Source organism: Acinetobacter sp. YH12040 (assembly GCF_013420005.1).
Lineage (GTDB): Bacteria > Pseudomonadota > Gammaproteobacteria > Pseudomonadales > Moraxellaceae > Acinetobacter > Acinetobacter amyesii.
In genome coordinates this window covers 1-57,265 of record NZ_VOZB01000001.1, presented here as the reverse complement: position 1 = coordinate 57,265, position 57,265 = coordinate 1, and the positions used below count along the sequence as shown (strand labels likewise).

The following is a 57,265-nucleotide window of genomic DNA, read 5'->3' as shown; positions in this document are numbered from 1 at the left end:
AAGATATCGAACAATTGGCCGACTATTATTACTATACGAAGCAAAATATGCAGCTTGCTGAAAAGCCAACGATGTTGTTGGCTGAACAAGGCTTGGCTCAATATCAGTCCCGTTTGGGTATGATTTATTATCAAGGTATTGATGCAAAGCCTGATTATAAAAAGGCTTATCCGTGGTTTTTAAAGGCTGCGGAAGCAAATGATTTGAACGGAAAAATTAGCGTAGCAAGTTTTTATTTGGGTGGGCTAGGCGTGCAGCAAGATTTTGAAAAAGCTGCTGCATGGTTTAATTCGGCTTATCAGCAAGACCCTGTGAAAACATGTGAAATTCACAGTCTTGTTTTGTCAAAATTGAACAATGAAATACAACAATGTGAGCTAAGTAGAAAACAATAAAAAGCCCCATGGTTAGGGGCTAGTCGTATCACTCGCGTGATACTCATATAAGGCTCATCTCATACTGCGTGTATTAAAGCATAAAATTGAAAAAAATGCTGAGCAAATTGACAGTTAAAACTTGGTTGTTTTAGGAAAAACCGATCGTTATACTTTGCTCTGAACATTTGTTCATTTCACTATAACCATAAAGAACTATATTGATGAAAGAATATAAAGTTGTTATCTATCAAGAAGGTATGCTGGGATCTTTGCTGCTTGGCTCTTCAAAAGTTGATCCTGTTAAATTCACCAATTTTTTAAATCAAAATGCACAGCAAGGCTGGGCTGTGATTACGATGGAAAAGGATATCCGTCGTATGCTGCTTTTTTGGAAGCGCGAAGCTTATGTAGTTGTTTTGGAGAGAGAAAAATGAAATACGGTGTCTTTAGTGCACTTATTATTTCAGTTTTATGGGGTTTATTAGCCATCGCTCAATTATGGTTTGAGTTGCTCAGTGTCGAAGTATTTACCAAACTAACCGTCACAGTAGCGATCTTAGAAGCCATCATTATTATTGCAACATTGGTCATACGTGAGTATTTGACAGATAAAAAATTGAAAAAAGATGGCTATATAGATTAGAACACATAAATAGGGCAATTGAGTGCTGAACTCAATTGCCCTTAAATTTTAAAGTCATCTTATAGATTAGATCTATATTGGCTCATTACTCAATCATCATGAGGTCAGCACTGCTGGCAGATTTTAATTGTCGTAGCGCAAAAATAGAGCGGGTGTGGCGTATACCTTTCATAGAATATAAGTTTTTACGCAAAAAACGTTCATAGTGTTCAGCATTTTTAACTGCAACTTTCACCAAATAATCGTAATCGCCAGTGACTAAATGGGCCTCTACCACTTCTGGCATATTGGCTAAAGTTTCACTAAATTGATCTAAAATTTCATCATCGTGACGTTCTAATGTGATTTCAATAAAGAATAATTCATTGATCCCAATCGATTTTGGGTTGATGTTGGCAGTATAGCCATCGATAATTTTTAAATTTTCTAGACGCTTTAAGCGTGTCCAACACGGCGAAGAGGAGAGACCAACACGTTCAGAAAGCTGGGCTATGGTGAGTCGTCCATCTTCTCTTAATGCGGATAATATTAAACGATCAATTCTGTCGAGGTTGTGTCGTGCTTCACTCATGCCAAAATAGAATATAATTGAGAAAAAATAGTTATATCATTTTTTGCAATGGTCGGCTGAAGAAAATAAGTACACTTGGACGTTCAGTGCAGATTTTAAAGATAGAAAATAGAATATGTAAGCTGTCAGGCAGTTTGAATGAATCTAAAAGTAGAAATTATTGTGCAGTCCATAAAAAGACCACTCAGCCGGATTACTGACTGAGTGGCAAAAACTTAAGCGTGTAACTGTTGTTCAATGATCGGCCATAGGTTTTGATGTGATGATTTAAACATCAACATATGTCCGATGGCTTTATGACCTGTTTCTTTCGGTTTTAACTCAATCATTTGAGTCGAAGCATTCGGGTATAAGCGCAGCAAGTCTTTGACATTGGCTTCCGTGGCAATTTCGTCATCGGAGCTCCATACGGCAGTGATCGGGCAGCTCACTTGTTGATGAAAATCATGCTGAACAGTTTTGCCTAAGGCATTGATGATATAACCAGGTTTGCTACAAAATTCAGCCCATTCACGAGCTACATCTTTTGGCAAATTTTCACCCATGCCAATTGCATTGGTCGGGCCATAGCCAATGGTATAGCGTGCAATCGGGAAGATCACATTAAACATCACTGGAGCTAAAAGTTTGGTACGACCTTTAAGTTTTTTTACATGACCTGTAGAGCCAGAAACAGCAACCACTTTGGCAACTTTGTCAAAATTTGGCACGATACCTAATAATTGTCCGCCTGCGCTATGACCGAGTAATATGACTTTAGGCGCTTGCGTTTTACTGATCAAGGCGTCGATTGCCGCAGGGATATCAAGCTGCCCCCATTGCACAATACTTGCTGTCGATTCTTTTAGAGGGCTGTGTAGCGACTCACCAATACCACGAAAATCAAAAACTAAAACGTCATAGCCTTGTTGGCTCAACCATGTTGCATAACTATTATAAAATTGCTTGGTAATGCCTGTGGCTGGACAAATCAACACAGGTAAAACCTGTTTGAGCTCTGTCTGGTGCGGATAAAAGCGCGCACTCAGTGAATAACCGTCTTGGCAATGAATCGTGAGTTTTTCAGATGATGACATGATTCAAACTTCATGGGTGTGTTCCGATGACTCTAATTTACACAAGTTCCAAAAAGAAACCTGAAAAGAGTATGACTCTAAAGTCATGTCATAACAGGTTTGAAGCAAGTACTATTACAGTAGAAATACAGATAAAAATAATGCGTGTAATTGAACAATGGATGTAAATTAAAAATGGACATGCTTCAACTTTCGGGTGCAGTAAAAATTGCGATAGTCTTTAGTGGGATTTATTTATGGGTAGGTATGCTCACGGGTGTGTGGAAATATGCACAAATAAGACAGTCTGAACTGGCACGTGCGCATTATTATGTCGATATAGCACATCGGAGCAGTTTGTTATACGCCCCAGCGACGCTTATTTTAGCGGTATTGGCCTATTTTTCAGCACTTCCACATACACTCAATTTACTCTTTGTAATCATCAATTTGTTCTTTTTTAGCTTTTCGATTTTAAGCTATGTGCTGCATGGCTTTTTAGCTGATACCACCAATCAATTTAAAGTACCGCACGTCTTAGGCAAATGGCATTTACCTAAATGGATGATGAGTATGGCAATGCTTGGATTGGTGATTGGTGAGTTAATTGCAACACTCGGATTGCTCTTTGGAGTCATCGTTAAATTTTGGTTTTAAGCAAAGTAGTATCAATCATAAATAGTACCAATTAGATTGGAAGCTAATCAGGAGATAAAAGCTTTTAAAGTGCAGACGATGGCTATGTAGAAGAATTTATAAAACAAAATTTGAAGTTCTGCAGAATTGAAAATTTATGAGAAAAGGCTGATGATTTTCTGGTTATTTTAGGGATTATTTGTATTGTTATTTAAAAAGGATTAAATGATCGAGAAGGTAGGGATTGGCATCTTTTCTTTTTTCAAGATGGATGATGCCTCATCCATCTTCTAACTTAAAATTCTGTTGATTTTTGCTTTCGATATTTGTGGTCAATGACTGCCCATAAATAAAAGGCCACCGAGACAATAAGCGCATAAGCAAAGTATTCAGGTCTTAAATTTCCTTGTATTAAGCCTTGAATAAGTAGTGTCAGCATGAGAGCAATAGTGGTGCTTGTATAGGTCACCATGTTCTTATTTGCCTTCAGAGCGTTAATGAAGAATTGCTTTTTGAAATGTACTGATAACATCTCCACCCCTCCGTGTTGTTGTTTAGCCAAAACCCATGATTTTGGTCAGGTTTGAACTACTGTTGTACTTCGAAACTAGAAGTATTTCAATAGTAAATGTCATTATTTTGTCATAAAACTATGTTAGATCATCATATAAGAATAATCATTTTATTCATATACTAAATATTATGAATCTAAAGGTGTTGACTGGTGAGTAAAATGGTCGTGCATAATATCTATGTATGAATAAGCAATATATATACCAACACGGGTATATCGGCTTTATGACAAGAAACCGCCTAGCTTACAGTCTGAATCGGGCTTAATCATGGAGTTTGTGTACGGTGTATTTTGCAGAAAGTATTTGTATTTTAACTATTATTATATTTTGTAGCCAAATGGCTGGCTTTTTTCTCATCATGAAAATAAAACTTTATTTAAAAGTTCAATGAATTAGGATTATTGCGCTGTAGTAGGACAAATAAATGTCAGTTTGGGTAAAACTCGACAATTATTGGTCACAGGTAAAATCGTCATTCGGGTAAAACTCCGATTTTAGACAAGTCAAAAAAGGTTATTTTTTAACTTTATCAATTACAGCAGCAATAATCAGCACAATTACAGAAGGGATCAGCCATGCTAAATTTTGTTGAGCAAGTGGTAGATTGGCAATAAAGCTTGGAAGTGCATCTTCGAAACCAGCCACTTTTAAACCGTCAAAAATACCGAAAATAAACGCACATGCGGTAACAGGCGCAATAACTCTTGATGGTGAAATAAACCATTTAGAGCAGAAGCTAAGTAGGATAACTGCAATCGCAGGTGGATAAATCGCACTTAAAACAGGTACTGAAACAGCAATGAGTTTGGTTAAACCTAAGTTTGAAATAAGCAGTGAGAAGCCAACTAAAATGAACACAAAAACTTTGTATGGAATTTTAGTCAATTCTGAGAAATATTCAGCACATGCGCAGGTTAAGCCTATCGCAGTCACCATACATGCAACAAAAATCATTGCGGATAGGAAATAAGCGCCCATATCACCAAAAGCATGTTGTACATATGCATGCAGGATCACTGCACCATTTGTTGCGTTTGGAGCAATATCATGGCTGCCCATACCGAGTTTGAATAAACTGATATAAACCAGGGTAAGACCAATACCTGAAATAATACTGGCAATAACAGCATACTTGGTGACGAGCTTACTATCCGTTACGCCGCGTGAAGTAATGGCTTTGACGATCACAATACCAAAAACTAAAGCGCCTAGTGTATCCATGGTTAAATAACCATTTACTACACCTTCAGAAACTGGTGCAGTTACGTAGTTATCAATTGCAGGTGGAATCACACCGGCAGGGATAAAGAACGCAGAGATACCCAGTATAACGAGGCCTAAAATCTTGAGTGGTGAAAGGAAATAACCTACGGTATCTAAAATTTTATTTGGGTAAAGTGAAACAATCGTCACCAATGCAAAATAAATCACGCTATAAAGCAGCAGACTGTTTGCGCCGTTACCAAAATAAGAAGAGAAACCAATTTCATAAGAAACGGTAGCTGTACGAGGTGTTGCAAATAAAGGTCCAACAGCTAAGTAACACGCGACAGTAAGGATAATGCTGGCTGCTTTACCCAAAGGCGAACTTAAAACTTGAATAGAACCTTCAACACGCGACAAAGCAATAATCGTGATGACAGGTAGACCAACTGCGGTGATTAAGAAACCAAATGCAGCTAACCAAACATGTTCACCCGCTTGCTGTGCGACAATTGGTGGGAAAATAATGTTACCTGCACCAATAAACAGTGCGAAGGTCATAAAACCTAAGGCAACAATATCTCGTGTACGAAGACTTGTCATAAAGGGGAGATGAACTGTGAAAAAAGGCAATTTTAGTGCAATTAAGCCCTTTTTTGGAGCAAAATTTATAAATCGTATAGATAGTTTTTATAATACGAATTATGAATATATTGACAGATAAAATAATGTTTTATTTATATTTATGATAAATAAAAGAAATTTATTGTATATAAATTTTTTATAGGAATATGTTTAACTATTAAGATTTATCAGATATAAATCAATTGTTCTAATTTTCAGCACTAAATAGGATGCTATAAGCCGAATAAATGCAGAAATATTGGCTGAATAAAACAAAAAAAATCTAAAAGGTCTATAATTCGGTGTATTCAAATTTGAGGATATTCAGATGAAAGCTTCCAAAATCACGATTAAAACCGAGCAAGATATTGAAAAATTACGCATTTCAGGTCGTTTAGCTGCTCAGGTTTTAGAGATGATCGGGGAGTATGTCAAGCCGGGCGTGACCACTGAATATCTAGACGATATCTGTAATGATTTTATCGTCAACACACTTAAAGTGATTCCTGCCAACGTTGGCTACTATGGCTATACCAAAACCACCTGTATTTCACCGAATGAAGTGGTTTGTCATGGTATTCCTTCGAAAGAAACCGTATTGAAAGATGGTGACATTATCAATATTGATGTTGCCATCATTAAAGATGGTTATTTTGGTGATACCAGTCGTATGTACTATGTGGGTGAGGTTTCGCCTGCGGCTAAAAAGTTAGTGGAAACTACCTACGAAGCCATGGTTGCAGGGATTCATGCAGTTAAACCGGGAGCAACTTTGGGGGATGTAGGCTATGCCATTCAACAAGTTGCTCATCGTGAAGGCTACAGCATTGTACGTGAATACTGTGGTCACGGGATTGGTAAGGTTTATCATGAGCAACCAAGTGTTTTACACTATGGTCAACCGGGTCAAGGTGTCATTCTGAAAAAAGGCATGGTCTTTACCATTGAACCTATGATTAATAGCGGTAAAGCACGTACTAAAGAGTTAAAAGACGGTTGGACAGTAATTACCGCTGACCGTTCTTTATCGGCACAGTGGGAACATATGGTTGTTGTAACCGATACTGGTTTTGAGTTGTTATCTCCATGGCCAGAGGGTACAGGCGAATATCCCGCGATCTAAGCTCTGTAGTGATGTTAATGCCATATCTGCTGTGTCTAAATGATTGAAGTTAAATAAAATTATACAGTTGTATATTTTTTGACTTTAGTCTAGGAGTTCGTGGTGGTTATGGGCGTTATTGTTTTTAAGACTAACTACATTTCTCTAAGTCTTAATTTGTAAGGCTTTGCCTATAGCTCAAAAAATCAGTTAGAGCTATTAACGATTTAATAAAGATGTATTTTATTTATACAATAGCCCTACAGATTCTGCTGTAGTTTCTGATTTTACTTAGTTTTTAAGTTTTCGCTTACCCATCACATGGGTAAGCTTTTTTTTTGCTTAAAATTTAGCGTGTTCATGTTGGCTGAGTTTTTCAACTAAGTAATCAATGAATACACGTACAGCAGGTAGTAAGCCACGACGAGATGGATAAACTGCATGGAAAATACCATGTGCAGCTTTCCATTCAGGTAGTACACGAACCAAAGCACCTGATTTCACGTGATCGGACACAATACTGTCGGGTAATAACACCACGCCACAATCTTGGCAGGCCAGTGCAGCTAACATAGACAGGTCAGAGCCCATCACGGTTGGGTTAACTTTGATTTTTTTCTGATGATGCTGTGCATCGGTCACAATAATATGTTGATCGAGATGCTCATCCGCCATACTTAATATTTGATGCTGAGATAAATCTTCAGGTTGTTTGAGTTCACCAAATTTATTCAGATACGCCTGACTGGCAAATAAGTGCTGCTCAATCGTTTCAAATTTACGAATGACTAAATTAGGGTCGTCGTCTAGATTTGAACGTACACGTAGCGCAAGATCGAAGCCTTCATTAATGATATCTACGCGTCGATTGGTCACCATCATTTGCACTTTGATTTCTGGATATTGCTTTAAAAATTCAGGCAATATTTTGGTCATTTCATTTTGCGCGATGGAAACAGGTAAGCTGACTTTAATTAAGCCGCGCGGCTGTGTGCTGAGATGATCAACCAAATCGTGTGCGGCTTGAGCGGCATTCATCATGACTTGTGCATGGCGATAGATATTCATACCAATATCTGTAACAGCAAAATGTCGTGAGCTACGTTGAATCAGGCGGACACCTAAACGTTCTTCTAAGTTATAGACTCGACGACTCAGTTTTGATTTTGGAATATCTGTTGCACGTTCTGCTGCACTAAAACCACCATGTTCGACCACTTGGGCAAAACAATAAAAATCATCTAGATCACTCAGCACTGTTCTTATTCCATATTTGCAACGATTTAGCTAATTAACTTGAATTGTTTCATGAAGTCAATCACGTTTTGTAGTTTTTCATGTGAGAAGATTGAGCAAAATTTCCAAGACTAAAGTCGGGTTAACCTTGTAATCGTTTCACATTAGCATGACCAAACAATAAATGTGGTGTATACATCTTTTAAATAACCGAATTTGAAGGATGTGATTTGAGTGTCGTCCTGATATATTCAAATAAAAGACCATTATGAAAGAAATTCGACATTAAAGGACAATGTCATGGAATTAAGACATTTACGTTACTTTGTCGCCGTTGTAGAAGAACAGAGTTTTACGAAGGCTGCTGAAAAGCTATTTATTGCTCAACCTCCTTTAAGTCGTCAAATTCAAAATTTAGAAGAAGAGTTGGGTGCACAGCTTTTTGAGCGTGGCAGCCGTCCTTTAAGAACCACCACCATTGGCCGTTTCTTTTATCAGCAAGCCGTGAAATTACTTTCAAATGCAGAAGAAATTAAGCTCATTACGCAGCGGGCCAGTGCTACAGAACGTACCATTAATATTGGGTATGGCGGTTCCTTACTCTGTGGTTTATTGCCTCGAATCGTTTATTTGTTCCGTCAGCAATATCCACACTTAAATGTAAATTTAATTGAACTGAGTGCAGTTGATCAGATTCAGGCATTAAAAGAAGGTCGGGTTGATGCATGTTTTAGCCGAGTTCGTGTGTCGGATCAGGCGGTTAAACGTGTGCTATTACGTGAAGAGCCACTAATTGTTGCGGTGCATTCGAGCCATCCTTTATCTTCACAGCAGCAGATTGCATTAAATAATCTCAAAGATGAGCAGATTTTTATCTATCCAGCAACGGATGGTCAAAGTTATGCAACGCTAATCAAGTCGTTGTTTTTAGAATATGGTATGGAGCCGAAACGCTTTAGCACTCAAGCTGATTTGCAGCAATCACTAGGCATGGTTGCCGCAGGTGAAGGCATTTGTATTGTTCCTGAATCTGTACAAATTATGCAGTTTAGGCATGTGAATTATGTGAAATTATCGGATAGTGCAGCCATTAGCCAAATTTATTTGATCGTGCGGAATGATGATGAAGGGGAATTGGCACGTCCTTTATTTGACTGCGTTTACCAAGTGTATGATTTGGAAGCAATTGAATATGATCGTCGAGTTTTCTAACACTTGTTAGAACATTAAAAATAATTTGATTTTGAAATTAATTTTTAAGTTACTTATTAAGTAACACCAGCCTGCATATAAAAAAACAGGCTCAATCTTGAAAGTATTGAGCCTGTTTTTTTATTCAGTCTTACTAGATCGATTGTTTTAAGAACTTGGTGATTTCACGGCTGAATTTGACCGGTTCACTGAGCAATGGCGTGTGTCCCGATTTTTTAAAAATAATCTGCTCTGCATTGGCTAGGCTGTCAGCAATAATTTTTTGACCTTGAGCAGGATAGAGGATCGATTTTGCCCCTGTGAAAAAAGTTGTTGGCGCGGTGAGTGCTGCAATGGCTTCACGATAATCTTCAGTATGGTTTAAATAATTTTGAATATACCAATATAAATAGGCCACACTTTGTGATGGTAACATCAGCTTCTGTAAAGTTGGTTGTTGGTATGCAAAACGAAAAGCGGATAATGTATAAGGATTGCTATTTTGTAAGTCTATGAACCTTAACCAAGCGTCGACCAGACCTTGACGGTCATGTTTATTCATCTGCTGTGCAAATGGCACGGAGAGGTTGGTTGCAAGTACCTTCGAGATGTCTTCTAAAATACTCAAAAACTCAGTGTGGCGTTTGCCATATAAACCATATTGCCAATCTGCATCTACTCGAATTTTAGGCGTTTGATCGATGTGCAAATAACGTTTAATTTTTTCAGCAAACTGACCGTATTTTAAACCGTGCATGGTGGTCGTTGCCCCCATGGAGTAAGCAATCACCGTGATTTTATCGTAACCAAGTTGGGAAACTAAGCTGTCAATATCTCGCCAATGGCTTGAAATGGTGTCCATATTGGGAATTTGACAAAGTTTAGAGCCGCCAAATCCACGCCAGTCTGGAATGATAAATTTAAAGTGTTTTCGGTGTTGATATAGAAAAGGGTGCCATTGCCAACTTTGCATGCCCAGTCCAGATAAAACCAGAATGGGTTCTCCTTGACCATATTCACGAACATACAGTTGTTGCTGATCGGGCATTGTATAGTGTGGCATGCAGCTTCCTATTTATTTTTTGTTTTAGTGATTAAATTTATGCAACTGTGGAATGATAGTTTCGAGCCATTTGATCCAACCGATTTCCAAATCAATCCCAAGCTGTAAAATCATTTTATGAATGTACAAGGTACGGTCTTCATCATGCGCATGTGCAAAGTCTTTTGCAAAAATAGACTGGTACACTTTTAGTTTTTCTTTGTGAATTTCAAGATGACGTTCTAATTCGGGTAATACGCCGTTTGTGCCCAGTTGAGCTTCAGCACGTAAACGAACCATCAACTCTTCACGTAATTGAGCTGGAGGGCTTTGCTCAACCATCCAATTGGCTAATTCAACACGTCCAAGCTGTTCAACTCGGTAGGTTTTTTTACGGGTTGTGCTGTGCTCATCTTCAATAGTGCTGATCCAGCCTTTTTGCTGCATGCCACTGAGTTCACGGTAGATTTGCTGATGTGTTGCATTCCAAAAAAAGCCCATAGAGCGGTCAAAACGGCGTGCAAGGTCAATTCCTGTACTCGGTTTTTCAAGTAAGCTCGTGAGTAAAACATGGGCTAAAGACATATATGGCTCAGTCAAAATAGTTTTGTACTTTTTATTATGCAACATGTTGCATAAAAATCAAATCTCGCATATAAATTAGTGCAACAAGTTGCAAAAATCTTGTATGCGTAGATGGAAAGAGAAAGCTCGTATACAAGCGAAGATAAAAATAGCCAGCTTTTCAGCACGCTAAGGAGAAAAAATGTCAAATTATCCAAATTTATTGGCACCACTAGATTTAGGTTTTACAACGCTAAAGAACCGTGTATTGATGGGTTCTATGCATATCGGCCTTGAAGAAGCACCGGGTGGCTATGAACGCATGGCTGCTTTTTATGCAGAACGTGCGAAAGGTGGTGTAGGTCTGATTGTAACCGGTGGTATTTCTCCCAATGATGATGGTGTGACATTTGCTGGTGGTTCAAAATTAGACTCTTTAGAAGAAGCAGAAAAACATAAAGTGATTACGCAGGCGGTACATGATGCTGGCGGTAAAATTGCGATGCAGATTTTGCATACAGGTCGTTACTCGTATCAGGCCAATAATGTTGCACCTTCATCTATTCAAGCACCAATTAACCCAGTAAAACCGCAAGCTTTAAGCACAGCAGACGTCGAACGCACAATCAATGATTTTGCCAAATGTGCTCAGTTAGCACAGACAGCGGGTTATGATGGTGTAGAGGTCATGGGGTCAGAAGGTTATTTAATTAATGAGTTTATTGCTGCACGTACCAACCACCGTGATGATGAATGGGGTGGCAGTTATGAAAACCGGATTCGTTTTCCAATCGAGATCGTGCGTCGTACGCGTGAAATAGTTGGTGAAAATTTTATTATTATTTACCGTCTTTCTATGCTGGATCTGGTTGAAGGTGGTTCGACTTTCGAAGAAGTTGTGCAACTTGCAAAAGCCATTGAAAAAGCCGGTGCAACTATTATCAATACCGGTATTGGTTGGCATGAAGCGCGTATTCCGACCATTGCAACCAAAGTGCCGCGTGCTGCATTTACATGGGTGACCAAGAAATTAAAAGGTCTTGTGAATGTTCCTTTAATCACCTCAAACCGTATTAACACTCCTGAAATGGCTGAACATGTTCTTGCATCAGGTGATGCAGATATGGTGTCCATGGCACGTCCAATGCTGGCTGACCCACGTTTTGTAGAAAAAGCAGAACAAGGTCGTAGTGATGAAATTAATACCTGTATTGGTTGTAATCAAGCCTGCTTAGATCATATTTTCTCGATGAAAATTGCAACATGTTTGGTTAACCCTCAAGCCTGCTATGAAACTGAGCTGATATTTAAAGAATCTGCACAGGTGAAAAATATCGCTGTGATTGGTGCGGGACCTGCGGGTTTAAGCTTTGCAACTTATGCAGCAGAACGTGGTCACAATGTAACGGTTTTTGAAGCTTCAAGCCAAATTGGTGGGCAGTTTAATATTGCGAAAACGATTCCTGGTAAAGAAGAGTTTTATGAAACGCTGCGTTATTTCAAACGCAAAATAGAACTATTGCCTCAGATTAAATTGGTACTGAACCATACGGCAACCTATGAAGAATTAGCTCAGTCTGATTTTGATGACATCGTGGTGGCGACGGGTGTAACACCGCGTCAGTTAGATATAGATGGTATTGATCATCCAAAAGTATTGAGCTATTTACAGGTTTTACGTGAACGTCACCCTGTTGGCAAACGTGTAGCAATCATTGGTGCAGGCGGTATTGGTTTCGATACGGCTGAATATTTAACGCATGAAGGTGAGAGCGGTAGCCTCAATCCTGAGAAATTTTATGATGAATGGGGAATTGATACCACTTATGCGCAAGTCGGTGGCTTGAAACATCCAGACGTCGAAGAATCGCCGCGTGAAGTGTATTTATTGCAACGTAAGGCTAAATCGGTTGGTGCTGGCTTAGGTAAAACCACGGGGTGGATTCACCGTACAGGTTTGAAACACCGCGATGTGAAAATGATTGCGGGTGCAAGCTACGATAAAATTGATGATCAAGGTTTGCATATTACCGTTGATGGTCAACCACGTATTTTAGATGTTGATCATGTTGTGATTTGTGCAGGTCAGGAATCCTATACCGCGATGTATGAACAGCTACAAGCAGATGGGAAAAATGTGCATTTGATTGGTGGTGCGAAAGAAGCAGGTGAGTTAGATGCTAAACGTGCCATTCGTCAAGGTGCAGATTTGGCTGCGGTGATTTAATCAGCCTCATACTAAACCACGACAACTTCATTCAATTTAATATGCAGTTGTCGTGCTTCCTCTCCCTTTGGGAGAGGAGTTTGAGGAAAGGGAAATGATTCATCAACAAAAAAAAGGACATAAACATGACTATTGAAACAACAAAAAAATCTGTTGCACGTTGGCACGAAATGCTCGACACACGGGATATGAATATTTTAAATGAACTCTTGGCAGAGGATGTGGTGTTTCGTTCACCTGTCGCGTTTAACCCATATCCGGGTAAGCCTGTAGTAACTTTTATTTTGACCAATGTGATTCAAATTTTTGAAAATTTTACCTATCACCGTGAGTTTTACTCAGAAGATGGTTTAAATGTGGTGCTTGAGTTCTCTGCCAATGTTGGCGAGAAAAAGTTAAAAGGGATCGACATGATTCAGTTTAATGAACAAGGACAGATGATTGATTTTGAAGTCATGCTCCGTCCGAAAAGTGGGTTGGAAGCATTGGCGGCGAAAATGGGTGAGCGCATTATGCAATATCAGCCTTGAATCTGCTGATTTTAAATGCTCATCACAGAATGATAAAAAGCATGATGGATTTTGTCATGCTTTTTGCTTATGAGGCTTAAGCAAACAAATATTGCTAGCGAGATATGGTTTTGTATATACGTTTTTTTAACGGGCATTGTTAGTCAAAGTGAAAAGATGGAAATGATTTGCTGTAGAGCGAAGCGAGGTGAAGGTAAGGTCAATGAATAATGTGATTCATAAAGGGCGTCAGGCTCTTTTAAATTTTGTAGATCATGCTATCGGTGCAGAATTACCACAGCTTTATTTTCATCCTGAAGGGCAAATGAAACATGTGCTGCCGAAGTTAACGCAACTACATGAAAAATATCGTCCTACGCCTTGGCTTTCGAATACCCATGCTCATTTACTGTATTTTGATGTCATTAAAAAGCGTCAAGTGAAGCTTAAATATGATGCTATAGAGCAGCTGACCATGGCTGATGGTGGAATCACAGCCATTGCATGGTTGGGCTTAGATTTGCCTGCAGATGTACCAACCGTGGTGCTCATGCATACGATTACGGGAGCGCCTGAAAGTATGCGAGAAGTGGTTCGGGATCTTCATCTATATACAGGTTGGCGCATTGCACTGTGTTTAAGACGCGGTCATGCCAATTTACCTATGCCAGTTGCCAAAATAAACTTATTTGGTTCAACAGATGACTTACGTGAACAGATTGCCTTTATTCAGCAGAAATTTCCCGCATCGAGTTTGTATGGCGTCGGTTCATCTGCCGGAACGGGGCTATTGGTTCGCTATTTAGGCGAGCAAGGTGAGGAAACACCACTTAAAGCGGCTTTTGCTTTATGTCCGGGCTATGATACTGAGCTTGGCTTTAAAAATGTCCATCCTTTTTACAGTAAAATGATGACGAAAAAGCTCTTTCAGAAATTTGTAGAACCCTATTCTGCAACATGGTCAGCAACACCCTCTTTAATTGATGTATTGAAAAGTAAAAATCTGGCGCAGTTTGAGCGTGCTTATTTCCAAATGGCGGGTTTTGCCGATTATGAAAGTTATGCAAAATCTACCAATCCAATTTATGTATTTGAAAATCTTAAAATTCCATTGATGATTTTAAATGCGGAAGATGATCCAGTTTGCCACATTCAAAACTTTGAACCCTATAAAGATTTAATTCGTTCTTTGCCGAATGTTGTGGTGGTGACCACCAAAAAGGGCAGTCACTGTGGTTATTATGAAGGTCTTGTTGACACCCATTCATGGGCAACCAAATTGATGGCAGATTTTTTAAAGTTATATGCGAACTAAAAAAAATAGCCTACTTTGGGTAGGCTATTTTGAGTGTGTATTACTCAGCTTGTGCGCAACATGCAGTCGTTTGAGGTTTAAGCTTCATCTGTATCAATACTAAAATCAACGCTATAGCGCTCAGTGTAGCGCCTGCATACGATACTGCTGCATAGCTTAGGTTAAGATTTAGCACTGCGGCACCTGCGACTGCACCCAAAGCATTTCCAAGATTAAATGCGCCGATGTTCACTGAAGAAGCGAGGCCTGGGGCATCGTGTGCGACTGTCATAACACGCATTTGTAAAGGTGGTACGACTGCAAAGGCTGCTGCTCCCCAGATGATTAAAGCAATCGCCGCGCCAATGGTGGTTGTTGCTAAAATTGGAAATAACAGCATCATCAGCATCAGTAAGACTAAAAAGCCAATCAAGGTTTTATCTAAGGATTGATCTGCAAACTTACCACCGAAATGGTTACCGATTGAAAATCCGATCCCGATTAAAACCAACATGAAAGTGATAAGTTCAGGACTTGCATGGGTAAAGACTTTTAAACTCGGAGCAATATAGGTATAGAGCGCGAACATAGCTCCAGCACTCATGACAGTGGTCAGCAGTGCTAAAACAACAGGCATGCGTGTTAATACTTTTAACTCTGCTCGTACATCAGGTTTTTCGGTCTGTTGCTGATGGGGCAGTGCTTTCCATAATGCCAACATAGTGATGATGCCCAGTAAGGTAATGGCTGCAAAAGACATACGCCAACCGATATTTTGCCCTACCCACGTTGCAAGTGGCACACCGCCAATATTGGCAATGGTCAAGCCCATAAACATCATAGCAACAGCACTGGCTTGTTTATCTTTCGGCACAACACTCGCTGCAACCACAGAACCTAAGCCAAAAAATGCACCATGATTTAAGCTGGTGACTAAGCGTGCAGCCATTAAACCAAGATAATTGGGTGCAATCGTTGCCAAAATATTACCGATGGTAAAGATTGCCATCAGTAAAATAAGGGCAGTACGTTTAGGAAAACGTGCTAACCATAAGGTCATTAATGGGGCACCAATCATGACGCCAACGGCATAGGCACTAATCAGTAAGCCCGCTTGAGGAATAGACACCGATAAATCTGCTGCGATTTCAGGCAAAAAACCCATCGGTGAAAATTCTGTTGTGCCAATTGCAAAAGCACCTACGGCTAATGCAATTAATGGAAAATTGAATTTCATATTAAATATCCCACACTGGAGCAAGTTCAGGTGGGTTCACTTCACGCGCATTTCTGTCTAGTGTGGTAATGGCCTGCATCTGTTCTGGTGTTAAATGAATCTCTTGAGCTTTTAAATTACTGATTAAATGTTCACGTTTGGTTGATGATGGAATCACGGCATAACCTTTTTGCAGTGCCCATGCGAGTGCAATTTGGGCCGAAGTGACTTGGTGTTCGGCCGCAATATTTAACAGGGTTGGGTCTTGCAAAACTTTGCCATAAGCCAAGGTCATATAGGATGTGACATCTATATTGTTCGTTTGCAGATAATTGACCAATTTTTGATTTTGCAAATATGGACTAAGTTCAATTTGATTGGTTGCAATATTTTCTAGCCCGATGTGATCAATGGCTTGTTGAGTGAGCTCAATATTAAAATTAGATACACCAATATGTTCAGTCAAACCTTGTTTTTTTGCTTCAAGTAAATGTCCCATTAATTCAGGAATATCGACTCCTAGAGCAGGTGCTGGCCAATGAATAAGTGTGAGGTTAACTGCATCAGTCCTCAATTTAATTAAACTGTCTTTTAGACTGGGTATTAGTTTGTCGGCAGCATAATTTTCAGTCCAAATTTTCGTGGTTAAGAAAATATCAGCTCGATTGACCTGACTTTCATGGAGTGCTTGGCCTACTTCTGCTTCATTAGCGTAAATTTGTGCGGTGTCTACAGCACGATATCCTACCTCTAAGGCTGTTTTAACTGAATGAATGACAGTTTCACCTGCCAAACGGAAGGTACCGACACCAAATTGGGGAACAATCATCAGGAATTCTCTTTTTTGAATTGATGCTATTGTGCTGCTAATTTTAATGAAGAAAAATGCATGAGTTTGGAATATATTATTGATTAAAAATCACGAATTCGAATATGCAATGAAATCGACCATTGAGGAGCTGCAGGCTTTTACTGTTATTGTAGATAGTGGCTCTATTATCAAAGCAGCAGAAAGACTGGATCAGACAGCATCGGGTGTCAGCCGCGCATTACAGCGTCTGGAATCTAAATTAAATGTAACCCTGTTAGAACGAACAACCCGCAAAATTAAGCTGACGCAAGAGGGGCAATTGTTTTTAGCTAAAACACGGCGGATATTGAATGATTTGAGCGAAGCGGAAGATTCTCTGCTGAAATTAGATGCAGATACTTCGGGGTTAGTGCGAGTCGATTCTGCGATTTCGTTTATTCTGCATATGATCGTTCCCTTGATTCCAGAATTTAATGCACGTTATCCACATATACAGATTGAATTGGTGAATCATGATCAAGTGATTGACTTATTAGAGCATAAAGCGGATGTCGCAATTCGCTTTGGAAAATTAAACGATTCAAGTTTGCATGCAAAACTCATCTATAAGAGTCGATTGTGTTTGGTGGCGAGTCCTGAATACCTTCAGCAGCATGGACGTCCGCAAAATGCTGAAGAGCTAACCGCACATGCTTTACTTGGATTTAGTCAAATTACCCATATGAATACTTGGCCGATCCAAGTCGCAGGGAAACCTCTAACTATCCGACCAAATATTAAGGCATCAAATGGTGAAACGATACGCGAGCTTGCGATTCATGGGATGGGCATCGCTTGTCTTTCGATTTTTATGTTAGAAAAAGATATTGCAGAAGGGCGATTGGTACGACTTTTAGACAATCAAATTGAGCCACATGAACAGCTTATTCATGCTGTCTATTATCAACAAGAGCATTTACCGAAACGTGTTCGTTTATTTATTGAATATTTAGCTGAAAAATTACAAGAATAGTTGTGAGAAAAAAACAGTGCATTGTTGGGTACAGATTTTTATTTACATAGAAACAATAAAAAACCCGACAATTGCCGGGTTTTTTTGATCATTGGTTTGATAAAACTTCGATCTTAGTTCTCTAAAGCTGGTGTTGCAGCAGCAATGGCAGCAGCTACGGCGTCATCTTCAGACTGTGCAGAACCTGAGTTTTGTTTAGGTTGAGCAGCTTGTGCAGGTTTTTCTGCAGCTTTAGGCGCTTCTGCTTTTGGAGCAGGAGCTTCTGCAGGAGGAGTAGGTTCACGACGAATTTCAGTTGTTGTATTCGGTGTCTCTTCACGAATCACTTCAACTTGCTGTTGAGTCGTTTCTTCAACAACTGGTTGTTCTTCAACTGGTTCTAATTGTGTAGGTACAGATGCTGTTGGTTCAGATGTTGCAACTTCAACCTGTTCCTGTTCTTCTTCTTTTGGTGCTTCTTTTTTTACACATGCTGTAAGAAGTAGACCTGTTGCGATTGCACCGCAGATTAAAAGTTTCTTATTCATAATTACACAAAACAAAAAAGTGTGGATTGGATAAATGCATTATAACAGCAAATAAGAATATAGAAATGATAAGAACTTACTCTAAATTTTTATGATAATTGCTGTTACAATAGCCAATTGTTAATTGTTCTATGAATTGATGCGTAATGACTTTGCTTTCTTGGTACAGAGTAAAGTAAAATCGCACAACATTGTAGGCCAATTTAGGCTCCATTGTACGAGAAACTTAATGACCCATTTTATTTTCGTTACTGGTGGTGTTGTATCATCACTAGGTAAAGGTATTTCAGCTGCATCAGTGGCTGCGCTTTTAGAAGCCCGTGGTTTAAAAGTAACCATGGTAAAAATGGATCCATACATTAATGTCGATCCAGGGACTATGAGTCCATTCCAACACGGTGAAGTTTTTGTCACAGAGGATGGTGCTGAAACTGACTTAGACTTGGGTTATTACGAACGTTTCTTGCGTCGTGCGAAAATGACCAAACTGAACAACTTTACTTCAGGACGAGTGTACCAAGATGTCTTGAATAAAGAACGTCGTGGTGACTACCTCGGTGGTACAGTTCAAGTTATTCCACATATTACTGACAATATTAAAGAACGTGTTCTTCGCGCAGGTGAAGGCTATGACGTTGCGATCGTTGAGATCGGCGGTACAGTAGGTGACATTGAATCTCTCCCATTCATGGAATCTGTACGTCAACTTATGGTCGAACTAGGTCATAAGCGCACAATGTTAATGCACTTAACTTTACTCCCATATATTAAGTCAGCTGCTGAATTAAAAACTAAACCAACTCAACACTCTGTAAAAGAGCTTTTGTCGATTGGTATTCAACCAGACATCCTGATCTGCCGTACAGAGCATGATGTTGATGCTGACACTACACGTAAAATTGCGTTATTTACGAACGTTGAAGCACGTGCAGTTGTGGTATGTAAAGATGCGCGTTCTATTTACCAAATTCCACGTACTTTCTATGAACAAAACGTTGATGATTTAATCTGTGAACGTTTTGGCTATAACGATCTTCCTGAAGCTGATTTAACAGATTGGGATAATGTTGTAGATGCATTACTTAACCCTGAATACACAGTACGTGTCGCAATGGTTGGTAAATACGTTGAACTTCCAGATGCATACAAATCTGTAAACGAAGCACTTTTACATGCGGGTATTCAAAACCGTGTGAAAGTTCAAATCGACTACGTCAATGCAGAAGAACTTGAAAGCCAAGATGTAAACGACGTATTAAAAGACGCGGATGCAATCTTAGTTCCAGGTGGTTTTGGTGAACGTGGTACAGAAGGTAAAATGAAAGCGATTCGTTTTGCACGTGAAAACGGTGTACCGTTCCTCGGCATCTGTTTAGGTATGCAGTTGGCTGTGATCGAATATGCGCGCAACGTTGCGGGTATTAGCGATGCAACTTCAACTGAATTTAACCGTTCTACAAAATCACCATTGATTGGTCTAATCACTGAATGGTTAGATGAGCGCGGCGAAGTTCAACAACGTAATGCAGATTCTGACTTAGGCGGCACAATGCGTCTGGGTGCTCAAAAATCTGAATTGGTTGCGGGAACAAAAACTGCACAAGTGTACGGTTCTGAAGAGATCGTTGAACGTCATCGTCACCGTTATGAAATGAACAACCGTTATATCCCAGTGCTTGAAGAAAAAGGCATGAAGATTTCAGGTTATTCTCCGGTACAACGTCTCGTTGAAACTGTTGAAATTCCTGAACATCCTTGGTTTATTGCTGTACAATTCCATCCGGAATTTACAAGTTCACCACGTGATGGACACCCATTATTCGCAGGCTTTATTGATGCTGCTAAAAAGCAGTACCAAAAAGCGAAATAATGTGTTTTTGACTAAACCAGGAAGAGTTTAAATGTCACAATTAAAACCACAGGAAATTGTACGTTTAGGCGATATACAAATGGCAAATCATTTGCCATTTGTACTATTCGGCGGCATGAACGTACTTGAGTCAAAAGACCTTGCTTTTGAAATTGCTGAAACCTATGTGGATATCTGCAAACGCTTGGATATTCCGTATGTGTTTAAAGCAAGTTTTGATAAAGCCAATCGTTCAAGCTTGAACTCTTTCCGTGGCCCAGGCCTGGAAAAAGGAATCGAGTGGTTAGCTGACATTAAAAAACACTTTAATGTGCCGATTATTACTGATGTACATGAACCATACCAAGCTGCGCCTGTTGCTGAAGTTGCGGATATTATCCAACTTCCTGCATTTTTAAGCCGTCAAACTGACCTTGTTGAAGCGATGGCGAAAACTGATGCCATCATCAACATTAAAAAAGCACAGTTCCTCGCACCACACGAAATGCGTCATATTTTGCATAAGTGTTTGGAAGCAGGAAATGACAAACTAATTCTTTGTGAACGTGGTTCAGCATTTGGTTACAACAATTTAGTTGTAGACATGTTGGGCTTTGACATCATGAAAGAAATGAATGTCCCTGTGTTCTTTGATGTTACACATGCGCTTCAAACGCCGGGTGGTCGTGCGGATTCTGCGGGTGGTCGTCGTGCGCAAATCACGACACTGGCACGTGCAGGTATGGCGACTGGTTTAGCAGGTTTGTTCTTAGAAGCTCATCCAGATCCAGAAAATGCCAAATGTGACGGTCCATGTGCGCTACGCATGTCACAGTTGGAACCTTTCTTGGCACAGTTAAAAGAGCTCGATACCTTAGTTAAAGGTTTCGCAAAGTTAGACACACACTAATTCGATACACATTGATGCGTCACTTTTGACGCATCATTTTTATTAATCAACTGAGGAATTGTTCATGAGCCAAATCGTTGACATTCGTGCACGTGAAATTTTGGACTCTCGTGGTAACCCTACCATCGAAGCAGACGTAATCTTAGCCTCTGGCGTTGTAGGCCGTGCATGTGCACCATCTGGTGCTTCAACTGGTTCTCGTGAAGCTTTAGAACTTCGTGACGGCGACAAAGCTCGTTACTTAGGTAAAGGCGTTAAAACTGCGGTTAACAACGTTAACACAGTAATTCGTGATGCATTGTTGGGTAAATCAGTATTCGAACAAAAAGACATTGATAACACAATGATCGCGCTTGACGGTACTGAAAACAAAGAAAAATTAGGTGCGAACGCAACTTTAGCGGTATCGCTAGCTGCTGCACGCGCTGCTGCTGATGAAAAGAAAATTCCACTTTTCCAATACATCGCAGACCTTCGAAATAACAGCATTTTGACTATGCCTGTTCCAATGATGAACATCCTAAATGGTGGTTCACATGCAGACAACAACGTAGACATTCAAGAATTTATGATTGAGCCAGTTGGCTTCACTTCATTCTCTGAAGCTTTACGCGCTGGTGCTGAAATTTTCCATTCTTTAAAATCAGTTTTAAAGAAACAAGGTCTAAATACTGCAGTTGGTGATGAAGGTGGTTTTGCACCGAACCTTCGTTCTAACGAAGAAGCAATTACAGTAATTCTTGAAGCAATTGAAAAAACTGGCTACAAAGCAGGTTCTGACATTATGCTTGCGCTTGACTGTGCATCTTCAGAATTCTACAAAGATGGTCAATACATCCTTGCAGGTGAAGGCAATAAAGCATTCACTAGCAACCAATTTGCTGACTACCTTGCAGGTTTTGCAAAACAATACCCAATCATCTCAATTGAAGATGGTTTGGACGAGTCTGATTGGGAAGGCTGGTCTTACCTCACTTCAATCCTTGGCGACAAAATCCAATTGGTTGGTGATGACCTATTCGTTACGAATCCTAAGATTCTTCAACGTGGTATCAACGAAAAAGTGGGTAACTCAATTCTGATCAAGTACAACCAAATCGGTACGTTGACTGAAACTCTAGATGCAATCTACCTTGCGAAAGCAAATGGTTACACTACAGTAATTTCACACCGTTCTGGTGAAACTGAAGATTCAACTATTGCGGATCTTGCAGTAGGTACAGCAGCGGGTCAAATCAAAACTGGTTCACTTTGCCGTTCTGACCGTGTAGCGAAATATAACCAATTACTTCGTATTGAAGAATTGACTAATGCTGCATATCGCGGTAAAGCTGAGTTCAAAGGTTTGAACTAAGCAGATCATGCTATCTATGTTAAATGTATTTGACTCCAAAGCGAGTAAAGCATTGTTGGGCCTTGCGATCTTTTTGATCGCAGGGTTTCAATATTTATACTGGTTCGGTGAAGGTGGTTATCATCAACATCAACAACTGAGTCAGAAAATACAACAACAAGTCGAACTCAATGACGAATTAAAAGAACGAAATCGCGTGCTTGCCGCTGAAGTATACGATTTAAAAAATGGCGTTGAAGCTATTGAAGAGCATGCTCGTCTAGATTTAGGTTTAATTAAACCGCATGAGACTTTCGTACAAATGAGTACGATCAGTACTCAGTACAAACCAATTTATATTGATCCAAACGCAAAAGTAGACCTACGTACCAATGAGTCAGAACCAGCCGAACTTCCACCCGAACCTTAAATTGTGGGCCATTATTCCTGCTGCTGGTTCAGGAAGTCGATTTTCTAAAACTGAACTAAAACAATATCAAAACATTGCGGGTCTAACTGTGCTTGATCACACAGTTGCACGTCTCAACCAATTGCCTTTAACAGGCTATGTATTGGCTATAGGCGAGCAAGATAATGTTGCGCAGACCTTGGCACTCACTAATCAAGATAAGGCACATTTTTGTTTAGGTGGTGCAGAGCGTGTGCATTCTGTACTCAATGCATTGCAATATCTATCTTCGATTGCCAATGATGATGATTGGGTGTTTGTTCATGATGCAGCACGACCATGTGTCTCACAGTTGTGTTTAGAAAATTTAGTTCAATCGGCAGTAAATTCTGAGCAAAGTGCGATTCTCGCCATTCCCGTACGCGATACATTAAAACGAGTTGAAACGGCGCCACTTATATCAACAACGGTAGATCGTTCAACTTTATGGCAAGCGCAGACACCACAAATTGCCAAATTGGGTATGCTTAAAAATGCCATTGAACAAGCGCTCGCCGCTGGTGCGACCATCACAGATGAAGCTAGTGCCTTAGAATTTGTCGGTGAGCAAGTTAATGTCGTGCAAGGTCGTTCGGACAATATTAAAATTACCTATCCTGATGATTTAGAGTTGGCACGTTTAATTTTAGCGTCTCAAGTTAATAGATGATTATTTCAAGGAATATTTAAGGGACAGTGATTTTTACTGTCGCTTTAATCTATAATTCCCGCATCCTTTTTAGATCTGTTTCGCAATGATCCCTTCTCAACAGTATCGTTTTTTACGTCAGTCATTACGCGATGGCCGCAGTATAAAACACGATTCTTCTCGATGGGCTAAACTTCATTTAGACCCGTGGTTACTTTGCTTCTTGGTACTCAATGCAATATTGGGGCTGATGGTTGTCTATAGTGCGACCGCGGAAGATTCGGGAATGGTACTACGTCAAGCCACAAGTTTTGGTGTGGGCTTTATTGTGATGCTGATCTGCGCGCAAATTCCACCCAAAGTTTACCAATCTATGAGTCCGTACTTATATGCCATCGGTATATTTTTACTGTTGTTGGTTTTGGTCATTGGTGAAAAAAGGATGGGAGCGAAACGCTGGATTAGCTTGCCGGGTATCGGCAGTATGCAGCCGAGTGAGTTTATGAAATTTGCCATGCCACTGATGATGGCGTGGTATTTTGCGCGAAAACCATTTCCACCGAAATTTTTACAAATTGTCGGGGCATTAATTTTATTATTGATTCCATTTGCATTGGTCGCTTTACAGCCCGACTTGAATATTGGTTTGATTATTCCAGGTATTTTTGTTTTATTTTTAAGTGGTATGTCTTGGCGTTTAATTGCAGGTGCTTTAACAGCCTTTGCAATTGCAGCACCTGTACTCTGGATGTTTTTTTTGCAGGAATATCAGAAAAAACGTGTACTGACCTTATTTGACCCTGAGTCTGACGCACTTGGTGCAGGTTGGAATATTATTCAGTCTAAAATTGCCATTGGTTCAGGCGGTTTAATGGGTAAGGGGTATACCGAAGGGACGCAGTCGCACTTGGGCTATCTGCCAGAGCATCATACTGACTTTATTATGTCGACCTATGCAGAAGAATTTGGCTTTATTGGTGTATTTCTTTTATTTAGTTTGTTTACAGCAATTATTGTTCGCTGTCTGATTATTGGACTAAATTCTTTCCATAATTTTGGACGACTTTATGCAGGGGCGATGGGCTTAACTTTCTTCTTCTTTGTATTTTTGAACTCGGGTATGGTTAGTGGTATCTTGCCTGTAACAGGCGATCCATTGCCCTTGATGAGTTATGGGGGGACAGCAGTCATATCCATGCTTGCAGGTATGGGGATTGTGATGTCGATTCATACGCATCGTTAAATTTTAAAGCTGGAATTAATCCGGCTTTTTTTATATTTAAAATTTTGGCATTTAAAAAATGGAAGCTGATGTTGATAGATATTTTTCGTGATTCTGAATCGATGTTGGATGAGCTATATAACGAGTTAAATCATTCAGCATTTATTGGTGGCGTGCAGCGACTTGATTTAGTCTATGAATGTTGTGAATTATCCATGGAGCATGGTGAAGCCATTTTACAAATTTTAGAATCACGCCAAGATATATCTGCACTCGCATTATTTCGAATTCAATTTGAAGCTGTGGTGAGGGCATATTGGTTACTAATGGTTGCCTCTAATATAGAAATTCAGAAATTTGAAATTCAACGAGAAGAAGAGTTGCTTCAGAATGTGAAAATTCCTACCGTAGCTGAAATGATTACAAAGTTAGAAAATGTTGTAGAAATTAAGCATATTGTTGAAATGTTTAAAGAGTTTAAGTTCTATTCGTTAAAGCATTTGCATTCGATTGTGCATACTGGTCGAAACTCATTAATTCAGCGAAAAGCTGGGTTGGCGGATGCTCAGCGCATAATAATAGTGAAGCAAGTCAATGGATTTATCATAATGGCAGCTCAAATTTTGCTAAGGCATGCCGCTAAAGAAAAATATATTCATCATATCCATGAAAAATTTAGAGGCTGTTTTCAAATGCAAGACGATATTACAGCAGAAAAAAAAGCCGAAATTGATCGTAAATATAATAAAGCCCTCAAGTGAGGGCTTTATTTAGATATTAATTAATGTAGGAACCATGTGTAGTAGCCCCATAACATGAGTGGCCAAGCGAGGAAGGGGCTAAAAAGCCATTTCCAGAACCAATGGTGTGGTGTAAAACCCACACCATGCACAAAACCACCTGAAATACCTATCATGATGAACATCAGCGCTCGATGGCTATATCCACCATTGTCATCCAGCATGGCAGCAGGATGTACAAGTAACACGGCTGCCAAAGGAAAAGCTAACAGGCAGGAAATGACCATTGCAAATTTATTTGGCTTCTTTTCTACAAGTGATTTTTCTACAGCAGCATCAGTCATTTGTTATTCCTCATCTAGATCTTGATGATGTTCGATGTAAAGCGCACTAAGTACACCTGCAAAACATGCCATCAAAATACCGAGAATCCAAGCAAAATACCACATCGTCTTTTCTCCTTAGACACAGCCTTAGTATAGGCTGTGTGAATTCTCTTCAATATGTTTGTTTGTGACCACACCCCACATCTTGTAGTAACACCAAGTTGTGTAGCACAGGATAATTGGGACAAAAATACACGCGGCAACTGTCATCACAGTCAGGGTGTTTTTACTTGATACCGCATCCCACATAGTCAAACTTACAGTTGGGTTGATGCTCGATGGCATAAGGAAAGGGAACAATGCAAAACCAGCAGTTAAGATTGCGCCAATGACTGCCAAGCTTGAACCAAGGAAGCTAAAACCTGCTTTACCTTTACCTGCGGCAAGGATGATGATCAAAGCACCTAAAATAGCCATGATTGGCGCAATCATTGTAATCGGATAAGTACTGTAGTTGTTCATCCAACCTGGGTTGGCATTGGTGATCACTTCTTTAGCTAATGGGTTTGCAACGCCATTAGTGTCAAACGGTTGAGCTAATGTGTAGCCTTGGATATTACCGAAGTATAACCATGCGCCTGCCAGTAAGAAGCAAACTAAGAATACGATACCCATAAGCTGAGTTGCTTTTGCAGAGCGTGCGCGTAGATCGCCGTCTGTACGAAGCATGAGCCATGCACCACCGTGAGCGCAAAGCATAGACAAACTCACGATACCGCAAACTAAAGCGAATGGGTTAAGCAGTGCAAAGAAGCTCCCTGTATAAGTCGAGCGAACAGTTTCGTCCATAGTGAATGGAACACCAAGGAACATATTACCAAACGCAACACCAAATACGAGGGCAGGAACGGCACCACCAATTGCTAAACCCCAGTCCCAAGAATTACGCCACTTGGTATTTTCAAGTTTAGAACGGTAGTCAAAACCGACTGGACGTAAGAAGAGAGCGAAGAGTACCAGTAACAGCGCCCAATACATGCCTGAGAATGCAGTTGCATATACCATTGGCCATGCTGCAAACAGTGCACCACCGGCAGTAATAAACCATACTTGGTTACCGTCCCAGTGTGGGGCAATCGTATTGATTGCCGCACGACGTTCTTCGTCTTTTTTACCTACGAATGGCATGATCGCCATTGAGCCCATATCGAAGCCATCGGTGAGGGCGAAGCCGATCAGTAGGACACCGACTAAAACCCACCAAATGATTTTGAGTAATTCATATTCGATCATGCTTGAGCCTCCTCATTTGCCTTTTTTGCAGCTTCAAGTTTCTCGAAGTGGTATTTACCAGTATGTAGAGAACTTGGGCCAAGGCGTGAGAATTTAATCATTAAGTACATTTCAATGATCAGCAGTACAGTGTAGAACGCTGCCAATGCAAGGATAGAACCCCATACATCACCTGTACTTAAGCTAGAAGCTGAAAGATGTGTAGGTAGAACTTCACCGATAGTCCATGGTTGACGACCAACTTCGGCAACATACCAACCTGTTTGTGCAGCAATCCAAGGTAATGGTAGAGCAAACAAAGCAAATTTTAATAACCAAGGTTTGTTTTCTGCATTACGTTTACCGACAGCAAAGGTAGCAAGTACGAACAGAAGGAGCATTAAGAAACCAGAAGCAACCATTGCACGGAATGCCCAGAACAAGCTTGGAACATGTGGAATAGTGTCTTTTGCAGCAGCTTTGATTTGATCATCAGAAGCATCGACCACTTTGTCTGTGTATTTTTTCAGAAGCAGACCATAACCCAAGTCTTTTTGAGACTCAGCAAATGCTGCTTTAAGTTCAGGAGACGTATCGCCTGCACGAAGTTGTTCTAACTGTGAGTAAGCCACCATACCGTTACGAATACGCGCTTCGTGTTGTACGATCAGGTCTTTAATACCTGTCACTTCTTTATCAGTTGAACGTGTTGCGATAATCCCCATGACATAAGGAATTTTGATCGCGTAGTCAGTAGACATGGTTTCTTTATTTGGAATACCGAACAAAGTAAATGGCGCTGGAGCTGGGTGAGTGTCCCATTCAGCTTCAATCGCAGCTAGTTTAGTTTTTTGTACGTCACCAATTTCATAACCAGATTCATCACCCAGTAAGATCACCGAAAGTGTAGACGCTAAACCAAAGATAGCAGCGATGGCGAATGAGCGACGCGCAAATGGCAAGTCACGCTTTTTCAATAAGTAGTAACTTGAAATTGCCAGTACGAAAATAGCACCAGTCACATAACCTGCAGATACGGTATGCACGAATTTAACCTGAGCCACGGGGTTGAAAATCAGCGCACCGAAGTCCACCATTTCCATACGCATGGTTTCATAGTTAAAAGCAGAACCAACAGGGTTTTGCATCCAACCATTGGCCACTAAAATCCATAGTGCAGACATGTTCGAGCCAAGCGCAACTAACCAAGTGACAGCCAAATGCTGAACTTTAGATAGGCGATCCCAGCCGAAGAAGAATAAACCAATAAATGTTGATTCAAGGAAGAATGCCATTAGACCTTCGATGGCTAATGGTGCACCGAAAATATCACCGACATAGTGTGAGTAATACGCCCAGTTAGTACCGAACTGAAACTCCATGGTCAAACCAGTAGTAACACCTAATGCGAAGTTAATACCGAAGAGTTTTCCCCAGAATTTAGTCATGTCTTTATAAATTTCTTTGCCAGAAATCACATAGGTGGTTTCCATAATGGCAAGAATAAAAGCCAGACCTAAAGTCAGTGGAACAAAAATAAAGTGATACATCGCGGTCATTGCAAATTGGAACCGCGAAAGATCGACCACGCTTTCAGAAATCATCAACGTGTCTCCTTGATTTGGGAAGGACTGCCAGCAATATGCTCGGCAACTTGATTGTCAAAGTTTTTAGGGATAGTAGGGGCGTCGAACCAGATGTTCTTAATGATCATTAAAATAATCACTTTAATTATTAGTATTGCGGTTATTTCTCTGACCACACGACGATTTAAATCTTTGAATTTTAAGCTCATGGAGATAAGCCTATTCTTTAAACTTGTACTATATTATTAACAAATATATACAAAAAGCAAATAGGTTGAACAGTTAAAATAAAAATATATTATTAAGCATAGTAAATACAAGGACTTATTGTGTTTGATAGTTAAAAAATAAACTAATTTTTTATTTTAAATACTTGACTAAAACACTTGTGTTTAAATATTTTAAATCCGACTAAAACGCTTATATTTATATTTTAAATTCTGACTAATTTACTATATTTACTAAAAGTTATATTGTTAATAATGAGAATCTTTATTGAATGAATAAGATTTGTATTTATTATTTTTAAGTTTGGCTAAATAAATCCGTTGTTGATGTGGTGCTAGTAAACGATCGTTATACGGATGATATTGAATAGGCGTGTCTAGTTTTTTTTAATTGTTTTTATAAACCACTGATAAATGATGAAATTAGCTTATTTTAGTTCTGAGACATTTTATTTGAGTGAAAAAAAGACATACCGAAGTATGTCTTTTTGGGGAGATATTGCAGCTTAGAAGTCGTAACGTAGACCAAGAGAAAGTGCAGTTGCATTTTCATCACCGATCCCTGAAATACCGTTACCGAAGCTACGACCTTCTTTCCAAGGGTTGAGTTTAGAGTTTTTGTCGTTAAGCACAGTTGCTAGGTTGCCATATACGCGTAAAGTGCTATCTAACTTATGTTCTACACCCACACCGATCAAGCTTGCATTAGCATCATCAGCATCTACATCACGGTAGAAGTATTCACCGCGTACTGACGTTTTAGGCGTTACTTTATATTCGCCAGCTACACCAAAAACTTGAGCATCTGGGTTGGCTGTATCGTTGTCGTGTTTGGCAATTTGGTATAAAGCACCCAAGTTAAATTCTTCAGTTAACTTATATGCACCAGCAATACGGAAGGCATCACGACTTGCGCCACCTGCTGCGTTTGCTGCATTTTCATCATACTTTTCGTAAGCTGCTGCAAAATCAATAGGACCTTCTTTATAAGTTAGAGCAAGGTCATAGGCTTTGTTATCATCTTTGCCTTCGCCATCTGCGTCACGGTCAATTTGTGTACCTGAATGCATCGACATTGCAGCTAATACATTGAAACCACCGCCAAATTTTGGCGATTTATATTCAATTGTGTTTTCATTACGTTCATCAAATTTTAAGTTGCCGACACGTGTTACATTTCTAACGTCACCAACCATGTCACCGAAGAAGTTCACAGGGCTACGTGCAACTTTAAATGGGCTGTCAAAGCGACCTACACGTGCTTGACCATAAGTTGAACTTTTTAAACCCACGAATGTGTCACGTGTTGAAAAATCTACGCCTTTGCTGTCTTGGCTACCGCTTGCAAAGTTTACTTCTTGCTCAATTTGAGCGAATACGTTGAGGTCATCATTAATTTTTTGATCTACTTTGAAGCCTAAGCGTGAAGCGTTAGAAGAAAGACCAACTTCGTTGTAATCTTTACCATCATCTAGATAGTCAAGAGAGACATGTGCACGGCCATAAATTTTTACATCTGCAGCAGATGCCATCATTGGTGTAAGAATTGTTGCCCCGATTGCTAATGCACATAGAGTTTTTTTCATTTGAAGCTCCAGAAGACTTTTCCAGTCATATCAATATGTTTTATCAGTAGCTTGGCTAGAAGTAATTTCGCTATCTAATGGCGCTAAGTATTCATTACAAATAAGACAGTTCTATTAAGGAAATATTTCAAAACGGTGAAAGGTGACTTTTGGTTTAAATTACTTTTATACTTATAAAAAGCAATATTTATTAAATGCTTAGAGTTGTATTGAACAGTAAATTTTGCAGCTAAAAAGTACTTGGGATAATATTCGAGACATAAAAAATGGAGCCGAAGCTCCATTGATCATCACTTTAAACTCAATTGAACTTAAAGTGCTGCTTTGATTTTTTCTCCAATGGCTTTGATTTTTTCCATATCGCCCATTTGTGCGGCATGTATACCTAATTCATGCACTGAAGTCGGTATTAGGTGGAAATGTACATGCGGAACAGTTTGACCCGCAGCAGCGCCAGATAACTGCATCAATACGATACCTTTCACGTCTAAGGCTTTTTCCATTGCTTTCGCAACTTTTTGAGCAACCTGAATGGTATAAGCAGCCGCTTCTGGATCTAAATCAAGCAGTGTAATAGCAGGGGTTTTAGGAATTACGAGCGTATGACCTTCGGCCTGTGGCATGACATCCATAAAAGCGAGTACTTGATCATCTTCATAGACTTTAAACGCAGGAAGTTCTCCACGTAAAATCCGAGCAAAAATATTTTGATCATCATAAGTCATTGCTAAATTCCTTGAGCGAATTGAATCGTAATTATTTACAGTTCAATTCTTTCTGACGATCTTTGATCGCGTCAAGTCGTTGTTGCTCTTTTTCTGAAAATTTAGGCTTAGTTGTGTAGCAATTGTCATTGCCAAACTTCGCTTTAGCGTCAGGATCTTTAAAGCAGAAACCTTTCGATGCATAAATCACATCATGGTCATTTTTCAACTTTTGGCATTCTTGCTCAGATGCTAAAACAGCAGTAGAAGCCCCGATTAAAGTTACAGCACCTAGCAAAGTTGCGAGGGTAAATTTGTTCATGCGAGTTTCCTCTGTCATTTGTAACAATGTGTGTTATGACACTAGAGTACAATATGATGGTTATTTATCGTTATTCAATGGCGAGTTATTACTCAATTGTAATTTTACTCCATTTTTCATACATAATCATAGCGCTTGAAAAATCACTGTTTTCTTCAGCTTGATCGCTTGCTGCTTGGATTAAATTTTGCGTCAAAGAGAGCACCGGTGCTGAAAGTTTTGCTTGTCGCACCAGATCAACAGCAATTCCCGTATCTTTTGCAAGTAATGGAAGTGCAAAGGTTAATGGGAAGCTACGATTCAGTACGCGCTGCGGTAAAACTGTTTCAGTCACATTACTTTTACCGCTCGACGCATTAATACAATCGAGTGCTTCATGTAAGTCCACGCCATGCGCTTTTAAGGTGGTGAATCCTTCAGCAACTGCACAAAGATTTACAGCCATTAACATGTTGTTTACAGCTTTGACGGCAAAACCCGCACCCGGTTCACCTACATGTTTAATCAGTTTGCCAAATGTTTGGATCGCAGGTAATGCACGTTCAAAGGCTGCTTTGTCACCACCAATCATGACAGTTAGTGTTCCCGTTTCAGCGCCAATGGTTTGTCCACTCACAGGGGCATCTAAGAATGCAACATTTTGTTGCTTTAAGGCAGTAGCGAGTTTTTTTGCAGATTCTGGCACACCGCTGGTACAGTCGACCCAAATCGAGCCTGATTTCAGCGTTACACTCGCAATTAAATTTTCAACATCTTGGCTGATGGGTAGGCAAGAAAAAATAATGTCCGCTTGTACTGCTTGTTCTAAAGCAACCGCTTGCGTACCAAATTCAGCAGCATGTTGCTCTGCCTTGGTAAAGTTTCGATTCCAGACATAAACCGTGTCGAACTGTTTTGGTAGGTGCGCTGCCATACGGGAACCCATTGCGCCCAATCCAATAAATGCAACTGACTGAATCATCTTTACTTTACCCTCTAAATTTTTATTTCAATAAACTGGATCTTTGTGTAAGCCACTGGGTCAAAGTTGGCCAAAATTGATTGGCACTTTTTTGACTCGACATCAGGCCGAGGTGACCACCGGGAATGAGAGTAAACGTGACATCTTGACTACTTGTCAATTCGCCTAAAGGACTTGCTGCATCTGCCGTAACGATTTGATCGGTAGAACCCGCGCCAATTAACAATGAACAGTGGATATTTTTTAATTGAATAACTTTATCTTTCAATTGAATAATGCCGTTTTTAAGCGGATTTTGTAGCCAAACATTGAAAACCATGTCTTGGTTAATGCCACCCGGATAGTCAATCATGTGATTGAGAAAATCGCCCATGGTTGCATGTTCATACAGGTCATGCAGATTATCTAAGTTAGATAAAAATTGCTTTTGGCTTTTGAACCAACCCATTGGATCGACGATTTTAAATCCAATCGCATTAAGCACGCCCGGTGTATGGATAAAATGTTTAGGAATTTTCCCAGTGTAAACAGTATCTTGTAAATTCTTACTACGTGAAAGCAAGCGATTGGTTTTTTGAAATAACTTTCCGATACGACCTGAGGCATAGCTATCAATTGGTGCGCCCATCACCATTAGATTTTTAACATGTTCAGGTTGATGTAATGCGGTATACAGCGTGACAAAGACTCCAGCCATACTCCAACCATGTAGCGAGATGTATCGACTATCTGCATGCTCACAAATTTGATCTATACAATGGGGAATCACATCATCAATAAACGATAGAAAATTTAAGAAACGATCTTGATAGTTTAATTTTCCCCATTCCAACAAATAGACATCAAAGCCACTGTGTTGAAAATGTTTCACCAATGAGCGATATGGATACAAATCATAAATCGCCATATTGATGGCCAGTGGTGCAACAAACACTAAAGGTTCTTTGTATTTACGATCAGGCGAAGCGTAATACCGAATTTTTGCATGTTTATATTCAGTAATCACTTCATAGGGTGTCGATTGAGAAAGGACCAGCGATTTTGCATTAAACACACGTGTAGACAGGTGTTTAATTTTCTTTTGCTGCGCTAGAAATTTCTGTTTGAAAGGATGCATAACTGTCAATTGCCTAAGTCCTTGTAGGATTGGTCGAAGTCTAAGCGATAATTTCGTATTTTACCTTGACCTTAAATAGCTTAGACGCTCAAAATATTGGCAATTCTTCACAAAGGCAGTTCTTCGCGACTGAGTAATACAGATGAGCCAACAAGACGACATCGAATACCAATTAGAGACTTTAGCGATTCGTACAGGTCATACTCGTACTTTTGAGGGTGAACATAGTGAGCCAATTTTCCTGACTTCATCATTTGTTTGTGAAAGTGCAGCAGATGCCGCAGCAAAATTTTCAGGTCAAATTGAAGGCAATACCTATTCACGTTATACCAATCCAACTGTACAAGCTTTCGAAAAACGTTTAGCTGTTTTGGATGGTGCTGAAGCCGCTGTTGCGACAAGTTCAGGTATGGCGGGCGTACACGCGATCACTTTGGCATATTTGAAAGCTGGCGATCATGTGGTGTGTTCACGTGCTGTCTTTGGTTCGATCATTTCTCTGTTTGAAAAATATGTCATAAAATTTGGCGTTGACGTTACTTTTGTTGATTTGGAAGATTTAGATGCTTGGAAACAAGCGATTCGTCCAACTACACGCCTATTGTTTATTGAAACACCGTCAAACCCATTAGCTCAAGTAGGTGATTTACAAGCCATTGCCGATATTGCACATGCGCATGGCGCATTATTTGCAGTCGATAATACTTTCTGTACACCAGTGTTACAGCAACCGATTAAATTTGGTGCGGACCTCGTGATCTATTCATCAACTAAATATATTGATGGTCAAGGTCGTGCGCTAGGTGGTGCAGTTGTTGGTAGTGCAAAATTGATGGAAGAGATTACAGGTGTTATTCGTACACTGGGTAACTCGATGAGTCCATTCAATGCATGGATCTTCCTGAAAGGTCTAGAAACTTTAAGCTTACGTATGAAAGCACATTGTGCAAGTGCTCAGACTTTAGCTGAATGGTTAGATGCGCACCCGAAAGTTGAAAAAGTGTACTATGCGGGACTTCCAAATCATGAAGGTCATGAGTTGGCGAAAAAGCAACAAAAAGGCTTTGGCGGTGTTGTGTCGTTTGTTGCCAAAGGCGAACGTGAAGGCGCTTGGACCGTGATTGATAATACCAAGTTCCTTTCTATTACAAGTAACTTGGGTGATGTAAAATCAACAATTACCCATCCAGCAACGACTTCTCATGGCAGAATGTCAGCAGAAGCGAAAAAAGCAGCAGGGATTAGCGAAGGTTTAATTCGCGTATCTGTTGGTTTAGAAGATATTAATGATATTATTCGCGATCTTTCACGCGGTTTAGATCTTATCTAAAGTGAATTCATCAGTTTTGTTCGGAGATTTTTATGAACATTAATATGCTCATGCAGCAAGCTCAACGCATGCAAAAAGAAGTTGAGAGCAACATTAAAAAAGCCAAGGAAGAGCTTGCACAAGTTGAAGTTCACGCTGAAGCAGGTGGTGGTCTGGTTAAAGTTACTATGACTGCACGTCATGTAGTGAAACGTATCGAAATTAATCCTGAACTACTTCAAGATGATGCAGATATGATTGAAGACTTAATTGCAGCGGCAATGAATGATGCTTCACGTCAAGCTGAAGTGATTTCAGAAGAAAAACTGAAATCTGCAAACTCTGGTATGGGGCTTCCACCAGGTCTTTCAGGTTTATTCTAAGGAATACGTTGAATGTTTAGTGATCGTTTTGATCAACTTGTACAGGCATTGCGTATTTTGCCAAGCGTTGGGCCAAAGTCGGCTCAACGTATGGCACTGCACTTAATCATGAAAAATAGGGAGGGTGCTGTTGGTCTGGCACATGCCTTGACTGAAGCAACCAACTATATTCATGAATGTTCCATTTGCCATTCATTGACTGAAGATGAGGTATGCAACATATGCGTCTCGTCAGAGCGTGATGATCAACTGCTTTGTGTGGTTGAATCTCCTGCAGATGTCATGGCAATCGAGCAAAGTGGCAGTTTTAGAGGGAAATATCATGTATTGGGTGGGCATTTGTCGCCACTCGATGGTATTGGCCCCGACGAAATTGGTATCCCATATTTAATTCAACGACTAAGTGATGGTAAAGTGCAGGAAGTGATCTTGGCGACCAATGCAACGGTTGAAGGTCAAGCGACAGCACATTATTTGGTTGAAGCGACCAAACATTTACCAATACAAATGACCCGTATTGCACAGGGTGTACCACAGGGTGGTGAGCTTGAATATGTGGATAGTCATACCTTAAGTCAGGCCGTGCATAACCGAATGCGAATGAAGTAACTATAGAGCGAAACTCGTTTCGCTTTGTATAATTTTCACCTAATTATTTATACTTAATAACGATTAAAGTTTTTATTTATAATGAATAAAAAAGCCAAATAAAGAAAATAAGTCACTAAAATAACGTTTTTCCTTATAGATAAATAATATATATCAGTTAATATAAGCTCATAGAGCATCTAAAATTAGACTCAGCAACTTATGTATCAATTCATTCAAAATCAGCCAGATTTAAATTCTGTTTTAAATCTTATGGACCAAAGCTCGATTTACGGACTCGACACCGAGTTTATAAAAGTAGATACCCTGTGGCCCAAACTTGGACTTTTCCAAATTAATGTACAAAATCAGGTGTATTTACTTGATGGTACAACCCTCGATTTAAGCCAATTCTGGCAAAAATTATTTGCGGCTCAGCAAAACATTTTTCATGCTTGTAGTGAAGATATCGACCTGATTTATCACTATGCACAGCATAAGTCTTTAGAAAATGTCTTTGATACACAAGTTGGGATGTCATTTTTAGGGCATGGCTTACAAGTCAGCTATCAAAATGCCTTAAAAACTATGCTCGATGTAGATATAGATAAAGATCAGACCCGTTCAGATTGGTTGGCTCGTCCACTCAGTGCCGAGCAATTGAACTATGCAGCGAATGATGTACATTATTTAATGAATTTAAGCCATACGATTCAAAATGAGTTGGCTGCGAAAAGTTTATTAAATTGTGTACTTGAGGACTGCAAAAATTTGACACATGAAATTGGCACTGAAACGCCGATCCATTTGTTGTATCACGATGTTGGTAATTATCGACATTCACGTCGTCAGCTCATGCAAATTCAGCAATTGGCCGTTTGGCGTGAGCAAATGGTGAAAGCCTTAAATCAGCCACGTAGTTTTATTCTTAAAAACTCAACCATCATTGATATGGTGGAAAAAAATCCAAAAAATAATTTTCAATTGAGCGCGGTGAAAGACATTCGTCCGAACATTGTGCGTGAGCATGGTAAAATTATTTTAGATTTGTTGAAGTTTTTACCAGAACAAGCTGAATGGCCGCTGCGTATGGCACGTCCAATTCGTCATTCGTCTCAGGATATTGGTTCGCGCGTCGATACCGTTATTCAGCGTGCAGTACAAGAAACCTCTGTGCCTAAAGAAGTTTTAATGCGCAAAAAATGGTTAAATGCCTTGTATCAGCATGTGGTATTTCATAATGATGAACAGGATTTACCGAGCTATCTATTGGGCTGGCGCTATGATTTGCTGACGAAGCCTTTAATTGAAGTGCTGCATGCCGATGAAAGTTATCTTTCTGGTCAAATGAAAGTGTTGGAATAAGTTCTGATTGATTAAAGAACTATCACTTATACAAATTCACGACTGATGCGTTAATAAACACTAATGTATCAGTCTTTTTTTTGATGTATCCTTTGCCTTGCGTTTAATGAGTATTGATTCAATTATGTACTGTTCTATCTACAAATCGAGCAAAAAAGATGAAATGTATCTTTATATTGCTCGTCCTGAAGTTAATGAAAACGAAACTGAAGCGACAGATCCGCTTGCAGTAATGCCTGATGCTTTACGTACAGCATTTGGTCGTGCCACATTTGTCATGGATCTAGAACTTAGTGAATCACGCAAACTTGCACGTGTGAACGTATTGCATGTATTAGATTCAATTGAAACAAAAGGGTTCTTTATTCAAATGCCTCCAGAAGGTTTAATTGACCCAAATGCAGTTGAGCCAGAAGGCTTGCGCGGCGCTTAAGTTAATTCAGGAGTTGTGAAAATGAATGGTGTAGTATCGGTATTGGACTCAATTCCTGAAAGCAGTATTGCAATTACGGTTTACCTAGGTGGGGCTGTAATTGCTTTGTTGTGTTGGTATGGGCTGATGAAGCGCTTACCCAAAACGATCGGTGCCATTGGTTGGCTTATCGTATTTGCTATTTTATTAACACCAACCGTTTCTGAAGGTTCAAATGCAGCAATCGCACCTGCGATTTTTGGTTTGATTTTTGGTGTATTAACAAAAGATCAGCCATTGGTTTGGTTGAATCTATCGCTGATTCTCTTTGTGGTGGGTATTGGTTTAGTCCTCGGCTATTTTTGGACAAAATACAATGCAGCGAAACCACAGAACGTTGTAAACAAGAAAATTTCACCGCTTTAAATAAAAAAATAAGGTTATGTCATGTCTGTTGAAACTCAACAATTTACTGGTACAGATCAATATATTGCGACCGATAGCTTAAAACTTGCAGTAAAAGCTGCACGTTCATTGCAAAAGCCACTTTTGGTTAAAGGTGAGCCGGGGACAGGTAAAACACTTTTAGCCGAACAAGTCGCTGAAAGTTTAGGCCTTAAGCTCATTACTTGGCATATCAAATCTACAACCAAGGCTCAACAAGGTTTGTACGAGTACGACGCCGTATCTCGTCTGCGTGATAGTCAGTTGGGTGATGACCGTGTTTATGACATCAAAAACTATATTAAGCCGGGTAAACTTTGGGAAGCGTTTACCAGTGAAGAACGTTGTGTGCTTCTAATTGACGAGATTGATAAAGCAGATATCGAATTCCCAAATGATTTGCTACACGAACTCGATAAAATGTCCTTCTTTGTGTATGAGACGGGGGAAACGATTACGGCAACACAACGTCCAATCGTGATCATTACTTCAAATAATGAAAAAGAACTTCCAGATGCCTTTTTGCGTCGTTGTTTCTTCCATTATATTGAGTTCCCTGACGAAGCAACCATGCGTGAAATCATCGATGTACATTTTGAAAATATTTCAAATACCTTGGTCTCTGAAGCACTACAAATCTTCTTTAAATTACGTCAAATTCCGGGTTTAAAGAAACCGCCTTCAACCTCTGAGTTGATTGATTGGTTGAGTTTGCTGATGGCGGATGATATGCCAGAAGATATTTTACGCAACACAGATAAATCAAAATCAATTCCACCGCTTTATGGTGCCTTGATTAAGAACGAACAAGATGTGCAATTGCTTGAGCGTCTAGCATTTATGTCACGTCGTTAATTGATATCAATTCTTTAAAAGATTTAAAAGCCGGTTATCCGGCTTTTATTTTGAGCATTAAAAATATAAAGGTGAATTATGCAGACAAGCGCATACTTATCTCAAGTACACATAGCTGTAACTAAGAGATTAAAGCCGACCGTACTCTTGTTGGCTGCGAGCTTGTATTTATCTGGGTATAGCTATGCGATGGATGATGCTCAGTTTGAACAGCAGCATCAACAGCTACTCCAGGATGCGTATTGGGCGCGAGTTGCAGAACATCAACTTAAAGAAAAACTCATCGATCAATCAGATCATCTTGCAGCTCAAACAGCCATTCAACAAAAGACCTGTGCTGCAACTGTACTTGAGCTGAAATACTATGATTTTGTGATCTTGAATCTAAGAGACTTTAACCGCTATAAAAACAATCAAGGTTTTCATAAAATCGTAACCATTGAAAAGTTACAGCAAGATCGTCTCGATGTTCAGCACAAATATGAAACTCTTAAACAATCGCTTAATAATAGAAATGCGACTTGCGAATAAATCATACCGTATGTGTTTCTTTGGGTAGTAGGGCAACGTATATGAACACGCAGTAAAAGCTTTTGGCTTTACTTGTAGAGATCAATTTTTCATAATGGTGGATGTAAAGGCAAGACTCAGTTGCAGATGAAATAACAAGATCACATGCATTCACACTGGATTTGACCTCCTGATATTTAATTTTTATTGGATTTTATTCGCCTATGTTTGTGCGATTGTTTTATACCCTTCGAAAATACGGTGTTCCTGTTTCAACTCGTGAATTGATTGACTTGAACCAAGCAGTGGCAGCAGGGCTGGTCTTTGCAGATCAAAATGAATTTTATCAGCTTGCAAAAACCGTCATGGTCAAAGATGAACGTTACTTTGATAAGTTCGACCGTGCAATGAAAGACTATTTTGACGGTATATCGACCTTTGATTTAGACGAGCTATTAAATCAGGTGCATAAACTGCCAAAGGATTGGTTTGATCTTGAACTCATCGAAAAGCATTTGACACCTGAACAACGAGAAGAACTAAAAAAAGCTGGATCATTAGAAGAACTGATGAAAATGCTTGAAGAGCGTTTGCGCGAGCAGCATAAAAAGCATCAAGGTGGTAATCGGATGATCGGTACGGGCGGTACCTCGCCCTTTGGTGCCTATGGTGACCATCCTGAAGGTGTGCGTATCGGTGGGCCTGGTCGTAAACGATCTGCGGTGAAAGTTTGGGAACAACGTCAATACCGAAACCTAGATGATGAGCAGATTCTCGGTAGTCGTCAGATGCAGATGGCTTTGCGTCGTTTGCGTAAATTTGCCCGCCAAGGTGCAGCAGAAGAGCTAGATATCGATGGAACTATTCGTGAAACTGCCAAACAGGGTATTTTGGATGTGCAGTTGGTTCCTGAACGACGTAACCGCATTAAAGTATTGATGCTGTTTGATGTGGGTGGTTCGATGGATTCACATATTGCCCAATGTGAGAAGCTTTTTACCGCAGCAAAAACTGAATTTAAAACGTTAGAGTATTTCTATTTTCATAACTGTTTATATGACTATGTATGGAAAGACAATATTCGCCGTTCCAGCACGCGTATGAATACATGGGATCTATTCAATACTTATGGTCGAGATTACCGTGTCATCGTTGTCGGTGATGCAAGTATGGCGCCGTATGAGTTGAACTCGGTAGGTGGATCTGTGGAATATATGAATGATGAAGCGGGTCAGGTGTGGTTACAGCGCTTACGCAATCATTTTGATAAAACAGCGTGGCTAAACCCTGAAGAAGAAAGTTATTGGCATTACACCCAAACCATAGCTGCGATTAAACAAATCTTTGAAGATCATATGTTCCCGATGACCCTAAAAGGTGTGGAAGATATGACGAAATATTTAGCGCGCTAAAGCGTTAAAAACGATACTTTTTCTTATCAATGATGTTTATATTACTTACTCCAATTTTGCATTGTTTCTTATTTTCAAAATTGGATAGTATTTAAAAGTCTTTGTTTTGCATACAACATGAAGGAAATATGATGGATCATCAAATTAATGGTATCGCATTACCTAATGAAGAAGGTTTCTTCGGTGAATACGGTGGGCAGTTCATTCCACCAGATTTAAAACAGGCAATGGATGACATTAATGTTGCTTATGAGCAAATTCGTCATACAGAAGAATTTCAAAATGAATTGAAAGAGTTGTTTGCACACTATGTTGGACGTCCAAGCCCATTGTTTTATGCGAAGCGCTTGTCTGACAAATTAGGTGGCGCACAAATATACCTCAAGCGTGAAGACCTTAACCATACTGGTGCGCATAAAATTAACCACTGCCTTGGCGAAGCTTTGTTAGCAAAATACATGGGTAAAACCAAAGTGATTGCTGAAACTGGCGCAGGTCAGCATGGAGTAGCATTGGCAACGGCTTGTGCCTTGGTGGGCATTCCATGTGAAATTCACATGGGGCAAGTGGATATTGAAAAAGAACATCCAAACGTGGTGAAAATGAAGATTTTAGGTGCCAACCTAATCTCTGTTACTCGTGGTACAGCTACGCTTAAGGATGCAGTCGATAGCGCTTTTGAAGAATATTTAAAAGATCCAACCAATTTTATTTATGCGATTGGTTCAGTGGTTGGCCCACATCCATTCCCGAAAATGGTCCGTGACTTCCAGTCAATTATTGGTGATGAAATTAAAGTTCAAGCCAATGATCGATTTGGTGCAAATCCTGACTATGTGGTTGCATGCGTGGGTGGTGGTTCAAATGCCGTTGGTGCATTTACAGCATTCCTCAATGATACAGATGTAAAACTTGTGGGTGTGGAGCCTGCAGGCCATGGTTTAGATACCAATATGCACTCTGCGACGTTGACATTGGGTAAACCAAGTCAAATTCATGGTATGGCATGTTATGTCCTTGAAGATGAACAGGGTGAGCCATTACCAGTGCATTCAATTGCATCAGGTTTGGATTATCCTGGAGTGGGGCCACAACATAGCTTGTTAAAAGACCTAGGCCGTGTTGAATATACAACAGCGACAGACCAAGAATGTTTAGATGCATTCATGACGCTTTCACGTGTAGAAGGTATTGTGCCTGCACTAGAAAGTTCACATGCGGTTGCATGGGCAATTCGTGAAGCATCAAAACTTGCCAAAGATGTGAAGATTGTTGTTAACGTTTCAGGCCGGGGCGATAAAGACTCAGACTATGTGGCTGAAAAATTAGGTTTAAATTAATTACTGCCATTAAAAAAGACTAAGTTGCTCATCATCTGTTGATGGTGCAAAAATCTTTTGCAGTTGTATAGCCCGATCTATATTCGAAGTATCCCAGTTTTTAACTGGGATATTTTTTTTGACATAATTTTTATATATAGTGTGGTTAACGCTTGATGTAATTGGAATTAACTCAGGATGTAGCGCATAAATAATTGCCTTTGCATCTAAAATTTCAGCGACAGCAGAAGCAATCTCTAAATTGATCGTACATCGGTGGTATTGCAGCAGTTCATCGTCTTTCATCGATAACATTAAGCGTTCTAATTCTAAAATGATGGCATCTAGTTGGTCTAATTTATCTAAAGCGGGTTTAAGCATAAGAAGGAAATTGAGAAAAGTAATTAATTTGTAATTTGTAATGTGTATGTCATTACAAATTTTGAATTATATTAAATTATTGATTTTTAGAATTCCCCCCTTAAAGCTTGTTAAGGGGGAATTATTGAGTTTAGCCTGAAATATATTGTTGAAGTTGTTCGATCAGTTTGCGTTGATCATCCATTGCTGCTTTTACAAGGTCACCGATGGAGATTAAGCCAGTCAATTTCTGTTCCTCAACGACAGGTAAATGACGTAAATGGCGATCTGTCATGAGTTCTAAACATTCTTCGACAGTCGCTGCACTTGTGACAGTGATAACACTTCCCGTCATAATCTCGCTGACAGAGGTATCGAAAGAAGTTCTTTCCATCAGAGCGATTTTACGTGTGTAGTCACGCTCAGACAAAATACCAACGACTGTGCCTTCATGGGTCACAACGAGGGCACCAATGCCTTTTTGTGCCATCAGGGAAATGGCTTCGAGTACAGTCGCATCTGGAGTGATGGTGTAGATTTCTTGATAAGCTTTGTCTTTAAGTACTTGGGCAACTGTAGTCATATTTTCATTCCTTTATAGTAGTTTTTGTTTAATTTAAATTAGCGCGAAATTTGAAAAAAGCAAATACTTTTCAGTGCATGTTGGGGTCAAACATGCACTGAGGGTTTTATGCCATTTGAATCTTATTTTGGTTAAAAAAGAATAAACGCATTTGCGAGGTTGTGAGCTTGAGACGGATGTGGCTAGAGCTATGCAACGCAGGGATGACTTTAAGACGTGTTAATGTCGGTAATAGCGATGCCTCAAAATCTTGTGGTGTAATGCGTCGTGGAGTGTAGTTGGGCCAATGCTTTTTGGCATATTTATGCGCTTGAATGCCATTTAACCAAAACGGGAAGATAATATGATCTTGATCGCTGGTCATTGCCCAGCCTTGTTGGTGGTAGAGACCCCAAAGGACTCCACAGTACATCATGGTTTTTAAAATACTAATTTTGAAAAATAAATCTTTTGGAATAGGTTTATATTGCTTTAATTTAGACATCATATGCAGCGTGTTGTTGATGTTGCTCCTATTGTAGGAAATTCTTATGAAAAAGCTGTGTAAGCTTTGAACTTGATTGTAAGAATTTATGTAGTTAAAAGTTGAAGGGTGTAAAAAACGCCACCTTAGTGACGTTTTGTTATGCTTGCAAGGTGGCCATGTTCTGCCAATATTGCGCTTTGAGTGAGTCACGTTCTACGCGGAAGCCTTGATAATAAAGTTCAGCCAAAAATAACGCTGCTTTACCATGTCCAGCACGAGCTGCATCTTCCAATTCATGAACTGCATCGCTGAAGTTCATTTGAGATTGAATTGTGTTTACCGCATTTGCGTATACATGTTCGAGTTCATGTTGAGAGAATTGTTGAATCATATTTAACTCCTTATTCTAATTATGATCATTAAGGGCCCATTCTTTAGCCCTATTAACTAATTTAACTAAGTATTATTAAACTAATATTACAATTATCTTGAATTGTCAACTATTCACGTAAATATTTCTAATTTGCTATAGTTTACATGATTAAACAATGGACAATTGTTTTCGTGAGTAAAATACTATCATAAGAAGTTGTAGATAATAAGGAGAAGTAAAATGACAAGAGTTTTAGACGGTTTAACTTTAGATTATCCTCCGACATTAGCGCAAATTGTGGAGTTGGCACATCTACATCGTCGCAATCTTGATGAAGCAATTTTTCATCAAGAAATTCATTTAGGGGATTTTGGTTTGGCACAGCGCAAACGTGTATATGATTTCACACGGGATTTAGATAAGGGACAGCGCTTAGAATTTTACAATGCATATAATGGCGAATTACTCAAAATCGCCGATGATGATGATTTACATCCTGCGCATGCAGAAGGTGGAATGAGTATTTTTGCAGTATTTATCGTTTTGGCGATTATTGCATTAATTCTTTATTTTGCGGTGATACGAACCATTATTCATTAAATTGTTTAGCTAACTCACAGACTGAAACAGTGAACTGATGCAGTTTTAAGCGCTGTGACTTGAACTTCTTGAACGTCAGCCATACACTACTTTGAACCTGAGGTAGTGTATGACTATTGATTTAGAAAAAATTATTCAATTCAAATCTAAAATACAGCTTGAGCAAATTTATAATATCTTTGTTTCAGTCATGATCGTGGTGATTTTGGTATTGGCTGTGATTGCCTTATATCGTCCTATTTCTGTACAACAATACCAAAACGTGTCACGACTTGCGTTGCAGCAAAGTTATCCTGAAACACAGGAAATGGCGATGCTGCTCAGACAGCAAGATCGCATTCGTGTGGGTGCTTATCTTAAATTGATGCATGCTTATCAGATGGAATCTGTGCGGGCACATCAACTTCCGGCTTTGGCAGAGGAACAGCTTTAGTTGCAGGGATTATCTTGGTTGGAGTTGCTTGTACATTCTTCTCCAATATCTGCTGTACTTCATTTTTATCTAAGGTTTTGCTCACCACAATCACAGTCATATTTTCAGGGTGCATATAGGTACGAACCGCATTTTGTACATCAGCTACAGTTATTTTTTCCAATAATTTAGGGTACTGGGTCAAATAATCTGGGTCTTGTTGATAAAAGCCCAATAGACCAAGCTGTGCATTGATCGTTGCATTACTGCTGTAATTATTCGGAAAAGCACGCAGCATGCCGGCTTTAGTTTCTTCCATTTGTTTTTGATCAATAGGCATTTTGACAAAATCATTAAAAGCCTTATGTGCCACTCGAATACTATCTATAAGCTGATCTTGACGTGTTCCATAGCTAAAACTAAAGATACCGGGTGCTTGGCTAAAGCTAAATGCACTATAGGCACCATAAGTATAGCCACGTTTGATACGAAGCTCTTGCATGAGGACCGAGTTAAAACCGCCACCACCAAACATTCGATTGGCTACTTCTAGGGCTAATCGATCTTTGTTATCGCGTGTGGTGCCTAAATGTCCGAATATGACGTTGGCTTGGGTGGAATTGTAGGGAAGATGGATAATATCAAAGCCTTGTTTTTCTTCTGGTTGTGCAAGTGCCTTAGCTTTTTCGCCTTGGTTTAAATTTCCAGAGATACGCTCTGCTAGGTTTTGCGCTTCTTTTTTGCTGAGTTTGCCTGTAATGGCAATATTCATGTTTTGAGCAACTAAAAATTGATTACGAAACTTCTTTAAAATGTCTGGGGTGATTTTTTTGATACTGCCATTGGTTCCTGTAATTGGTTCTGCATAAGGATGTGTGCCGTAAACAGCCCGATAGAAACGAATATTCATTAAGCGACTTGGACTTTCTTGGAGTTGCTTCTGACCAGCTTGGTTATTGCTGAGTGCTAAGTTGAGGCTGGAGTTTTTAAAAGTCGCATTTTTAATCACGTCCATCATCATACTTAAAGCAGGTTCTAATTTTTTAGGGTCTGACAATACGCGTAGCCGAACGACAAACATATCTCGATGTGCTTGTACGCTAAATTGAGCACCTGTTTGGTCAAAAACCGAGGCAATTTGCGTTGCATTGTATTTTTCTGTGCCTTCATCGATTAAACGTGCAGCCATGTTGGCAACACCATACAAGCCTTTTCCGACTTCTTCATCACGAGCAGAACCTGCATTAAAGGTCAGTTGAATATCCACCATAGGTAGATCTTGTGATTCAACAAACAGGCTATTTACGCCATTTCGGTTTTTCAGCACTTGAACAAGCGGAGCACGGTAGTCTTTATCAATCTGTAAATTCTTTAAACTTTGCAGCATGGGGATAGATTGTAATTGGCTCGGATTATCGTTGAGGTCGGGAACATTTTCCGTATAAGTTTCTGCATGGAGGAGTGAGCCAAACGCAGTGAGTAAGCTTAGAGATAAAATTTTCGTAATAGTCATCACTAATCCTTACAAGACGCTTTCTGTGTTTTGGGTTGAGTTAGTCTGTTGCTCTGGAGTAACAACTTCCGTTTGAGCTGGTTTTGTAGTTTGATCTGCTTTATTTGAGGTTGTTGGAACCTCCGTCTGTTCTGGAAGCAGATACATGGTGCTTAAATTTTCTTTGACAAAATACGCATTTGCGACACGTTGAATATCTTGTGCGCTGACGTTTTCATATAGTTTTGGTAATTCGTCCATTAGCCTGAAACTGAGCCCATTGACTTCTAAGTTACCGATCGTCTTGGCTTGGCTGCTGATGTCATCTTGGTTATAGACTAAATTGGAGACAAAACGTGTGGTGATACGTTCAACTTCAGGTGTTTTGACTAATTCTGTTTTTAAAGTGTCGATTTCATCTTGTATCGCTTTTTGCGCTTGTTCCATTTTGACGCCATCGGCAGGGAGTGCTGAAATGGTAAACAAACTGTCTCCACGATTGTATGGATCATAAGAAACACTTACAGCCGTGAGTAATTTTCTATCTCGTACCAGTTTGTCTTGTAGGCGAGATGAGATCCCACTGTCTAAAATATTGCGAATAATATTGAGTGCATAAGCATCTTGTGGGTTTTTGGCGGTAGCCAGTGAGCGTACATTCCACGCCATATACAAATTGGGCACTTGTACGGGTAAATTTAGTTCCATATGACGATAGCCCACACGCTCGAATTCCCTCACATCGTTACGATCAGGTGTTTTACGTGATGGAATATCACCAAAGTATTTTTGAACTTGACGAATGGCTGCTTCGGCATCGACATCACCGACAATCACCAAAATGGCGTTGTTTGGGGTATACCAATCTTTATACCATTGTTTTAAATCTGCCAATTTGATGTTTTGCAGATTTTTCATGTGTCCAATGACGGGTTGACGATAGTGACTGGTTGGATAAGAGATCCATTTGAAACGTTCATAAGCCAAAGAACGAGGGTTATCATCTGTGCGCTGTCGGCGTTCTTCCATAACCACTTTAATTTCAGGCTCGAAATCTTGTTGTTGCAATCGTAAATTACTCATACGATCCGCTTCGAGCTCCAGCGCCATAGGGAAGTAGGCTTTAGGATACAACTGATAATAATTGGTGTAATTGGTAAAGGTTGCAGCGTTGATGCTGCCGCCATAGATACGGCTGAGACGTGTAAATTCATCATTAGGAACTTTGGTGGTTCCTTTAAACATCATATGTTCAAGTGCATGAGAGATCCCTAATAGATTGCCCGACTCATCACTACTGCCAACACGATACCAAATATGGGTCATTACCATCGGCGCACGGTGGTCTTCACGGATAATGACCTTTAAGCCATTTTTAAGTGTGGTTTCAAAGGTGCTTCGCGTTAATTGGGTACGTGTGTCTGCATGTAGATTGGGTGCAGACCAAAGGCAACTGCTGATGACACAGATAGGAAGCGCAGAGCGAAATAAAGTTTTAAAAAAATAAGGAGAAAATCTGTTTTTATGGGACACAAAGGAATCCATTAAAATGCATTTTATAGCTATCTAGTTTTCCTAAAGTTAATTTTGATTGCAAGTTCAACATGTTGTTTTTTAGTGTGCTTCGCTCTGACAGGCGTGTAGCGACTCAATTTAAGATAACTTATGATAGAATCGGTTTTTTTAACGCAGTGCTTTTCAAGGATTCGGCATGCAACAGCAATCTCATGGGCAGAATAAATTTTTGATTGATGCTGATATCGGTGATGACGATGTCACGCTACCGAGTTTACCTGCGGTAAATGTGCCGATCATCGAGACACCGAAAGTACAGCAAGAAGTTGCTGCACCATTACAAGAAACAGAGTCAGAAACTGAAGACTCGAAGGTGAAAGGCGGCTTCTTTAGTCGTATGAAAGAAGGTCTAGCAAAGTCACGTAAGAACTTGGCAGACGGCATGGTGAATATCCTGATCGGTGGGAAGGAAATTGACGATGAACTTTTAGAGGAAGTTGAAGAGCAACTTTTGGTTGCTGACATTGGTGTCGATGCAACCAAAACGATTATTGCGAACTTAACTGAACGTACTGAACGTGGCGATTTAATTTACTCGCACTCTTTATATAAAGCGCTTCAAGAAGAACTGGTGGCATTACTTGCACCACGTGTTAAACCGCTACATATCGACAGCAATAAAAATCCGTATGTGATTTTGGTTGTTGGTGTGAATGGTGTGGGTAAAACCACCACGATTGGTAAATTAGCGAAACGCTTACAAGGTGAAGGTAAAAAAGTAATGTTGGCTGCTGGTGATACATTCCGTGCAGCAGCCACAGAACAATTACAAATTTGGGGCGAACGCAATAATATTGCCGTTGTGGCGCAAGGTCATGGTGCAGATTCTGCATCTGTTATTTTTGATGCATTTGAAAGTGCTCGTGCAAAAGGCGTAGATGTGCTGATTGCAGACACTGCAGGTCGTTTACACAACAAAGGACACCTCATGCAAGAGTTGTCTAAAGTAAAACGTGTAATGCAAAAAATTGATGCTACAGCTCCGCATGAAGTGATGTTAGTGGTAGATGCAGGCACAGGTCAAAATGCCATTAACCAAGTTGAAATGTTTGACGAGGCAGTAGGGCTTACAGGTCTAACTATTACTAAGCTTGATGGTACAGCAAAAGGTGGTGTGTTATTCAATATTGCAAGCCGTACCCATGTGCCAATTCGTTTTATTGGTGTAGGTGAGAAAATTGATGACTTGCGCCCATTCTCAGCTAAATCATTTGTCGCAGCATTATTTGAAACTGATAAATAAAATGCGTTAAATGTCACATAAACTCCGCAAAATGCGGAGTTTTTTGTTTTTGAGCTTACTGATTGATTTAAAAAGCAACATGTGAATAAATCATAGTCAAAATTCAGCCTAATAAACCCTTAGAATAAGTAAGGAATTGTTGTTTATATATAAAAATTGCTTTGGGGTGTTTAGGGTGGCGTTACTCGATAAAATTAGTCATGTATTGACTGCGGATATCACTAAAGATTTTAAATTAAAAAAGAAAAATACTGACCAAGAAGTAGAAGCGTCATTTGTCGACCAACTAAAAAAACGTCGCAGTATTTATGAGCTTGGAAAGAAGGTACATTATAGTCAGGCTTATTTGGCGGAACTGATTCAAGAGTCTGTAAGAAGTTGTCCATCTGCATATAATTCGCAAAGCACACGTATTGTGGTTTTATTTGGCGAATCTCATCAAAAATTTTGGGACATTGTAAAAGACGTACAACGCAAGAATGTTGCGAGTTATATATTTGAAGGTGTGGCGCTCAAAATAGATCTGTGTGCAGCTGGCCTGGGAACTGTACTTTTCTATGAAGATCAAGCTGTGATTCAACAATTACAAAAGAAAGTGCCATTAAGTGCAGAAGATTTTCCAGTGTGGTCGGAGCAAACGTCTGGCATGGCTCAATTCGCAGTATGGACTTCGATCGCAGATGCAGGTCTAGGCGCATGTTTACAGCACTATAATCCACATATTGATTATGCTGTTGCCGAACACTTTGATATTTCAAAACAATGGCTGCTTCGAGCGCAGTTGGTCTTTGGTTCAATTGAAGGTCAAGCGCCTGAACGTTTAGAACCAGAAGATCAAGATCAGTTTAGAATTTATGAGTAATTTCTATGTTCTGTAAGTTACTTTGATTTCTGCTGTACTAAAGACTGTGAAACCAAAATCTGAATGTAAGACGGGTTGTAGGTATTTAGATGCTTACAACTGATTGTTCTAGAAATAAGACACAATGTTGTAAATATAGTCATGCAACGGTTAAAAACTTCACCTATTATAAATCTCAACTTAGTAAGCTAATTGAAAATAAAAAGAGGTCTTGTAATGTCATTCTTGAATCAAATCGAACAACGTCGCACAATCTATTCTATTGGTAATAACGTTACTTTATCGCAAGATGAAATTGAGCAAACCATTAAAGATGCTGTACGTTTAAGTCCGTCATCATTTAACTCTCAAACGTCTCGTGTCGTTATTCTGTTTGGTGATGCACATCAAAAATTCTGGAATATCGTACGTGAAACGTTACGTAAAATTGTACCTGCAGATGCATTTGAAGGAACCAATGGCAAGATTAATAGTTTTGCAGCAGGTTTTGGTACAGCATTATTTTATGAAGATCAGGCTGTAGTAAAAGCTCTCCAAGAACAATTTGCACTTTATGCAGATAATTTCCCAGTATGGTCTGAACACTCAACAGCGATTGCTCAATTTGCTACTTGGACGGCTTTGGCTGAAAAAAATATCGGTGCATCATTGCAACATTACAATCCAATTGTTGATGCTGAAACAGCTGCGGCATTTGATGTGCCAGATCAATGGAAACTACGTGCACAACTTGTTTTTGGTTCGATTGAAGCGCCTGCAGGCGAAAAAACCTTTATTGCAGATGAAGAACGATTCAAAACATTCAAGTAATGATGGTGTGATGAATTAAAAAGGATGCATTAAGCATCCTTTTCTTATATGCAAAATTCTTGAATGAATATCAAAATAATGTCTTGAAACAAAATATACAGTGATTGTTAGATGTCATAAGATTGTCATATATGAATTGCATAGTGCATTCGAAACTAATAATTGATAAAGAGTGATAATGATGACTTTAAGATTAACTGTTGCTGCTGCAGCGCTGATGTTAAGTAGTGCCGGATTTGCAGCTGTAACTTTGACTGTTCCGGAAGAAATTAAAATAGTTGCAGTTAATGATCAAGAAGTTACTGGTGGTTTATTTCGATCTACGGAGAAGTATAAGCTAGATGCAGGTGAAAACCTATTAACGGTACGTTATAGCGAATTTTTTCAACATGCTGATAATTCTCACGATATTTTAAAGTCAGGTGTGGCCGCTATTCGTACTCCAGCACTGATTGATGGTCAAGAGTATCGTTTGGGTCTAGTCAATGCACCAAAAGATTTTGATGCTGCGCAAAAATATAAAGACCAACCGATATTTGGTTTGTATGACAGATCTAATCAATTACTTGTGCAGCAAGCTGGGGCGAAGAAAGAACAAAAATCGATTTTCTCCAATGGTGTTTTAGGTAATGCTGTAGATTTTACGAAGAAAGAAGCTGTACCAGAAAATCAACCGGCACCTGTTTATGCACAATCCTTAAATGTAAAACCAACAAACGTGGCAGCTCCTGTGGTCGCTCCAAAAAATATAGCTGTTCATCAAAATGGGGCAGATCAACAATTAATTCAGCTTTGGCAGAAGGCTAGTAAAGCTGAACGACAAAAATTTATGAGTTGGTTGGCTGAGCAAGCAAACTAAAGTCACTTTTGTAACTTCATTAGTTTTCTTAAAATCCGTGATATTCGAAAAGTCCGTTGAATTACGGGCTTTTTAGATTGAAGAATATAAAAATCACCAAGAATTATAAAATTCGTCTTTCATAAAGCAAAATATAAGGATATATTGATCTTTAAGTAAGCAATAGATTGCTTTTAGTTTAAAAAATATACACTCAAGCAAAATATTATAGAAATTTCTATGATAGGGGCTTGTGTTTGTTTTGAAACTCTATAGAATACGCTGCATACCAACGCAGACAGCGATAAACGTAAGGTTTTTAGTTGTTTGATGTTGTTTCTTATTTGCTGACGAAGTATTAAGAAAATCATTAAGAGATTATGAAGAACAACTTGTGTGGATTTTTACTGATTGATCGATCGAAATTATTTTCATTGATTAATGGTAGAAATTACTCGAAGTTTATTTGAGCAAATTTTTGTCAGTAATTGATGAGCCAAGATTGGTACACTATATGTACTATTGATTTTAAACTGAAGAGTTTGATCATGGCTCAGATTGAACGCTGGCGGCAGGCTTAACACATGCAAGTCGAGCGGGAATAGGTAGCTTGCTACCGATTTCTAGCGGCGGACGGGTGAGTAATGCTTAGGAATCTGCCTATTAGTGGGGGACAACATTTCGAAAGGGATGCTAATACCGCATACGTCCTACGGGAGAAAGCAGGGGATCTTCGGACCTTGCGCTAATAGATGAGCCTAAGTCGGATTAGCTAGTTGGTGGGGTAAAGGCCTACCAAGGCGACGATCTGTAGCGGGTCTGAGAGGATGATCCGCCACACTGGGACTGAGACACGGCCCAGACTCCTACGGGAGGCAGCAGTGGGGAATATTGGACAATGGGGGGAACCCTGATCCAGCCATGCCGCGTGTGTGAAGAAGGCCTTTTGGTTGTAAAGCACTTTAAGCGAGGAGGAGGCTACTTTGGTTAATACCTAAAGATAGTGGACGTTACTCGCAGAATAAGCACCGGCTAACTCTGTGCCAGCAGCCGCGGTAATACAGAGGGTGCGAGCGTTAATCGGATTTACTGGGCGTAAAGCGTGCGTAGGCGGCTTTTTAAGTCGGATGTGAAATCCCCGAGCTTAACTTGGGAATTGCATTCGATACTGGGAAGCTAGAGTATGGGAGAGGATGGTAGAATTCCAGGTGTAGCGGTGAAATGCGTAGAGATCTGGAGGAATACCGATGGCGAAGGCAGCCATCTGGCCTAATACTGACGCTGAGGCACGAAAGCATGGGGAGCAAACAGGATTAGATACCCTGGTAGTCCATGCCGTAAACGATGTCTACTAGCCGTTGGGGCCTTTGAGGCTTTAGTGGCGCAGCTAACGCGATAAGTAGACCGCCTGGGGAGTACGGTCGCAAGACTAAAACTCAAATGAATTGACGGGGGCCCGCACAAGCGGTGGAGCATGTGGTTTAATTCGATGCAACGCGAAGAACCTTACCTGGTCTTGACATAGTAAGAACTTTCCAGAGATGGATTGGTGCCTTCGGGAACTTACATACAGGTGCTGCATGGCTGTCGTCAGCTCGTGTCGTGAGATGTTGGGTTAAGTCCCGCAACGAGCGCAACCCTTTTCCTTATTTGCCATCGGGTTAAGCCGGGAACTTTAAGGATACTGCCAGTGACAAACTGGAGGAAGGCGGGGACGACGTCAAGTCATCATGGCCCTTACGACCAGGGCTACACACGTGCTACAATGGTCGGTACAAAGGGTTGCTACTCCGCGAGGAGATGCTAATCTCAAAAAGCCGATCGTAGTCCGGATTGGAGTCTGCAACTCGACTCCATGAAGTCGGAATCGCTAGTAATCGCGGATCAGAATGCCGCGGTGAATACGTTCCCGGGCCTTGTACACACCGCCCGTCACACCATGGGAGTTTGTTGCACCAGAAGTAGGTAGTCTAACCGTAAGGAGGACGCTTACCACGGTGTGGCCGATGACTGGGGTGAAGTCGTAACAAGGTAGCCGTAGGGGAACCTGCGGCTGGATCACCTCCTTAACGAAAGATTGACGATTGGTAAGAATCCACAACAAGTTGTTCTTCATGACGATGTATCTGAGGGTCTGTAGCTCAGTTGGTTAGAGCACACGCTTGATAAGCGTGGGGTCACAAGTTCAAGTCTTGTCAGACCCACCATTCTGACTAACGAAGTATTTGAATAAAATACGGAAGCAAACAGAAAAACAGAAACATTGACTTATTGATAAGCTGGGGACTTAGCTTAGTTGGTAGAGCGCCTGCTTTGCACGCAGGAGGTCAGGAGTTCGACTCTCCTAGTCTCCACCATACATTGCTACGCAATGTATAAAGAACGAAGCTAAAATAAACAATCAAACGATTGTTAGCTTAGTCCTTAAGCGATCAAGTGTTTAGGTTATAGAGCTTAGCAACAAAGTGGCGTATGATTCGCTTCATTGTTATTAAGCTCTGTGATTTATCACAGTTTCCTGACCTGACGAAGGCTGGAAAAATCATTAACAGAATATATTTGAGTTGAAATAATTTGTTCATACTCGTTTGATTTAACCTAACAAGCAATTGTGAAAGTTGAATGAAATGAGTTACTAGCGAAATTAACTGAATCAAGCGTTTTGGTATATGAATCTAATTGAAGCTATACAGTGATTAAGTTCACGAAGCTCTAAACTGTAATGTTGGTTGATCTACTTGTAGGATCAAACGACTGTTTGGGGTTGTATAGTCAAGTAATTAAGTGCATGTGGTGGATGCCTTGGCAGTCAGAGGCGATGAAAGACGTAATAGCCTGCGATAAGCTCCGGGGAGGCGGCAAATATCCTGTGATCCGGAGATTTCTGAATGGGGAAACCCACCCGCTATAAGGCGGGTATCATAAACTGAATACATAGGTTTATGAGGCGAACGAGGGGAAGTGAAACATCTCAGTACCCTTAGGAAAAGAAATCAATTGAGATTCCCTCAGTAGCGGCGAGCGAACGGGGAAAAGCCCATTAAGTTATCTAAGCTTTAGTGGAACGCTCTGGGAAGTGCGACCATAGTAGGTGATAGTCCTGTACACGAAAGGGCTTAGATGATGATGTCGAGTAGGGCGAGGCACGTGAAACCTTGTCTGAATATGGGGGGACCATCCTCCAAGGCTAAATACTCCTGACTGACCGATAGTGAACCAGTACCGTGAGGGAAAGGCGAAAAGAACCCCTGTGAGGGGAGTGAAATAGATCCTGAAACCGCATGCATACAAGCAGTGGGAGCCAACTTGTTTGGTGACTGCGTACCTTTTGTATAATGGGTCAGCGACTTACATTCAGTAGCAAGGTTAACCGATTAGGGGAGCCGTAGAGAAATCGAGTCTTAATAGGGCGTTTAGTTGCTGGGTGTAGACCCGAAACCGGGTGATCTATCCATGAGCAGGTTGAAGGTTGGGTAACACTAACTGGAGGACCGAACCCACTGTCGTTGAAAAGCCAGGGGATGACTTGTGGATAGGGGTGAAAGGCTAATCAAACTCGGTGATAGCTGGTTCTCCCCGAAAGCTATTTAGGTAGCGCCTCGGACGAATACCATTGGGGGTAGAGCACTGTTTCGGCTAGGGGGTCATCCCGACTTACCAAACCGATGCAAACTCCGAATACCAATGAGTACTATCCGGGAGACAGACTGCGGGTGCTAACGTCCGTAGTCAAGAGGAAAACAATCCAGACCGCCAGCTAAGGCCCCAAAATTATAGTTAAGTGGGAAACGATGTGGGAAGGCATAGACAGCTAGGAGGTTGGCTTAGAAGCAGCCACCCTTTAAAGAAAGCGTAATAGCTCACTAGTCGAGTCGGCCTGCGCGGAAGATGTAACGGGGCTAAAACTATATGCCGAAGCTGCGGATTTACACATTAGTGTAAGTGGTAGGGGAGCGTTCTGTAAGCCGATGAAGGTGGATTGAGAAGTCTGCTGGAGGTATCAGAAGTGCGAATGCTGACGTGAGTAACGACAAAACGGGTGAAAAACCCGTTCGCTGAAAGACCAAGGGTTCCAGTCCAACGTTAATCGGGGCTGGGTGAGTCGACCCCTAAGGCGAGGCCGAGAGGCGTAGTCGATGGGAAATTGGTTAATATTCCAATACTTCAGTGTAATGCGATGAGAGGACGGAGAAGGTTAAGTCAGCCTGGCGTTGGTTGTCCAGGTGAAAGGAAGTAGGCATGTATCTTAGGCAAATCCGGGGTACTCTATGCTGAGATCTGACAGCAAGCTGTACTTGTACAGTGAAGTGGCTGATACCATACTTCCAGGAAAAGTCTCTAAGCTTCAGTTACACTGGAATCGTACCCGAAACCGACACAGGTGGTCAGGTCGAGTAGACCAAAGCGCTTGAGAGAACTCTGCTGAAGGAACTAGGCAAAATGGTACCGTAACTTCGGGAGAAGGTACGCTGCTTTTGGTGATGGAACTTGCTTCCTGAGCTGAGAGCAGCCACAGAAACCAGGCCCCTGCAACTGTTTATTAAAAACATAGCACTCTGCAAACACGAAAGTGGACGTATAGGGTGTGATGCCTGCCCGGTGCTGGAAGGTTAATTGATGGGGTTAGCGTAAGCGAAGCTCTTGATCGAAGCCCCAGTAAACGGCGGCCGTAACTATAACGGTCCTAAGGTAGCGAAATTCCTTGTCGGGTAAGTTCCGACCTGCACGAATGGCATAATGATGGGGGCGCTGTCTCCAGCAGAGGCTCAGTGAAATCGAAATCGCCGTGAAGATGCGGTGTACCCGCGGCTAGACGGAAAGACCCCGTGAACCTTTACTGCAGCTTGACATTGAACTTTGATCTTACTTGTGTAGGATAGGTGGGAGGCTTTGAAACCGAGACGCTAGTTTCGGTGGAGCCAATCTTGAAATACCACCCTGGTAATATTGAGGTTCTAACTCTGCTCCATTATCTGGAGCGAGGACCATGTCTGGTGGGTAGTTTGACTGGGGCGGTCTCCTCCTAAAGAGTAACGGAGGAGTACGAAGGTGCGCTCAGCGTGGTCGGAAATCACGCGTAGAGTATAAAGGCAAAAGCGCGCTTAACTGCGAGACCCACAAGTCGAGCAGGTACGAAAGTAGGTCTTAGTGATCCGGTGGTTCTGTATGGAAGGGCCATCGCTCAACGGATAAAAGGTACTCTGGGGATAACAGGCTGATACCGCCCAAGAGTTCATATCGACGGCGGTGTTTGGCACCTCGATGTCGGCTCATCTCATCCTGGGGCTGAAGCAGGTCCCAAGGGTATGGCTGTTCGCCATTTAAAGAGGTACGCGAGCTGGGTTTAGAACGTCGTGAGACAGTTCGGTCCCTATCTACCGTGGGCG

At 40.3% G+C, this 57,265-nt stretch carries 58 protein-coding genes, 2 tRNA genes, 2 rRNA genes and 1 pseudogene (1 of these 63 cut by a window edge); 37 read left to right on the top strand and 26 right to left on the bottom strand.

Annotation, left to right across the window (positions count from 1 at the left end; translation table 11 throughout):
- The 3 genes from FTT99_RS00315 to FTT99_RS00305 form a co-directional block, all read left to right on the top strand.
- A protein-coding gene (locus FTT99_RS00315; RefSeq protein WP_180132158.1) for a tetratricopeptide repeat protein crosses the window boundary here: on the top strand, positions 1-395 show its 3' portion. Its footprint begins 463 nt before the window's first position; only the last 395 of its 858 coding nucleotides appear in the window; the start codon falls outside the window, past its left edge; the stop codon is at positions 393-395.
- 203 nt (positions 396-598) lie between these two features.
- Positions 599-811: a DUF4177 domain-containing protein gene (locus FTT99_RS00310; RefSeq protein ID WP_078193931.1), complete on the top strand. Its 213-nt coding sequence runs from the start codon at positions 599-601 to the stop codon at positions 809-811.
- Positions 808-1,020 carry a hypothetical protein gene (locus FTT99_RS00305; RefSeq protein WP_180004964.1) on the top strand — a complete coding sequence of 71 codons (213 nt, stop codon included), beginning with the start codon at positions 808-810 and terminating at the stop codon, positions 1,018-1,020. Before FTT99_RS00310 ends, FTT99_RS00305 begins: the two co-directional genes overlap by 4 nt.
- Before the next feature lie 85 nt (positions 1,021-1,105).
- Here FTT99_RS00305 and FTT99_RS00300 read toward each other — a convergent pair whose 3' ends face one another.
- Both FTT99_RS00300 and FTT99_RS00295 read right to left on the bottom strand, forming a co-directional pair.
- Positions 1,106-1,591: an Lrp/AsnC family transcriptional regulator gene (locus tag FTT99_RS00300; protein WP_078188537.1), complete on the bottom strand. Its 486-nt coding sequence runs from the start codon at positions 1,589-1,591 to the stop codon at positions 1,106-1,108.
- Positions 1,592-1,806: 215 nt separating this feature from the next.
- Positions 1,807-2,667 carry an alpha/beta fold hydrolase gene (locus FTT99_RS00295; RefSeq protein ID WP_180132157.1) on the bottom strand — a complete coding sequence of 287 codons (861 nt, stop codon included), beginning with the start codon at positions 2,665-2,667 and terminating at the stop codon, positions 1,807-1,809.
- Between the two features lie 174 nt (positions 2,668-2,841).
- Between FTT99_RS00295 and FTT99_RS00290 the strand changes: the two genes are divergently transcribed.
- Positions 2,842-3,303, top strand: coding sequence for a hypothetical protein (locus FTT99_RS00290; RefSeq protein ID WP_180107444.1), 462 nt, complete (start codon positions 2,842-2,844; stop codon positions 3,301-3,303).
- 274 nt (positions 3,304-3,577) lie between these two features.
- Here FTT99_RS00290 and FTT99_RS00285 read toward each other — a convergent pair whose 3' ends face one another.
- On the bottom strand, positions 3,578-3,814 hold the full coding sequence (locus FTT99_RS00285; RefSeq protein ID WP_078188534.1) for a hypothetical protein: 237 nt from the start codon (positions 3,812-3,814) through the stop codon (positions 3,578-3,580).
- Between the two features lie 556 nt (positions 3,815-4,370).
- On the bottom strand, positions 4,371-5,663 hold the full coding sequence (brnQ, locus tag FTT99_RS00280; protein WP_180132156.1) for a branched-chain amino acid transport system II carrier protein: 1,293 nt from the start codon (positions 5,661-5,663) through the stop codon (positions 4,371-4,373).
- Positions 5,664-6,012: 349 nt separating this feature from the next.
- Here brnQ and map point away from each other — a divergent pair, with 349 nt between their 5' ends.
- The gene (map, locus tag FTT99_RS00275) at positions 6,013-6,807 is read left to right on the top strand and encodes a type I methionyl aminopeptidase (protein WP_078193926.1); all 795 of its coding nucleotides are present in this window, start codon (positions 6,013-6,015) and stop codon (positions 6,805-6,807) included.
- A 321-nt stretch (positions 6,808-7,128) separates the two neighbouring features.
- Here map and FTT99_RS00270 read toward each other — a convergent pair whose 3' ends face one another.
- Positions 7,129-8,043 (bottom strand): LysR substrate-binding domain-containing protein, encoded by a 915-nt coding sequence (locus FTT99_RS00270; protein ID WP_078188531.1) that lies wholly within the window; start codon positions 8,041-8,043, stop codon positions 7,129-7,131.
- 279 nt (positions 8,044-8,322) lie between these two features.
- On the opposite strand from FTT99_RS00270, the gene FTT99_RS00265 reads away from it, so the two are divergent.
- Complete coding sequence (locus FTT99_RS00265) at positions 8,323-9,234, top strand: LysR family transcriptional regulator (protein WP_180131537.1); 912 nt, start codon at positions 8,323-8,325, stop codon at positions 9,232-9,234.
- 133 nt (positions 9,235-9,367) lie between these two features.
- Here FTT99_RS00265 and FTT99_RS00260 read toward each other — a convergent pair whose 3' ends face one another.
- Entirely contained in the window at positions 9,368-10,276 is a 909-nt protein-coding gene (locus tag FTT99_RS00260; protein ID WP_180131534.1) for an alpha/beta fold hydrolase, read from the bottom strand.
- Positions 10,277-10,300: 24 nt separating this feature from the next.
- The gene (locus FTT99_RS00255) at positions 10,301-10,840 is read right to left on the bottom strand and encodes a PadR family transcriptional regulator (RefSeq protein WP_180114259.1); all 540 of its coding nucleotides are present in this window, start codon (positions 10,838-10,840) and stop codon (positions 10,301-10,303) included.
- A gap of 181 nt (positions 10,841-11,021) precedes the next feature.
- Between FTT99_RS00255 and FTT99_RS00250 the strand changes: the two genes are divergently transcribed.
- The 3 genes from FTT99_RS00250 (at position 11,022) to FTT99_RS00240 (ending at position 14,870) form a co-directional block, all read left to right on the top strand.
- The gene (locus FTT99_RS00250) at positions 11,022-13,046 is read left to right on the top strand and encodes an NADPH-dependent 2,4-dienoyl-CoA reductase (protein ID WP_180114258.1); all 2,025 of its coding nucleotides are present in this window, start codon (positions 11,022-11,024) and stop codon (positions 13,044-13,046) included.
- Between the two features lie 125 nt (positions 13,047-13,171).
- Positions 13,172-13,576, top strand: a complete 405-nt coding sequence (locus FTT99_RS00245) for a nuclear transport factor 2 family protein (protein WP_121532411.1) — start codon at positions 13,172-13,174, stop codon at positions 13,574-13,576.
- A gap of 202 nt (positions 13,577-13,778) precedes the next feature.
- Positions 13,779-14,870: a YheT family hydrolase gene (locus FTT99_RS00240; RefSeq protein WP_180131532.1), complete on the top strand. Its 1,092-nt coding sequence runs from the start codon at positions 13,779-13,781 to the stop codon at positions 14,868-14,870.
- 40 nt (positions 14,871-14,910) lie between these two features.
- Here the strand turns inward: FTT99_RS00240 and FTT99_RS00235 are convergent, their stop codons facing one another.
- Together FTT99_RS00235 and dkgB are read right to left on the bottom strand one after the other, a co-directional pair.
- Entirely contained in the window at positions 14,911-16,086 is a 1,176-nt protein-coding gene (locus tag FTT99_RS00235; RefSeq protein ID WP_078193921.1) for an MFS transporter, read from the bottom strand.
- Position 16,087: 1 nt separating this feature from the next.
- A complete protein-coding gene (gene dkgB, locus FTT99_RS00230) occupies positions 16,088-16,894 on the bottom strand; it encodes a 2,5-didehydrogluconate reductase DkgB (protein WP_218954473.1) in 807 nt (268 codons plus the stop codon).
- Positions 16,895-17,003: 109 nt separating this feature from the next.
- Between dkgB and FTT99_RS00225 the strand changes: the two genes are divergently transcribed.
- The gene (locus FTT99_RS00225) at positions 17,004-17,888 is read left to right on the top strand and encodes a LysR family transcriptional regulator (RefSeq protein ID WP_180131543.1); all 885 of its coding nucleotides are present in this window, start codon (positions 17,004-17,006) and stop codon (positions 17,886-17,888) included.
- A 113-nt stretch (positions 17,889-18,001) separates the two neighbouring features.
- Here FTT99_RS00225 and FTT99_RS00220 read toward each other — a convergent pair whose 3' ends face one another.
- Positions 18,002-18,415: an internalin gene (locus tag FTT99_RS00220; RefSeq protein ID WP_168378628.1), complete on the bottom strand. Its 414-nt coding sequence runs from the start codon at positions 18,413-18,415 to the stop codon at positions 18,002-18,004.
- Between the two features lie 229 nt (positions 18,416-18,644).
- On the opposite strand from FTT99_RS00220, the gene FTT99_RS00215 reads away from it, so the two are divergent.
- The 7 genes from FTT99_RS00215 to FTT99_RS00185 all read left to right on the top strand — a co-directional run bounded on the left by FTT99_RS00215 (position 18,645) and on the right by FTT99_RS00185 (position 25,587).
- Positions 18,645-20,285 (top strand): CTP synthase, encoded by a 1,641-nt coding sequence (locus tag FTT99_RS00215; protein ID WP_078188523.1) that lies wholly within the window; start codon positions 18,645-18,647, stop codon positions 20,283-20,285.
- A gap of 31 nt (positions 20,286-20,316) precedes the next feature.
- Positions 20,317-21,174, top strand: a complete 858-nt coding sequence (gene kdsA / locus FTT99_RS00210) for a 3-deoxy-8-phosphooctulonate synthase (protein ID WP_078188522.1) — start codon at positions 20,317-20,319, stop codon at positions 21,172-21,174.
- 64 nt (positions 21,175-21,238) lie between these two features.
- Positions 21,239-22,528, top strand: a complete 1,290-nt coding sequence (gene eno, locus FTT99_RS00205; protein WP_078188521.1) for a phosphopyruvate hydratase — start codon at positions 21,239-21,241, stop codon at positions 22,526-22,528.
- 16 nt (positions 22,529-22,544) lie between these two features.
- Positions 22,545-22,937: a septum formation initiator family protein gene (locus tag FTT99_RS00200; protein ID WP_078188520.1), complete on the top strand. Its 393-nt coding sequence runs from the start codon at positions 22,545-22,547 to the stop codon at positions 22,935-22,937.
- Positions 22,900-23,625, top strand: coding sequence for a 2-C-methyl-D-erythritol 4-phosphate cytidylyltransferase (ispD, locus tag FTT99_RS00195; protein ID WP_180131530.1), 726 nt, complete (start codon positions 22,900-22,902; stop codon positions 23,623-23,625). Before FTT99_RS00200 ends, ispD begins: the two co-directional genes overlap by 38 nt.
- An 85-nt stretch (positions 23,626-23,710) precedes the next feature.
- Positions 23,711-24,847 (top strand): rod shape-determining protein RodA, encoded by a 1,137-nt coding sequence (gene rodA / locus FTT99_RS00190; protein ID WP_180007840.1) that lies wholly within the window; start codon positions 23,711-23,713, stop codon positions 24,845-24,847.
- 68 nt (positions 24,848-24,915) lie between these two features.
- Positions 24,916-25,587, top strand: a complete 672-nt coding sequence (locus FTT99_RS00185; RefSeq protein WP_257229293.1) for a hypothetical protein — start codon at positions 24,916-24,918, stop codon at positions 25,585-25,587.
- A 20-nt stretch (positions 25,588-25,607) separates the two neighbouring features.
- Here the strand turns inward: FTT99_RS00185 and FTT99_RS00180 are convergent, their stop codons facing one another.
- The 10 genes from FTT99_RS00180 to FTT99_RS00135 form a co-directional block, all read right to left on the bottom strand.
- Positions 25,608-25,910, bottom strand: a complete 303-nt coding sequence (locus tag FTT99_RS00180) for a cyd operon YbgE family protein (RefSeq protein ID WP_078188516.1) — start codon at positions 25,908-25,910, stop codon at positions 25,608-25,610.
- Positions 25,911-25,913: 3 nt separating this feature from the next.
- Positions 25,914-26,015 (bottom strand): cytochrome bd-I oxidase subunit CydX, encoded by a 102-nt coding sequence (gene cydX, locus FTT99_RS00175; protein WP_002120988.1) that lies wholly within the window; start codon positions 26,013-26,015, stop codon positions 25,914-25,916.
- Positions 26,016-26,039: 24 nt separating this feature from the next.
- Positions 26,040-27,185 carry a cytochrome d ubiquinol oxidase subunit II gene (cydB, locus tag FTT99_RS00170; RefSeq protein WP_078188515.1) on the bottom strand — a complete coding sequence of 382 codons (1,146 nt, stop codon included), beginning with the start codon at positions 27,183-27,185 and terminating at the stop codon, positions 26,040-26,042.
- On the bottom strand, positions 27,182-28,768 hold the full coding sequence (locus tag FTT99_RS00165; protein ID WP_168378621.1) for a cytochrome ubiquinol oxidase subunit I: 1,587 nt from the start codon (positions 28,766-28,768) through the stop codon (positions 27,182-27,184). The genes cydB and FTT99_RS00165 overlap by 4 nt, the downstream gene beginning before the upstream one ends.
- On the bottom strand, positions 28,768-28,959 hold the full coding sequence (gene cydP / locus FTT99_RS00160) for a cytochrome oxidase putative small subunit CydP (protein ID WP_078188513.1): 192 nt from the start codon (positions 28,957-28,959) through the stop codon (positions 28,768-28,770). Before cydP ends, FTT99_RS00165 begins: the two co-directional genes overlap by 1 nt.
- Positions 28,960-29,483: 524 nt before the next feature.
- Positions 29,484-30,563 (bottom strand): porin, encoded by a 1,080-nt coding sequence (locus FTT99_RS00155; protein ID WP_180131528.1) that lies wholly within the window; start codon positions 30,561-30,563, stop codon positions 29,484-29,486.
- 311 nt (positions 30,564-30,874) lie between these two features.
- Positions 30,875-31,288: an HIT family protein gene (locus FTT99_RS00150; RefSeq protein WP_180131526.1), complete on the bottom strand. Its 414-nt coding sequence runs from the start codon at positions 31,286-31,288 to the stop codon at positions 30,875-30,877.
- 31 nt (positions 31,289-31,319) lie between these two features.
- Entirely contained in the window at positions 31,320-31,589 is a 270-nt protein-coding gene (locus FTT99_RS00145; RefSeq protein ID WP_078188510.1) for a YARHG domain-containing protein, read from the bottom strand.
- Between the two features lie 88 nt (positions 31,590-31,677).
- Positions 31,678-32,550 (bottom strand): NAD(P)-dependent oxidoreductase, encoded by an 873-nt coding sequence (locus FTT99_RS00140; RefSeq protein WP_180131524.1) that lies wholly within the window; start codon positions 32,548-32,550, stop codon positions 31,678-31,680.
- Between the two features lie 22 nt (positions 32,551-32,572).
- Positions 32,573-33,667 carry an alpha/beta fold hydrolase gene (locus FTT99_RS00135; protein WP_180131522.1) on the bottom strand — a complete coding sequence of 365 codons (1,095 nt, stop codon included), beginning with the start codon at positions 33,665-33,667 and terminating at the stop codon, positions 32,573-32,575.
- Positions 33,668-33,809: 142 nt separating this feature from the next.
- Here FTT99_RS00135 and FTT99_RS00130 point away from each other — a divergent pair, with 142 nt between their 5' ends.
- From FTT99_RS00130 to trpB, 10 genes are all read left to right on the top strand, one after another.
- Positions 33,810-34,997, top strand: coding sequence for an O-succinylhomoserine sulfhydrylase (locus FTT99_RS00130; protein ID WP_180040989.1), 1,188 nt, complete (start codon positions 33,810-33,812; stop codon positions 34,995-34,997).
- Positions 34,998-35,029: 32 nt separating this feature from the next.
- On the top strand, positions 35,030-35,359 hold the full coding sequence (locus tag FTT99_RS00125; protein WP_078188506.1) for a YbaB/EbfC family nucleoid-associated protein: 330 nt from the start codon (positions 35,030-35,032) through the stop codon (positions 35,357-35,359).
- 12 nt (positions 35,360-35,371) lie between these two features.
- Positions 35,372-35,968, top strand: coding sequence for a recombination mediator RecR (gene recR / locus FTT99_RS00120; RefSeq protein WP_078188505.1), 597 nt, complete (start codon positions 35,372-35,374; stop codon positions 35,966-35,968).
- Between the two features lie 201 nt (positions 35,969-36,169).
- Positions 36,170-37,312, top strand: a complete 1,143-nt coding sequence (locus tag FTT99_RS00115) for an HRDC domain-containing protein (RefSeq protein WP_180131514.1) — start codon at positions 36,170-36,172, stop codon at positions 37,310-37,312.
- A gap of 124 nt (positions 37,313-37,436) precedes the next feature.
- Positions 37,437-37,745, top strand: a complete 309-nt coding sequence (locus tag FTT99_RS00110) for a YcgL domain-containing protein (protein ID WP_078188503.1) — start codon at positions 37,437-37,439, stop codon at positions 37,743-37,745.
- A 21-nt stretch (positions 37,746-37,766) separates the two neighbouring features.
- On the top strand, positions 37,767-38,150 hold the full coding sequence (locus FTT99_RS00105) for a hypothetical protein (RefSeq protein WP_180131511.1): 384 nt from the start codon (positions 37,767-37,769) through the stop codon (positions 38,148-38,150).
- A gap of 21 nt (positions 38,151-38,171) precedes the next feature.
- Positions 38,172-39,023, top strand: a complete 852-nt coding sequence (locus FTT99_RS00100) for a MoxR family ATPase (RefSeq protein ID WP_180011248.1) — start codon at positions 38,172-38,174, stop codon at positions 39,021-39,023.
- A gap of 78 nt (positions 39,024-39,101) precedes the next feature.
- Positions 39,102-39,554, top strand: coding sequence for a hypothetical protein (locus FTT99_RS00095; protein WP_180131508.1), 453 nt, complete (start codon positions 39,102-39,104; stop codon positions 39,552-39,554).
- A gap of 203 nt (positions 39,555-39,757) precedes the next feature.
- Positions 39,758-40,945, top strand: coding sequence for a VWA domain-containing protein (locus FTT99_RS00090; RefSeq protein ID WP_180040981.1), 1,188 nt, complete (start codon positions 39,758-39,760; stop codon positions 40,943-40,945).
- 131 nt (positions 40,946-41,076) lie between these two features.
- Positions 41,077-42,285: a tryptophan synthase subunit beta gene (trpB, locus tag FTT99_RS00085; RefSeq protein ID WP_180005109.1), complete on the top strand. Its 1,209-nt coding sequence runs from the start codon at positions 41,077-41,079 to the stop codon at positions 42,283-42,285.
- A gap of 9 nt (positions 42,286-42,294) precedes the next feature.
- On the opposite strand, the gene FTT99_RS00080 is transcribed toward trpB, so the two are convergent.
- From FTT99_RS00080 to FTT99_RS00065, 4 genes are all read right to left on the bottom strand, one after another.
- Complete coding sequence (locus FTT99_RS00080) at positions 42,295-42,645, bottom strand: hypothetical protein (protein WP_180060180.1); 351 nt, start codon at positions 42,643-42,645, stop codon at positions 42,295-42,297.
- Positions 42,646-42,775: 130 nt separating this feature from the next.
- Complete coding sequence (locus FTT99_RS00075; RefSeq protein WP_078193901.1) at positions 42,776-43,207, bottom strand: CBS domain-containing protein; 432 nt, start codon at positions 43,205-43,207, stop codon at positions 42,776-42,778.
- 106 nt (positions 43,208-43,313) lie between these two features.
- On the bottom strand, positions 43,314-43,691 hold the full coding sequence (locus tag FTT99_RS00070; protein ID WP_180007275.1) for a DUF2750 domain-containing protein: 378 nt from the start codon (positions 43,689-43,691) through the stop codon (positions 43,314-43,316).
- Positions 43,692-43,830: 139 nt separating this feature from the next.
- Positions 43,831-44,064 (bottom strand): hypothetical protein, encoded by a 234-nt coding sequence (locus FTT99_RS00065; RefSeq protein ID WP_078188494.1) that lies wholly within the window; start codon positions 44,062-44,064, stop codon positions 43,831-43,833.
- A gap of 222 nt (positions 44,065-44,286) precedes the next feature.
- Here FTT99_RS00065 and FTT99_RS00060 point away from each other — a divergent pair, with 222 nt between their 5' ends.
- Together FTT99_RS00060 and FTT99_RS00055 are read left to right on the top strand one after the other, a co-directional pair.
- Positions 44,287-44,646 carry a hypothetical protein gene (locus tag FTT99_RS00060; RefSeq protein ID WP_180023554.1) on the top strand — a complete coding sequence of 120 codons (360 nt, stop codon included), beginning with the start codon at positions 44,287-44,289 and terminating at the stop codon, positions 44,644-44,646.
- A 109-nt stretch (positions 44,647-44,755) separates the two neighbouring features.
- Positions 44,756-45,079, top strand: a complete 324-nt coding sequence (locus tag FTT99_RS00055) for a hypothetical protein (protein ID WP_078193898.1) — start codon at positions 44,756-44,758, stop codon at positions 45,077-45,079.
- Here FTT99_RS00055 and FTT99_RS00050 read toward each other — a convergent pair.
- Both FTT99_RS00050 and FTT99_RS00045 read right to left on the bottom strand, forming a co-directional pair.
- Entirely contained in the window at positions 45,003-46,574 is a 1,572-nt protein-coding gene (locus FTT99_RS00050; RefSeq protein WP_373684590.1) for a M16 family metallopeptidase, read from the bottom strand. The genes FTT99_RS00055 and FTT99_RS00050 overlap by 77 nt on opposite strands.
- A 123-nt stretch (positions 46,575-46,697) precedes the next feature.
- Positions 46,698-48,011 (bottom strand): annotated as a pseudogene (locus FTT99_RS00045) (M16 family metallopeptidase); the annotation flags it as partial.
- 250 nt (positions 48,012-48,261) lie between these two features.
- On the opposite strand from FTT99_RS00045, the gene ftsY reads away from it, so the two are divergent.
- From ftsY to FTT99_RS00005, 8 genes are all read left to right on the top strand, one after another.
- The gene (gene ftsY / locus FTT99_RS00040) at positions 48,262-49,368 is read left to right on the top strand and encodes a signal recognition particle-docking protein FtsY (RefSeq protein WP_180007272.1); all 1,107 of its coding nucleotides are present in this window, start codon (positions 48,262-48,264) and stop codon (positions 49,366-49,368) included.
- A gap of 175 nt (positions 49,369-49,543) precedes the next feature.
- On the top strand, positions 49,544-50,230 hold the full coding sequence (locus tag FTT99_RS00035; RefSeq protein WP_180131501.1) for a nitroreductase family protein: 687 nt from the start codon (positions 49,544-49,546) through the stop codon (positions 50,228-50,230).
- 216 nt (positions 50,231-50,446) lie between these two features.
- On the top strand, positions 50,447-51,040 hold the full coding sequence (locus FTT99_RS00030; protein WP_180035761.1) for a nitroreductase family protein: 594 nt from the start codon (positions 50,447-50,449) through the stop codon (positions 51,038-51,040).
- Between the two features lie 181 nt (positions 51,041-51,221).
- Positions 51,222-51,899, top strand: a complete 678-nt coding sequence (locus FTT99_RS00025) for a DUF2057 domain-containing protein (protein ID WP_078193893.1) — start codon at positions 51,222-51,224, stop codon at positions 51,897-51,899.
- A 509-nt stretch (positions 51,900-52,408) separates the two neighbouring features.
- A 16S ribosomal RNA gene (locus tag FTT99_RS00020) occupies positions 52,409-53,947 on the top strand.
- Between the two features lie 61 nt (positions 53,948-54,008).
- Positions 54,009-54,085, top strand: a tRNA-Ile gene (locus FTT99_RS00015).
- A 74-nt stretch (positions 54,086-54,159) separates the two neighbouring features.
- Positions 54,160-54,235, top strand: a tRNA-Ala gene (locus tag FTT99_RS00010).
- 413 nt (positions 54,236-54,648) lie between these two features.
- A 23S ribosomal RNA gene (locus tag FTT99_RS00005) occupies positions 54,649-57,265 on the top strand; the annotation flags it as partial.

Excerpts from the sequence above, each read along its gene's own strand:
- FTT99_RS00220 (WP_168378628.1), bottom strand. The coding sequence starts at position 18,415 with ATGAATAAGAAACTTTTAATCTGCGGTGCAATCGCAACAGGTCTACTT.
- FTT99_RS00075 (WP_078193901.1), bottom strand. The coding sequence starts at position 43,207 with ATGACTACAGTTGCCCAAGTACTTAAAGACAAAGCTTATCAAGAAATC.
- FTT99_RS00025 (WP_078193893.1), top strand. The coding sequence starts at position 51,222 with ATGACTTTAAGATTAACTGTTGCTGCTGCAGCGCTGATGTTAAGTAGT.
- FTT99_RS00090 (WP_180040981.1), top strand. The coding sequence starts at position 39,758 with ATGTTTGTGCGATTGTTTTATACCCTTCGAAAATACGGTGTTCCTGTT.
- FTT99_RS00140 (WP_180131524.1), bottom strand. The coding sequence starts at position 32,550 with ATGATTCAGTCAGTTGCATTTATTGGATTGGGCGCAATGGGTTCCCGT.
- ftsY (WP_180007272.1), top strand. The coding sequence starts at position 48,262 with ATGCAACAGCAATCTCATGGGCAGAATAAATTTTTGATTGATGCTGAT.
- kdsA (WP_078188522.1), top strand. The coding sequence starts at position 20,317 with ATGTCACAATTAAAACCACAGGAAATTGTACGTTTAGGCGATATACAA.
- FTT99_RS00305 (WP_180004964.1), top strand. The coding sequence starts at position 808 with ATGAAATACGGTGTCTTTAGTGCACTTATTATTTCAGTTTTATGGGGT.
- FTT99_RS00135 (WP_180131522.1), bottom strand. The coding sequence starts at position 33,667 with ATGCATCCTTTCAAACAGAAATTTCTAGCGCAGCAAAAGAAAATTAAA.
- FTT99_RS00290 (WP_180107444.1), top strand. The coding sequence starts at position 2,842 with ATGGACATGCTTCAACTTTCGGGTGCAGTAAAAATTGCGATAGTCTTT.
- FTT99_RS00265 (WP_180131537.1), top strand. The coding sequence starts at position 8,323 with ATGGAATTAAGACATTTACGTTACTTTGTCGCCGTTGTAGAAGAACAG.
- FTT99_RS00080 (WP_180060180.1), bottom strand. The coding sequence starts at position 42,645 with ATGCTTAAACCCGCTTTAGATAAATTAGACCAACTAGATGCCATCATT.
- FTT99_RS00155 (WP_180131528.1), bottom strand. The coding sequence starts at position 30,563 with ATGAAAAAAACTCTATGTGCATTAGCAATCGGGGCAACAATTCTTACA.
- FTT99_RS00310 (WP_078193931.1), top strand. The coding sequence starts at position 599 with ATGAAAGAATATAAAGTTGTTATCTATCAAGAAGGTATGCTGGGATCT.
- FTT99_RS00185 (WP_257229293.1), top strand. The coding sequence starts at position 24,916 with ATGTTGATAGATATTTTTCGTGATTCTGAATCGATGTTGGATGAGCTA.
- FTT99_RS00125 (WP_078188506.1), top strand. The coding sequence starts at position 35,030 with ATGAACATTAATATGCTCATGCAGCAAGCTCAACGCATGCAAAAAGAA.
- FTT99_RS00060 (WP_180023554.1), top strand. The coding sequence starts at position 44,287 with ATGACAAGAGTTTTAGACGGTTTAACTTTAGATTATCCTCCGACATTA.
- map (WP_078193926.1), top strand. The coding sequence starts at position 6,013 with ATGAAAGCTTCCAAAATCACGATTAAAACCGAGCAAGATATTGAAAAA.
- FTT99_RS00165 (WP_168378621.1), bottom strand. The coding sequence starts at position 28,768 with ATGATTTCTGAAAGCGTGGTCGATCTTTCGCGGTTCCAATTTGCAATG.
- ispD (WP_180131530.1), top strand. The coding sequence starts at position 22,900 with ATGAGTCAGAACCAGCCGAACTTCCACCCGAACCTTAAATTGTGGGCC.
- FTT99_RS00200 (WP_078188520.1), top strand. The coding sequence starts at position 22,545 with ATGTTAAATGTATTTGACTCCAAAGCGAGTAAAGCATTGTTGGGCCTT.
- FTT99_RS00070 (WP_180007275.1), bottom strand. The coding sequence starts at position 43,691 with ATGTCTAAATTAAAGCAATATAAACCTATTCCAAAAGATTTATTTTTC.
- FTT99_RS00100 (WP_180011248.1), top strand. The coding sequence starts at position 38,172 with ATGTCTGTTGAAACTCAACAATTTACTGGTACAGATCAATATATTGCG.
- cydP (WP_078188513.1), bottom strand. The coding sequence starts at position 28,959 with ATGAGCTTAAAATTCAAAGATTTAAATCGTCGTGTGGTCAGAGAAATA.
- FTT99_RS00285 (WP_078188534.1), bottom strand. The coding sequence starts at position 3,814 with ATGTTATCAGTACATTTCAAAAAGCAATTCTTCATTAACGCTCTGAAG.
- rodA (WP_180007840.1), top strand. The coding sequence starts at position 23,711 with ATGATCCCTTCTCAACAGTATCGTTTTTTACGTCAGTCATTACGCGAT.
- FTT99_RS00030 (WP_180035761.1), top strand. The coding sequence starts at position 50,447 with ATGTCATTCTTGAATCAAATCGAACAACGTCGCACAATCTATTCTATT.
- dkgB (WP_218954473.1), bottom strand. The coding sequence starts at position 16,894 with ATGATTGTTCCCCAATTTGGTGTCGGTACCTTCCGTTTGGCAGGTGAA.
- FTT99_RS00110 (WP_078188503.1), top strand. The coding sequence starts at position 37,437 with ATGTACTGTTCTATCTACAAATCGAGCAAAAAAGATGAAATGTATCTT.
- brnQ (WP_180132156.1), bottom strand. The coding sequence starts at position 5,663 with ATGACAAGTCTTCGTACACGAGATATTGTTGCCTTAGGTTTTATGACC.
- FTT99_RS00250 (WP_180114258.1), top strand. The coding sequence starts at position 11,022 with ATGTCAAATTATCCAAATTTATTGGCACCACTAGATTTAGGTTTTACA.
- FTT99_RS00300 (WP_078188537.1), bottom strand. The coding sequence starts at position 1,591 with ATGAGTGAAGCACGACACAACCTCGACAGAATTGATCGTTTAATATTA.
- FTT99_RS00055 (WP_078193898.1), top strand. The coding sequence starts at position 44,756 with ATGACTATTGATTTAGAAAAAATTATTCAATTCAAATCTAAAATACAG.
- trpB (WP_180005109.1), top strand. The coding sequence starts at position 41,077 with ATGGATCATCAAATTAATGGTATCGCATTACCTAATGAAGAAGGTTTC.
- FTT99_RS00115 (WP_180131514.1), top strand. The coding sequence starts at position 36,170 with ATGTATCAATTCATTCAAAATCAGCCAGATTTAAATTCTGTTTTAAAT.
- cydB (WP_078188515.1), bottom strand. The coding sequence starts at position 27,185 with ATGATCGAATATGAATTACTCAAAATCATTTGGTGGGTTTTAGTCGGT.
- FTT99_RS00065 (WP_078188494.1), bottom strand. The coding sequence starts at position 44,064 with ATGATTCAACAATTCTCTCAACATGAACTCGAACATGTATACGCAAAT.
- FTT99_RS00150 (WP_180131526.1), bottom strand. The coding sequence starts at position 31,288 with ATGACTTATGATGATCAAAATATTTTTGCTCGGATTTTACGTGGAGAA.
- recR (WP_078188505.1), top strand. The coding sequence starts at position 35,372 with ATGTTTAGTGATCGTTTTGATCAACTTGTACAGGCATTGCGTATTTTG.
- FTT99_RS00095 (WP_180131508.1), top strand. The coding sequence starts at position 39,102 with ATGCAGACAAGCGCATACTTATCTCAAGTACACATAGCTGTAACTAAG.
- FTT99_RS00255 (WP_180114259.1), bottom strand. The coding sequence starts at position 10,840 with ATGTCTTTAGCCCATGTTTTACTCACGAGCTTACTTGAAAAACCGAGT.
- FTT99_RS00245 (WP_121532411.1), top strand. The coding sequence starts at position 13,172 with ATGACTATTGAAACAACAAAAAAATCTGTTGCACGTTGGCACGAAATG.
- FTT99_RS00145 (WP_078188510.1), bottom strand. The coding sequence starts at position 31,589 with ATGAACAAATTTACCCTCGCAACTTTGCTAGGTGCTGTAACTTTAATC.
- FTT99_RS00130 (WP_180040989.1), top strand. The coding sequence starts at position 33,810 with ATGAGCCAACAAGACGACATCGAATACCAATTAGAGACTTTAGCGATT.
- FTT99_RS00295 (WP_180132157.1), bottom strand. The coding sequence starts at position 2,667 with ATGTCATCATCTGAAAAACTCACGATTCATTGCCAAGACGGTTATTCA.
- FTT99_RS00180 (WP_078188516.1), bottom strand. The coding sequence starts at position 25,910 with ATGACTGATGCTGCTGTAGAAAAATCACTTGTAGAAAAGAAGCCAAAT.
- cydX (WP_002120988.1), bottom strand. The coding sequence starts at position 26,015 with ATGTGGTATTTTGCTTGGATTCTCGGTATTTTGATGGCATGTTTTGCA.
- FTT99_RS00260 (WP_180131534.1), bottom strand. The coding sequence starts at position 10,276 with ATGCCACACTATACAATGCCCGATCAGCAACAACTGTATGTTCGTGAA.
- eno (WP_078188521.1), top strand. The coding sequence starts at position 21,239 with ATGAGCCAAATCGTTGACATTCGTGCACGTGAAATTTTGGACTCTCGT.
- FTT99_RS00235 (WP_078193921.1), bottom strand. The coding sequence starts at position 16,086 with ATGAAATTCAATTTTCCATTAATTGCATTAGCCGTAGGTGCTTTTGCA.
- FTT99_RS00105 (WP_180131511.1), top strand. The coding sequence starts at position 37,767 with ATGAATGGTGTAGTATCGGTATTGGACTCAATTCCTGAAAGCAGTATT.
- FTT99_RS00215 (WP_078188523.1), top strand. The coding sequence starts at position 18,645 with ATGACCCATTTTATTTTCGTTACTGGTGGTGTTGTATCATCACTAGGT.
- FTT99_RS00240 (WP_180131532.1), top strand. The coding sequence starts at position 13,779 with ATGAATAATGTGATTCATAAAGGGCGTCAGGCTCTTTTAAATTTTGTA.
- FTT99_RS00225 (WP_180131543.1), top strand. The coding sequence starts at position 17,004 with ATGAAATCGACCATTGAGGAGCTGCAGGCTTTTACTGTTATTGTAGAT.